We start from the raw sequence: 57,671 nt of genomic DNA on the forward strand, positions 1-57,671 counted from the left end.
ACGACGCGGCGTCGCTACGCGACGCTTCCCGCGCTACGCGCGGCAATCCGGCTCTGCCGGAATGAGGCAGGGCTCCGCCCTGCCTGCCGGAATCGCTCCGCGATCCGGCGATCCGGCTAACGCCGGATCAGTCGCTGTGCCGGCCTGCTCCGCAGTCCCGCACAGCGACTTGACGTCCACTCCGTGGCCGCCAAAAAGGCGGCTGGCTAGCGGGGAGCTACTCCCAGGAACCTGCTGAATCTCCATGGCTACTCTCCGGGCAAAAGACTTGTCGAGTTGTACGGCCCAACGGTCGGCTGCGGAGGTGAGCGCTTCCAGTACCTCATCGAAACGTCGCCCCCAGCGAGTTGAGCAGACTTCCTCCCATACTGCCCGGAATCGCATTGCCTGCTCCACCACGTTCAGTAGTTCCGCATCGGGTGCGGTCCTGGCCAGCTCGTCCTTCATATCTCTCCCCCTCATGCCGACTGGGTCCATCTTTCACTGCTCCTGTGCGTCACTTTCAAAGCCAGCTTGCTTCTGGGATGATGACTGAGTACCAGCCTTTTCCTTCGAGAGGTATAAAACGTCATCATGAGAGATTCGGGAAGTTCGTCATTTCGTTTCCCTGGATGAAATCTGGGCTAATCCCAGACCGTACCTTTTATTCCGAGAATGTGAGGGGTCGTGTCTCAGATGGAATTGCGTCCCCATCAGGCTGAGGCTGTCGATAACGTCGCTCGTATTCTCGGTGTTCCTCCCGGAGGGCGCATTCCTCCTGACGGTCTGCGTACCCAGGTAATCGCTGCGACCGGATCTGGTAAGACTCTGATCGGTGCGGAGTCCGCGCACCGGCTTTCCGCCCGCCGTGTGTTGGTGTTGGTGCCGACCCTGGACCTGCTGACGCAGATGGCCGGCGCCTGGCGTCGTGCGGGTCGGTGGGGCGCCATGATCGGTGTCTGCTCGCTGCGGGCCGAAGAGAGCCAGGGTCTGCCGTGCACGACGGACCCTGATGAGCTCGTCTCGTGGGTGGCCGGGTTGGAGACAGTCACCGTGTTCGCGACGTATGCCTCGGTCGGTAGGGGCATTCTTCAGCGGGCGCATACGGCTGGTCTGCCGGTGTGGAGTCTGATGGTGGTGGATGAGGCCCATCGCACGAGCGGGGACGGCTTGAAGCCGTGGGCTGCCGTGCACGACCAGGCGCAGCTGCCGGCGGAGCGTCGGCTCTACATGACGGCGACGGCGCGGGTGTGGGAGGCGGAGGGTGAGCGGCCGCGGTTGGTGGCGTCGATGGAGGACGGCTCGCCGGTGTTCGGGCCGGTCGCCTACAAGCTCACCTTGTCGGAGGCGATCAGTCGCGGGATCGTCGCGCCGTACCAGGTGCTGTGCCTAGACATCCGCGATCCTGATCTGTACGCGGCGCTGACCAGTGAGGACACGGGTTCGGATGCGGTGCGTGGCGCTCGCCTAGCGGCAGTGCAGACGGGGTTGATGCACGCGGCAGTGGAGGAACACTTCCGTCGGGTGCTGAGCTTTCACAGTCGGGTGGGTGAGGCGGAGGCGATGGCGGCGTCGGTGCCGGCCACTGCGGCCCGGCTCGCCGAGGAGCAGCCGGATGTCTACCCGCCCGCGGAGCAGGTGTGGGCGGACTGGCTGTACGGCGAGCACGCCCCCGGGCATCGTCAGACGGTGCTGGCCGAATTCGCCTCCGATTATCTTGGTCGTCCTGAATTTGAGGGCCTTGATATGCGGGCCGAGTTTCGCGTTCTATCGTCTGTTCGTGTTCTCGGTGAGGGGGTCGATACGGCCGAGTGTGACGCGGTTCTCTTTTCGGACGCGCGCGGCTCGATGGTCGATATCGTGCAGATGGTGGGGCGTGCCTTGCGGCTGCACCCGGGACGGGGAAAACTGGCTTCTCTGGTGGTTCCGGTGTTCCTCGGGCCGGATGAAGATCCGAATGAATTGCTCACTTCGGATGCCTACTGCACCCTCAGCAAAGTCCTCGGAGCCCTGCGGGCGCACGACGCGGACACGATCGAGGCGCTAGCGGACCCTCGCCTGCGCAACAGCCGTCGGGCGGTCGAACAGGGCGAGGACGGAGGCGAGTTGGGCGAGGACGACGTCGAGGTGGAGGCGGAGCGGGTGTCGTCCCGGGCTGCGGGAGTGCTGCGGTTCACCGAGGAACGTGACCCGGCAGCGCTGACCCAGTTCGTGCAGTTGCGGGTCATCGATCCGGAGGGTGCGTACTGGCGGCGTGGCATCGAGGCCGCAACCCGGTGGCTGCGCGAGACGGAGAGCAGGGAGCTGCGGGTGCCGTTCACGTACGTCACGCCGGAGGACTGGTCCTCGGTCGGTTCGCATCCGCTGGGGGCGTGGATCGCGGATCAGCGGCGCTACTACGCGGCGGGGACGCTGGAGGCTTCGCGGGTCGCGGAGTTGGAGCGGCTGGGCATGGTGTGGTCGGTGCACGCCTCTGCGTGGGATGCCGGCTTGGACGTCGCCCGCTCGTACGCGGCCGTGCACGGGCACTTTCTGCCCGCCGTATCGGTGGTCTGGGACGCGTTCCCGCTCGGGGTGTGGGCCAAGAATCAGCGCGCAGCGGCCCGGAAGGCAGCCGAGAACGCCGAACGCCGTGCCGCTGGGGAAACGGGCCTCTCCTACGCCGGGGAACTCTCTGAGAGCCGTGGGGAGGCTCTGGCGGAGGTCGATCCTGGGTGGTGTCCGGCGTGGGAGATCGGTTGGCAGCGCAGCTACCGGCTCGCTCTCGCCCATGTACGCGCCGGCGGTGAGCTCCCGGGCTTGGGCGGGGAGCTGGTCGTGCAGGGGGAGGATCTGGGGGCGTGGGTCGTCGCGCAGCGGGCCGGCTGGGAGCAACTGATGCCGGCGCAGCGGTTCTTGCTGGAGTCGATCGGGGTGGAGGGGTCGGCTGACGGTGAGGTGGTGGAGTCAGTGCGGCGGACGCAGGACGAGAGGTGGGTGGCCAACCTCGCCGCGGCCCGGCAGTTCCGTGCTCGTGAGGGGCACCTGCGGGTGCCGAGGAAGGTGGTGGAGGTCGTCGACGGCGAACAGATCAAGCTCGGGGCATTCCTCGACAACACCCGTCGTAGGGCGGGCAGGCTCAGCGAACAACGGCGCGCGGCACTCGATGGGCTGGGGATGCGGTGGGCGTGACTGGGTCTCCGTGATCGGCATGTGCGTGGGGGCCCGGCGTGTGGATCGCCGGTCCACACGGCTGCGGTTCCGGATTGCTGATCCGGGATCGGATTTTGGCCGTGGATCGTCAGTGGTGCATCCAGATCTTGCCGCTGGTGTCCTCGTCGTAGCCTTCGCAGCAGGTGCCCACGGCGACGACTTGGGACGTGCCGGGGATGACAGCGAGCCCGGTGATCGAGTGGTCGGAGGCGATGTGTTCGCTCGACCACTTCCGGCCGTCGTAGTGGAAGACCTGGTCGTCTCCGCTCGCGGAGAATGCGGAGACGAAGAGCCCGCCGTGCCCGTCGGCGGCGGCATTGGCGAACTTTCCGGCGATGCCGGAGTCGACCACGCTCACCCACCTGTGCCCGTCCCAGCGCACTGCGATGGGCCCGACGACGCTCCCCGTTCGGCCCGTGCGGCCGACGGCCCAGAGCTGTGTCGGCGACTGTGCGGCGAGACCGCGCAGCTCTCCGGTTGGCCTCGCGACCGCGGGCGGCAACGGCACCGTGCGCCACCTGTGCCCGTCCCAGTGCAGAGTCGCCGGTCGGCCCCGGCTCTCGCCCACGGCCCAGACATCTCCAGGCGACAGGGCATGTATGGCATGCACGCACACCACCGACGGCAGGTCGACGGCCGACCACCCCGCGGCCGTACGGTGCCGGAGGAACGAACGACAGGTGCCGTCACCGCCCGGCCGTCGCGCCGCCACCCACACGTCGCCGGGCCCCGCGATGGTTGCCGCATCGACCAAGGAGTTGGGCTCGCGCCAGGCGAGTGTCCACTGGCGGCCGTTCCACCGTGCCGCCCGGGATTCGGTGCCGGCCGCCACCCCCGCGGCGCCGAAGACCCACACGTCACCGGGCCCCGAGGCTGCGACGACGCGCAGGCTGTTCAGGCCAAGGCGTCCGGGTATCTCGACTCTCGTCCACGTCCCGCCGCGCCATCGCATGACGGCCGGCTCGTCGCTCTCGTCTCCCACGGCCCATGCGTCGTGTGCGCCGGTAGCCGTCACGCCGTACAGGTTCCCGGGGATGTCGGTGTGGCCCACCGGCTGCCACGCCCCGGAGCCGGCCGTCTCGCTCTGATGTGCCGGCGGATGTGTGTCCTTGTCTGTCGAACAACTAGCGACCGTCATCGCCAGGACTGCGCTGATCCCGGCAATCACAAAGCGGCGCACTGGCCGCACCCCCCTCGTCGCCCGACCCTGAAGCGGGATCGTACGAGAGCTGGCAGGTTTCGTCAGTCAGAGCGTCCCAGGTTTTGCGCACGGTCTTTGGCGTCTTCGGGTGGTGGCTTCGTCGATCCTTGCAACCCGTGAACTAAGCCACTGGTAGGGACACTCGTCAAGATCGGGTTCGTCGCTCCAGACCTCTAGCTTGGGTCGGCGACGCCTGGTTGTCGGCTCTCGCGGCAAAAACGACACTGGGCGTCCGCGGGGGGCGTGCGGTGGTGCCGCGGATGCACCACCGCGCGCAAGCCGTCTAGAGAGATTCGGCGGTCGAGGTGGGCGATTCCTCTTCGGCTGGGGTGCCGCGGCCGATCGTCATGGACCAGTGCACGGCAGAAGATGCCTCGACGGACACGACGCCGTTGCGTTCCACGCCTTTGACCGCGACCTGGTTGTAGGTGGTGCTGACTTCGCCGGCCTGGCACTCCAGCGGGAAGGAGATGTGCACGGACTGGACAGCGACCTTGATCTTCCCGGCGCCCTGGCAGCGCACCGCGACGATCAGTGCGTCTCCCTTCTTGCCCTTGGTGAAGGAAAGGGTTGCGTTCCCGGTGGTCGCCTTCTGACGGCCGGCGAGCCTCTCGCCGGCGTCCAGCTCGGGAGGCTGCTGGACCGCGGGCTGTGTGGCACTCGGGGTGGGAGTGGCTTTCGCGGACGGCTCGGACGAACGTGTGGCCGGGGACGCCTTGTTGTCGTCATGCCCGGACGAGCAGCCGGTCAGGGGGACGAGCAGCGTGGCGCACACGAGGATCAGGGCTGCGCGGGTTCGACGTGACACGTCAGTCCTCCCAGATGGCCCAGCCGACGCGGTGGGGCGTGTAGATGGTGACGTTGTGCTTGGCGCCCTTCCCGCAGTTGACATAGGTGTATTGGCTGTAGCCGTAGCTCTTCAAACGGTAGACGCCGTACCGGCCGTACGTTGTCTTGCGGGCGGGGGTGTCCACCGTGATCGCATTGCCGAGCTTCGCGGTGAGGGAGGCGGAGACGGTCACCCCGAACTTCCCGGAGATCTCGATGACCGCCGCGCTGCCCTTGACGTTGAGTTCGCCGGTGTAGGCGATGCCTACCGTGCCGGTCACGTCCGAGGTGAACGTGGACTTGGCGGTGCGTGACGTGCCGTTGTGGTTGGCCTGCTCGGCGCCAACCCCCTTGTGGTAGTCCTTCGACTTGCTGCTGGCCTTGTAGTACCAGCCCTGCTCGCAACCGCGGCTGGAGGGCACCTGGTCGGCGGCGTCGGAGGGAGCTGCGGCGGGAACGTCAGGAGCTCCCTCGGTGAGGTCCGTCTCCTCCGGCTGGGCGGGCGGCGCCGTCGCGACGGTGTCGGCCGGGTCTGTTGTCGGGTCGTCCGCGAACACCGGCCCCGCTCCGGCGAGAACGACAGCAGTCACAGCAGGTACCAGCAAAGCCCTTCGGGGCATGCGCATGACATCTCCTTGGTCAGGGGAAGATTACTGCCCGCGATGATCTCGGCACCGGCAGCTGTCGAGATCTTGGCAGTGCTCTTCGGCGGATGACCAGCTTCCGCCCCATCCCTGAGCAAGACATGAGCTTCGCGAGCACCCTCAGCTGACGCGAGTACCGGGGCTTGGTCCACCTGGCCGGCGGCGATCGTTGAACCCAGGCGACCCGCGCCTTGGACGGCACGGGGATCGTCGGTTGAGGCCGGCGACACGGTGGGGTGGCCCGTCCCGGGTTCCGGGACGGGACGGGCCGGTGCTCGCCCAGGCCCTCAACTCCAGGACCGTGGGCGGGCGACCCCGGCGGTGTCAGCTCGTGGCCGCCGCCTTCGGCGAGTTCTGGTAGGCAGCCACCTGCCATTCCGTTTCCTGGCGGGTCAGGATCCACATGGCGATCGCGCTGCGGTCGGCCGGCACGTGTGTCTCGCCGGAGAAGAGGATGCTCGTCTCGCTGATGACGGCGGCGGCATCCTTGTTGAGGAAGCGGATGTCGAGCACCTTGTTGTTCGTGGTGGAGTCCTTGAGGTAGCTGGTGAAGCCGGCCTGCATGCTCTGCCGGATCTCCTCGCGGGAGGAGCGGTAGGACCCCGGCAGGATCACGCTCGCGTCCTCGGTGTAGTCGGCGACGAACGCGTCCGCGTCATAGGTGTCCCACGCGGCGTAGACGTTCTCGAGGACCTTGAGGATGGCGGTCTCGTCCGCGGTGTGCGTCCGGTTCGTGGTCATGGTTGCTCCTTGCTCGGTCGTACGCGTGCGGGTTGCCGCGGGCTGCGGCGCACCGGGAGCCGGTGCGGCTCCGCAGGTACATACCGGCGCCGGAGTCCCGGCTCATCGCGTACTCCGAACATTTTTTGAGGAGCGCGGGGTGCGCCCTCGCAGAAGCAGTCGGTTTGGTGTGGTCAGGCTTCGATGCGGGGGGCCAGACGGAAGGCTGCGAAGATCTCGGTGTCCTGGAAGACGGTGTTTCTGCTGATCCCGGAAGCGGTGACGGTGAACACCTGGAGTGTGTGGAGTTCGAAGGCGCCGCTGTCGCCGAGGCGGTAGGCGGCCATGCCGGGCTGGCCGTTCGCCGCGACATGGGTCAGGTGCCAGTTGGCGCCTGCCTCGGCGAAGACCCAGTCCATGAACTGCCCGTACTTCTCGGGTCCGGTGAACCAGTTGAGCATCGGCGGCATCTCCATGATGACGTCGTCGCTCAGCAGTTTCTTGAGCCCTTCGACGTCGGCGTCCTGGAACGCTTTCATGTAGCGGTCGACGAGGGCTCGTTGCTCTGCCTGGGAGGGTTCTGCAATCTGCTCCTCGAGGACGCCCGCCTCGTTCAGGCGAGCGCGTGCGCGTTGCAGGGCGCTGTTGACCGAGGCGACCGACGCGTCGAGGACGTCCGCTGCTTCGACGGCGGAGAAGGCGAGGACGTCGCGCAGGATCAGCGCGGCCCGTTGGCGTGCTGAGAGGTGTTGCAGGGCGGCGACGAAGGCGAGCCGTACGCTGCTGGGGTCGATGGCCGTGCCGGTGGGGCTTCCCAGGTGCAGCAGTGAGTCGGGGATCGGCTGGAGCCAGGTGGCTTCGCCTCCGTGGACCAGCGGGTCCGTGGGCAGGCGTTCGGTCACTGTTCCGGCGGGCAGCGGGCGGCGGCGCCGGGTTTCCAGGGCTGTCAGGCATGCGTTGGTGGCGATCCGGTGGAGCCAGGTCCGCAATGCGGCGCGGGACGGGTCGTAGGCGTCCCGGGCCCGCCAGGCTCGCAGATAGGTCTCCTGCACCAGGTCCTCGGCGTCGTGGACCGAGCCGAGGATGCGGTAGCAGTGAGCGAGCAGCTCCTGTCGGAATGGTTCGATCTGACGGTCGAAATCCACCACTGTGGCGCTCCCCCGCGGCCAGTCCCTCGTCCGTGTGCCGGGGACCCTACCGCAGGGGTCTTCGCGGGGGTTTTGGTGGCGTTGCCGGCGGGGTCGAGGGCGGGGCGTCCTCGTGTGTCGGGGGCGAGTGTCGGCCCGGTTTCGGGTTCTAGTGGACGGCTGTCGGGTGCCATTCGCGGTGGAGGAGGCCGAAGATCCAGGAGTCGGAGACGTCGCCGTTGACGACGCAGTCCTCGCGGAGGGTGCCTTCGCGGACGAAGCCGAGCTTGTCCAGGACCCGGGCGGAGGCCAGGTTGCGGGTGTCGGTCTCGGCCTGGACGCGGTTCAGGTCCAGGGCGTCGAACGCCCACCGCAGGACGGCGTGTGCGGTCTCGGTGGCGTAGCCGTGGCCCCATGCGGCGGTGTCGAAGACGTAGCCGAGGGATGCGCTGCGGAAGTCCGGGTTCCAGTTGGTCAGGCCGCACCAGCCGATGAACGCGCCGTCGGAGAGGCGGTCGACGGCCACCCGTGCTCCCGTGCCTTCCTCCTCGATCGTCCGGCATGTTGCGATGAAGCGCTGGGCGCGGGCCGGTTCGGTCCATGGCGGGGAGTCCCAGTAGCGCAGCACGTGGGCGTTGCTGTGGAGCGTGTAGAGCGGTGCCGTGTCGGCGTCGGTGAACGGCCGCAGTCGTAGGCGGGTGGTGTGCAGTTCGGGGGTGGGCAGTGTCATGCGGGGCATCCTGTCGCGTCGTGCTCGCCTCCGGCCATCGGTTTGTCCGGGCGGCCGGGGCGTGTACGTCTCCGGTGGCGCCGGGCGCGTCGTATGGGTGGGGAGTCCGCAGAGCCAGAGTCACGGTCTCCGTGACGGTTGCCTCCGGGGAGGGGACCGTGGCTTGGGTCGGTCAGTCCCTGTGGGGCATGGGGAAATCGCGTTCCAGGACAGAGCGCACTTCGGCGATCTCACGCTTCCATCGGTCACTCTTCAAGGTCTCGTCGTCCCAGATGGCTGCGGGAGCGCCGTCGGGGATGCAGTAGCCGTAGATCTTGTCTGCGACCTCGTCGGTGAAGAGGTTGTCGTAGTGGAATGAGCCTTCGAAGCCGAGCCACGCGATGCCTTCGGCTTTCGTTGAGGCTTTTTGCAGGCACTCTCGCAAGTAGGGGACGACGTCGCGGTCGATGTTGTCGAACGTGAGGTCGTACGACTGAACAATTCCTCGTTGTCCTTCGGGGTCCGGACCGAGCGGATACCGTTTCACGCGGTCCGGCCTCATTGCCGCAACCGTGAAATCGTCTTCTTGGAGCCAGGATTCAGATACCCCGAGTGTGAACAAAATGATGACGGCCGGGCCGCTCCAACTGACGGCTTCTTCGATTTCGTTCACAAGAGTTCTCAGGCCGCGAAGCCGACGTTGGTCACGTACTCGTACTGTCCCCATTGGGAGCCGAGGTCCACGATCTGGTCGATCCAGGCTTCGTCCAGGGCCTGGTCGTCGCCGTCGGCCCAGGCTCGGACGACGGCGTCCCAGTGACGGATGTTCAGGCTGCGGTATTCCACGATCCGTTGGCGCGGGCGGTCGACCTGGGACTGGTTCAGCGGGTGCAGTTCGACTCGGGTGCCGCGGCCTTCGCGGTTGAGGCGGCCTAGGAGATAGCGGGCGACGTTCTGCCGGCGCACCGTCCGGTAGGCGGTCTCGATGCGTTCCAGATTCTTCCTGGAGGGGAGGCGCTTCCCGTCGAGCCAGGCTTTGAGGGTGCGGTCGGTGACCGTGAGGCCTGCTGCGCGGGCGGCCGCGCGGGCGTGGTCGGTGCGGGTCAGGTAGTGCAGGCGGGCCAGCAGGCCCCGCTGTGCCGTGATCGGGGTGGCGATGTAGCCGGCGAGCTTGTCGAGTTGCCGGGCGACGGCTTCGAAGCCCTTGATGCCACGAGCACCGAATTGACCGAAATCGATGTTCCTTTCCGGCACCCTGCTCACTCCTGACTGATCGACGAACCTCCCCTATTCTAGCGGAGTTTGCTTGGAGATAAAGCCATTCCGGGCTGAATACCTGAATGGTTTTATGGGGTCATGTCTCGCGAGAGTTTATGGCCGGCGGGTGAAGGACGAATGGGCGGTGCCGCGTGGGCACCGTCGACGACAGCCTTCGCGATGGCCCGGAGTGTGTGGTGGTCCGCCGAGTTGTGGGCGGGGGCGGTCTCCGCGGCCGGCTAGGCGTGCCGCTCCCCCGTTCCGGCGGCGTCGGGGTGGGCCGCGGTGCGCAGGGCGTGTACGGCGGGTGCGTCGCGGTTGGCCGGAAGCCATGCCAGGCAGGAGACGGAGTTGCCGAGCTCGGGGGAATCCACGTAGGTGAGTCCGGGGCGCGGGTAGAGGCGGCGGGCGGCCGCCGGTAAGAACGTGATGGCTCGTTTCTGCAGGACCGCGAGCACCATGGCTTCGGTGTCGCGGACCACGGGGCCGTAGCGCACGCTGGTTCCGTCCGGGCGTGGGTTGATGGTGAGGTGGTCCCACCACTGGCGGGGCACTTCGGGGGGCATGTTCACCACGGCGCGGTCCGCGATCTGGGCGAGGGTGAGTTCGCTCTCGTGGGCCAGCGGGTCGTCCGCCGGGAGGCAGATCACGCGTGATTCCGTGGCGAGTTCGATGCTCTGGAAGCTGGCGGGCAGGGGGGCGCGCAGGAAGGCGGCGTCGACGGTGCCGTCGGCGAGGGCGTCGAACTGCTCGACGAAGTTCAGGTTGAGGACTTCGACCTCGAGGTGGGGGTGGCGGTTGCGCAGGCGGTCGAGGACGGTTCTCGCGTGGGGCATGGCCGCTTCCGCGCCGAGGGATCCGATGCGCAGTCTGCCGCGGACGGTGCCGGCGTGTGCGTCGCAGACCTGGAGCAGTTTCGCCATCGCGGCGAGTACTTCTGCGGCCTGTTCGGCCAGTGCGTGTCCTGCCGGGGTGAGGGTCAGGGTGCCGGTGCGGCGTTCCAGCAGGGAGAGGTCGAGGCGCTGTTCCAGGGCGCGCATCTGCTGGCTGAGGGCGGGCTGGGAGATGAACATGCGGGCGGCCGCCCGTCCGAAGTGGAGTTCTTCCGCCAGCACGAGGAACAGCCGTAACTGGTGCAGGCTCGGTTCTCGGGCGTCTCGGCGACGCGTGCCCCCGGCGACCATAGAGGGCAGGTTATCGAATCGCTGAGTGTTCCCTTCGGTTCTCGGCCGCTCCGATGTCCGGTGCTCGACCAGAATGGATCAAGGGGTCTGTTGTGCCGTGTGGTTGAGCGCGGTGGCCTCTGTCGTACGGCGAGCACCTCCCCTGCCGGTTGGGACGATATGGGGAGGCGTCATGCTCCGTCTGCATTTCACCGACGACGACTTGAGGAACGTGCGGGTGTCACGGGGGCCGGATCCCCTGTGGGAGATCGTGTGCAGCATCTGCCGATTACAGACGGGTGACGGGCGCGCGGAGTTCGGTGGGTGGCGGGAGGGGGCGCGGGAGAGGATTCGCCGCGACGAGAGGCTGCGGGTGGCGTTGTCGCCGTTGCGTGGTCTGGTGCCCAGCCGCGGTTATATTCCCGACCTTCTCACCCCCGACGCCTCCGGGGATCTGGGGGCGGGGTTGGATGCGGTCGGGGCGACGCCGGCGCGGGTGGTGGCGGAGCAGGTGGGGCGGCTGAACACGGCGCAGGCCGGGCTGCGGGGGCCGGGCGGGGGTCCGCGGGCGGACTCCGTCGATCTGAAGAGAGTCGTGCGGGCGCTTCGTACGTACTTCGATGTTGTGCTGAGGCCTCATCTGCCGCGTATGCGGGGGCAGGTGGGGGTCGATGTCGATCTGCGCTCGGGGGCGCTGCTCGCGGGTGGTGTGCAGGGGCTTCTGGAGAGTCTGGCGCCGTATGCGCGGTGGCGGGATCCGGTTCTCGAGGTGGACTATCCGGTGAGCCGTGACGTGTTGCTGGGGGGCCGGGGGCTGCTTCTCGTTCCCTCGTTCTTCTGCTGGCGGCGTCCGACCGCGCTGGCGGATCCGGATCTGACGCCCACTCTGGTGTATCCGGTGGCCAAGCCGGCCTGGCATCTGGCTCGGGACGGCGGGAGGGGTGCCTCGCGGCTGCTCGGCCGGACGCGTGCCGCGATCCTCCAGGTTCTTGCCGGCCGTGACAGTCGTGGGGGATGTACGTCGACGGACATTGCCCGTGTCGTGGGGATCGCGCAGTCGAGTCTCACGTATCAGATGAGTGCGTTGCGTGACGGGGGTCTGGTCAGTAGCCGCCGGTGCGGGAAGTACGTGGTCCACGCCGTCACGCCGCTTGGGTTGAGGATCCTGGACGGGGCGTGAGGGGTCCGTTTGCGCCGGATCGGGTGTGGGCGCGGCGGCGGTGGCTGAGCTCGCCTGCCGCCGCGTGGGCACTCCTGTCTGATGGTGTTCCGTCCCGGGCCGTGCTGGCCCTGCCTCCCGCTCCAGAGTCCTCAAGCCTCAGCCTGGCCCTGACAACGCTCTGGCGGGGCCGGGCTGGATGTTGAGCGGCCCCGCGGCCGCTCCTCTGCCGCAGCCCTGCGGAACACGGGTCGTACCGGAAGCAGATCCCGCAGCGGGGATGGACAGGAACAGCTCCTGTCCAGGAAAAGTCCCGGACAGGAGCTGCGATGAAGAGCGTGGTAGTGAAGGGCGGTCGCCTACGCGGCGAAAGGCTCCATGAGGCTTCAGCCGAACGATCTTCCTCATGGGCTATAGGTGAGGCCCGGGGACACTGTTCCCTCCACAACCACGCTCTCCACAACACAGACCGGCCTGCAGTCATTCCCGCCGCCGACAGGACCACACGGAGTCCGTATCCGCCGCTGCCGCGGCGCCCGGCTGGGACGGTCAAGCGGCGCGGCAGAGCATCGCCCGGGCGGCTGGTGCCGTGGTCGCGATGTCTGATGGCCGTCCAGGTGCGGGCGAAGGCGGCGGCCGTGGAGTCGGAGGACTGGGTGTGCCGGCGCCAGCTCGCGTGTTTGCCTGCGCAAGAGGTCCATCTGGCTTTCGTTCCTGGAGAGGGCCCGAGACCTCGGCAGGGCCCCATGCCCATAACAGTAACCAGGGCATGGGGCAGTCACAGGAGCTGTCGGACAGCTGATGCAGAGTTCCGCGGTGCTTACACGAAGACGGCGCTGATGTCGCCGCCGAAGTATCCGCTGCCGGCCCATGCCCAAGAGGTGTTCGGGGCGTTGACGATGTTTCCGCCGATCGTGGTGCAGCCCCCCGCGCTGCAGGCTGTGCCGACGACGTAGTAGCGGCCGGTGTTGCAGCTGACTCCGACGGATTTGCCGTCGGAGCTGCGGTAGGTGCTGCAGGTCGTGTTGGCCTGATGCGTTTGAGCGACCGCCGGGGTGGCCAGACCGATCGTGGCCGCGGAAGCGGCGGCGCACAGGGTTGCGACGAGACGTGTCCGGGTTTTCATGGTGGCTGCTGCCTTTCGTGGAGGGATTGCGTTGCGTCTGGTTCCTGTCAGCAGTTCTTGACCCAGTGCACCCAGTACCAGGGAGCGTCCGGGTCCTGGTCGAAGGCGCCCTTGTCGTGCCATTTCGAGACGCCGTAGTCGTCGAGGAAGTTCGCGACCGTGCCGGTGGACTGGTTGTTGATCCAGGAACCGTTCTCCAGCCACGGAATGCGGAAGTTGTAGCAGGCCCACATGTTGATCCTGTCGCCCGTGTACCAGGTGCCCTTCCACGCGCACATGGTGTTGCCCGGGCAGAGCTCGGATGCGGGCTTGTTGGGCGCGTTCACTGTCCGGGCGGTCTCCTGGCCCGGCAGGCTCAGCAGGATCTCCCCGCTGTCGCCGAGGCGGATCTTGTTCACGGCCACCTGGGTGCCGCCCGTCTGCGCGAGATAGACGTCCACGCGCTGCTGCAGTCCGTGTGCCTCAGCGGTGGTCAGACCCAGGCTCTTCGCCTGGCGGGTGAACTCGTCCGGGGCGGCTGTGCTTGCCGCGGTGGCCGCTCCTGTACCGGTCGCGAGCACACAGAGCCCCACAGCAAAGACCGCGATCGCAGCACGCTTCGCCCCGTTTCGCATGAACATGGTCCGCCACCTCCAGAGAACGTCGCAGCGGGTCGGTCGGTCCCGCCGCCCAGAACACTCTCCGCATGCGGGGCCGTCGGCCGCCATGCTTTCGAGGCTCGTCGAAGTGACGACGCCTCGTGACGCTGCTCGAGCAGAGCCGACCGCGCTACGCCCCTCCAGCTCGCGGACGGGGACCACTTGGGCCCGTGACACGATCCCCTCGCCCACCGGACAAGGCTCCAGCCGACACCGCGGCCAAAGCCGGCACCCGCCGCATACACGTTCCCCCGGGATCGCCGGAGTCCGGCCGGCGATCCGGATCCGCACCCGGGGCCCGTGAGGTCAGGCGGCCTGGCAGAGCCGGGCCGGGCCGGCCGGTACGGCCGTGAGGGTATCGGCCGGACCCGGACGGGTTCGATGGCCGCCGACGGGGCCGGGGGTCGCGGCCCGCGCGTGCCCGCGGGCGAAGACGACCAGGCGCAGGACCGTGAAGCGGGCGAGGCCGGCGAGTGCCGAGGCGGTGAGGTAGACGCTCTGCTCGAGCATCGCGCCGGGGGCGGCAACCAGTTGGTGCAGGACGAACGTGGCCGTGCAGGTGAGGGCGAAGGCGGCGGCCGCGGAGCCGGCGGACTGCAGGTGCTGGCGTCCTGTCGCGCGGGTGCCGGCTCCGAAGGAGAAGCGGGCGTGCAGGTCGGTGGCCAGGAGGGTGGACAGGGCGGTGACGAGGGCGTTGGCCAGGCCCCAGGGGATCTGGCTGGCGAGGGCGGCCACGGTGAGGCTGGAGGCGAGTCCTACGGTGCCGCCGAGGAGGGTGAAGCGGGCGAAGGCGGTGATGGCGCCGGGTGCGGCCTGCTGCCGGTTGTGCGTTGTCTTCATGGTCCGGCCCCCTTCGCCGTTGGTCTGCGGAGCGTGTGTTCGCCGGCCTGTGGGGCCCGACGGTTCATTGTTTCTGATGACACAAACGCTACGTTGCATTCATTGTTTTGGCAACGCATTTATTGCCCATGACCTGAGTCATAGCAGGTGGTTGCCGCATTTTCGTTGCAATGATTCCAGCCGTAACGCAACGTCGCTCTGCGGTGTCATTGCAATGGAGCGGCTGTGAATGCTACGCCGGGATCCGGATCGCCCTGCCGGGCCCGTGGCGGGCGGCCCTCGCATGGGCAGGGCGGCGCACTCCGACGGGTGTCGGGGTGCGCCGCCCTGGGGTGGAACGGGTTCGCGGTGTCTGCCTGGCTACTTGGGATCCGCGTTGTACTGGGACTGCGACCAGCGCCAGCCGAGCACGCTCAGGGCCGCGCACCAGAGCAGGGCGATCCACCAGTTGTTGCCGATCTCCGTGCCCAGCAGGAGGCCGCGCAGGGTTTCGATGGCCGGGGTGAAGGGCTGGTAGTGGGCGATCGGCTGGAACCAGCCGGGCATCGAGTCCAGGGGGACGAAGGCGCTGGAGATCAGCGGCAGGAGGATCAGCGGCATGGCGTTGTTGCTGGCCGCTTCGGCGTTGGGGCTGCCGAGGCCCATGCCGACGGCGATCCAGGTGAAGGCGAGGGCGAAGAAGGCGAGGAGGCCGAGGGCGGCGAGCCATTCCAGCACGCCTGCATCGGTGGAGCGGAAGCCCATGGCCACGCCTACGGCGCCGACGAGGATGACGCTGAGGATGGCCTGCAGGACGCTTCCGACGACGTGGCCGAACAGGACGGAGCCGCGGTGGATGGCCATGGTGCGGAAGCGGGCGATGATGCCCTCGTTCATGTCGGTGGCGACCGAGACGGCGGTGCCGACGACGGTGGAGCCGATCGTCATGAGCAGGATGCCGGGGACGATGTAGGCGATGTAGGCGGAGCGGCCGGCGCCGCCGCTCATGGTGTTGCCGAAGATGTAGACGAACAGCAGGAGCAGCATCACGGGGGTGAGCAGCAGGTTGAGGGTGAGGGAGGGGTAGCGGCGGGCGTGGAGGAGGTTGCGGCGCAGCATGGTGGAGGAGTCGCGCACGGCGAGGGAGAGGGAGCTCATCGGACGGTCTCCTTGGGCTGGGCGGGCTGGGTGGGGAGGGTGGTGTTGCCGGTGAGGGCGAAGAAGACGTCGTCCAGGTCGGGTGTGTGGACGGTGAGTTCGTCGGCTTCGATGCCGGCGGTGTCGAGGCGGTCGAGGATGGTGCGCAGTTCGCGCTGGCTGCCGTCGCTGGGGAGTTGGAGGGCGAGGGCTTCGTCGTCGCGGGCGCTGTCGGTGAGGGTGAGGGCGGCTCTCTGGTAGGCGGTGGGGTCGGTGAAGCGCAGGCGGATGTGTCCGCCGGGGATGAGGCGCTTGAGTTCCTCGGCCGTGCCCTCGGCGGCGATCCTCCCGTCGTTCAGGACGGCGATGCGGTCGGCGAGTTCGTCGGCCTCCTCCAGGTACTGCGTGGTGAGGAAGACCGTGGTCCCGCCGGTGACGAGCTCCCGGATGATCTGCCACATGTTGTGCCGCGAGCGCGGGTCCAGACCGGTGGTCGGCTCGTCGAGGAAGATGATCCGCGGGCTGCCCACCAGCGTCATCGCGATGTCCAGACGCCGCTTCATACCGCCCGAGTAGGTCGACGCCGGCTTCCCCGCCGCCTCCACCAGGTCGAAACGCTCCAGGAGTTCGGCCGCCACCCGCCGGCCCTGCGCCTTCGGCAGATGGTGCAGGTCGGCCATCAGGAGCATGTTCTCCTCCCCCGTGATCAGCCCGTCCACCGCCGAGAACTGCCCCGTCACACCGATGACGGCACGCGCTGCCTGCGCGTCAGAGGCCAGGTCGTGACCGCCCACCTGGATCTGCCCGGAACCCGCGTCGGGCGTGATGAGCGTCGAGAGGATCTTCACCGCCGTCGTCTTGCCGGCACCGTTCGGACCCAGCAGGGAGAACACGGTCCCCTCCGGAACCGTCAGGTCGACACCGTCGAGTACGACCTTGTCACCGTAGGACTTGCGCAACCCGTGCGCCGCGATGGCCAGGTTGGTCATGAGGGGGACTCCTTTGAGGCTGCGGGTGGTGAGGGTGTCGTGGGGGCGTCGGGGGTCAGTTGCTGGTGGCGGTGATGTCGCCCTGGGCGGTGGTGGCCCGGATGGTGAGGGCGGGGGCGTGGCCGGTGTTCTTCAGGGCGTTGCTGATGCGGCCGTGGGTGGTGCCGGCGTCGAGGGTGGCGGAGACGCCGGGGGTGGCGCCGATGGTGATGTCGCCGGCTTGGGTGCGCAGGGTGACGGTGCCGCCGGTGGCCTCGGTGACGGTGAGGTCGCCTTTTTGGGTGCTGATGTCGGCGGGTCCGCCGAGGCGGCCCACGGTGATGTCGCCTGCCATGAGGGTCAGGTGGGCGCCGGCGGTCTCGTCGAGTTTGAGGGTGCCCTGGGCGCCTTCGAAGGTGACGTCGCCGAGGCGGCCCACGCCGCGGAAGTCGGCGGCGGCGGTCTTGGCCTCGACGCGGGAGCCGACGGGGAGCTGGATCGTGATCTCGACGGACCCCGAACCGGTGCCGAGGATGCGGTTCTTGGCCGGTGCGGCCTCGATGCGCAGGACACCGTCGCCGTAGACGACCGTGACCTGCTCAGCCGCCTTCACGTCCCGGCTCTTGGCCGCATTCGCCGGCAGGACCTCCACCGTGGCGTCTCCCCGGTCCGCGGCGATGACCTGGATCCGGCCCGCCGGAATGTCGATGACGGCCGAGATGGGGGCGGGCGTGTCGAACTTCTGCATCGTGCTCTCCTTCTCGTGCACCGCGCGCCCCTACGGCGCCCGCGCTTTCCGATGAGGGAAACGCTACGTTGCATTCACGGTTCTGACAACACTGTTGTTGCGCAAGTTGACGTTAACTCCTGGTAGATGCGCGAAAGTTGTTGCAATGGTCTCGCGCATAACGCAACGTCCCGGTACGGAGTTTGTTGCAATGATTGGGGGTGAACGCTATCCATGGACGGCCTGGCGCCGGCAGCGCGGCGGCGGCCGGTGGTGCCGGCAGCGGCCACGACGCCACCGGCCGGTGGCCGGTGGCGTCGTGGCGTTGTCCGGTCGCGTGCTCCTGCCGGTCCGGGACCCAAGGGCCGTGGCTCAGCGGATGAGTTCGCGTTCGCGCCTGGGGCTACGGGACGACGGGAGCGGGCCGGCGGGGCCGTGACCGAGTTGCGCGCCCTCGACGTCCAGGTTGGGCAGCAGTCGGTCGAGCCACTTCGGCAGCCACCAGGCCTTGGTGCCCAACAGGGCGAACAGGGCCGGGACGATGGCCATGCGGACGACGAAGGCGTCGAAGAGCACCGCGGAGGCCAGCGCGAAGCCCATCATCTTGACGAGGTCGTTGTCCTCGGCGATGAAGCCGGAGAAGACGCTGATCATGATGATGGCGGCGGCCGAGACGACGCGGCCGCCGTAGCGGAAGCCGGTGACGACGGCCTCGGCGGGGGTGGCGCCGTGGGTGTAGGCCTCGCGCATGCGGCTGACGAGGAACACCTCGTAGTCCATGGCGAGTCCGAAGACCACGCCGATCATGAGGATGGGCATGGTGCTCACGATGGGGCCGGGCTGGTCGATGCCGAACAGGCCGGCGAGGTGGCCCTGCTGGAAGACCGCGACGACCGCGCCGAGCGCCGCGCCGACCGACAGCAGGAACCCCAGAGCCGCCTTGAACGGGACCAGGAGCGAGCGGAAGACCACCATCAGGAGCAGGAAGGCCAGGCCCACGACGAGGGCGAGGTAGGGCAGCAGCGCCTTGTCCAGGGTGTGGGAGAAGTCGATGATCAGGGCCGTCTGACCGGTGATCAGGATCTCGGAGCCGGTGTCCTTCTCCAGGGCGCCGGCGCTGCCGCGCAGGGAGCGGACCAGGTCCTCGGTCGCGGCCTTGCCCGGGCCGCTGGCGGGGATGACGTTGAAGAGGGCGGTGTCGCCCGCCGGGTTGACGGTGGGCGGGGCGACGGAGGCGACGCCGTCCTGTGCGGCGAAGCGCTGGGCGACCCGCTCGGCCACGGCGGCGGCCTTCGGGGCTTCGACGGTCACGGTGAGCGGGCCGTTGAAGCCGTCGCCGAAGGACGCCGAGAGCATGTCGTAGGCCTTGCGCTGGGTGGTGTCGGTGGCCATCGTGCCCTCGCCGGGCAGGCCCAGGCGCAGGTCGGCGGCGGGCACGGCCAGCGCGCCCAGGCCCACGACGCCGACCAGCAGGACGGCGACCGGGTGGCGCAGGACGTAACCGGCCCAGCGTGCACCGAGGTTGGGGTGGCGCCGGGCCTGCTCGGCCGCCCGCTTGGCCGCCTTGCGCTGCTTTCGGGGTGAGAGGGGCTTGCTGCGGAACGCCGCGCGGTCGCGGCGGCGCAGGACGCGGATCGGGGCGAAGGCGAGCAGGGCGGGGACCAGGGTGGTGGCGATGAGGACGGCCACGGCGACGGTGCCGGCGGCGGCCAGGCCCATCTTGGTCAGGACCGGGATGTTCACCACGCTCAGGCCGGCGAGCGCGACGATGACGGTGAGGCCGGCGAAGACGACGGCGGAGCCTGCGGTGCCGACCGCCCGTCCGGCGGCCTCCTGGCGGTCGTGGCCCTCCAGTTTCTCCGAGCGGTAGCGGGAGACGACGAACAGCGCGTAGTCGATGCCGACCGCCAGGCCCAGCATCATCGCCAGGTTGGAGGTGGTCGCGGACAGGCCGAGTGTGCTGCCCAGGGCGGTGATGGCGCTGATGCCGATGCCGACACCGATGACGGCGGTCAGCAGCGGCATGCCGGCGGCGATCAGGGAACCGAAGGTGAGCAGCAGGACGAGGGCGGAGATCAGGACGCCGATCTTCTCGCCGACGCCGCTCATGGCGGTGTCGACCTTCACCGCGTCACCGCCGGCCTCCACGGTCAGGCCCGCGCTCCGGCCCGAACGCAGGCTCTTGTCCAGCGCGTCGTGCTGGGCGTCGGTGAGTTCGGTGCCGCTCGCCTTGTAGGTGGCGACCGCGTAGGCGGTGGTGCCGTCCTTGCTGACCGCGCCGGTGGTGAACGGGTCGGTGACCCGGGTGACGCCCGGGTTGTCGCCGAGGTCGCCGACGAGGTCGGCGACCGACTTCTTGTTGGCGGTCCCGGTGATCCGCTCCCCCTTCGGGGCGCGGACCACGACCCGGGCGCTCGCGCCTTCGGCGCCGGCGGCCGGGAACTTCTCCTCCAGCAGGTCGAAGGCCTTCTGCGACTCGGTGCCCGGCATGGAGAAGGTGTCGGCGGGAGGCGCGGGTGCCGAGGAGGCCGCGAATCCCGCTCCGAAGAGAACCAGCAGCCACAGCAGTACCGTCAGGCCTCGCCTGCGGAACGCGAATCGGCCCAGTCTGTAGAGCAACGTCGCCATGGTGGGGGGCTCCCGTCGGGATCGGATGGCACCAAGACCCGCGCAGGTTAACAAACCGCAGTGGCGGTTTACTTACGTCGGCGGTGATTCTCCGCCACTCCCGGGACGGCCCTCGAGCGTGCCTCCGGCGGCTCTCGAGCGGGCCTCGCGGCACGGCGGAACACGGGCCCCCGCACACCCCCGCACCCCGCGGTGCGCCATCCCTCCCCCGGCCGCGCCCGGCACACGCCTGAGGCGCACACCTGGGGCACCGGGACAGCCTGCCGGAGCGCGCTCGAAGCCTGGTCGAGTCCCGCTCGCCCCCAACGGGAGCCCCGGGTAGGCCTGTTCGGCGGTCTGGGGCACGCCCGTTCGGAGGCCTCGGGCGCGCCCGTTCGGCGGCGCCGGTGGTCCGCGCCGGTGGCGGCGGCAGCGCCGCACGAAGGACGTCCGGATCCGGGCGTCCGACGCGGTACCCGGCGTGCGTCCACGCCGGGCGGGTAGGCGAGGTGTTGATCAGGCCGGCGGTGTCCTGCCGCCCGAAGGGCGCACGCGCGCGGTCCAGGTTCCCTCGTCCATCGCTCAACTATGGCTGTACGGGAGGCGGTTAGCCTTCCGATCATGGCCCGCTCGGCTCCGGGCCGCCGCGCCGGGACGCTCCGACGGGAGGAAGGGCCGGGTCTGCCCGCCTCCCCACACGACAAGGACTGCGTTTGTGAAAGTTCATCACCTGAACTGCGGCACCATGCATCCGCCCGGCGCGCGCCTGGTGTGTCATGTGCTGCTCCTCGAGACCGCCGGCGGTCTGGTCCTCGTCGACTCCGGGTACGGGCTCGACGACATCGCCGATCCCGGGCGCCGGGTGGGGCCGTCCCGGCGTTTCGTGCGGCCCGTGTTCGACGTCGAGGAGACGGCCGTACGGCAGGTCGAGAGGCTCGGGTTCCGCCGCGAGGACGTCCGCCACATCGTGCTGACGCATTTCGACTCCGACCACATCGGGGGGCTGGCCGACTTCCCCGACGCGCAGGTCCACCTCACCGCCGACGAGGCGAGCGGCTCCGTCCACTCCCCCACCTGGCGGGAGCGGATCCGCTACCGGCGGCCGCAGTGGGAGCACGGCGTGAAGCTCGTCGAGCACCGTCCCGACGGTGAGCGGTGGCGCGGTTTCGCGGCGGCGCGTGAACTCGACGCGATCGCGCCCGGGATCGTGCTGATCGCCCTGCCCGGGCACAGCCGGGGGCACGCCGCCGTCGCCGTCGAGTCGGACAGCGGGTGGCTGCTGCACGCCGGGGACGCCTTCTACCATCTGGGCGTCCTGGACCGGCGCTCCCCCGTCCCGCGCACGCTCAGCGGCATGGAGTCCTTCATCGCGTACGACATCAAGCAGGTGCGCGACAACCATGCGCGGCTCGCGGAGCTGTACGAGCGCGGGGAGCCCGATCTGCTCATCGTCAACGCCCACGACCCCGTGCTGTTCGAGCAGGCCCTCGCGCGCGTCTAGCGGGACCGGCGGGGCGGGCCGGCTGCGGGGTCCGTGGCGGGCGGCGGGGCGGGCGCCGGTGTGCGGGGCCGTGGCTTCGGGGTCTGCCGCACGGTCAGTTGTGCCCGGCGTACGTCGCCGGAGAGGAGGCCGACGACGGCGGCGCTCGCGCTGATGCCCGCGCCGATGAGGAACATCGGGGTCACTCCGACCGCGCCGGCCGCCAGTCCGAACAGGGGGAAGACGAGCGGGGCGAGGCCGACGTGGGACAGGGCCAGGACGCCGGCGACGCGGCCCTGGTAGGCGGCGGCCGTGTTGTGCTGGATCAGGGCGATGGACAGGCCTCCGCACACGCCGCCCACCAGTCCGGCGAAGCCGGCGACCGTCGCCGCGCCGGCCACCGTCGGCAGCAGACCGATGGCGCCGATCGCCGCGGAGGCGACGACGAGCGTGCCGACCTGGACCGTTCCGGCGCGCCGGATCCGTCCCATCAGGGACAGGCCCACGGCTCCCAGCCCGGCCCCGACCGCGAACGCGCCGAGGATCCAGCCGATCGAGGAAGCCCCGAAGCCCCGCTCCCCCGCCAGGAGGAACACTCCCACCTGCAGCGGCGCCATGAACCCGATCTCGCTCAGCGCGGTGGCGAGCACGAGCGGTCCCACCAGGCGGTGGCGGCGGATGTAGCGCAGTCCGTCGGCCAGGTCCTGCCAGGGGGTGCCGGGTTCGGCCGCGCCCGGGTCTACCGGCAGGGGCGCGATGCGCACGCCGGCCAGGAGGAGGAGGGAGAACGCGAACAGCACCCCGGCCGTCGCGAAGGCGGCCTCGCCGTGGTGGGCGAGGGCGAACCCGGCCAGGGGCGGGCCCACCGCCTTGCCGATCCGGATCGCCAACTGCCGCATGCCGACGAGGCGGACGACCTCGTCGGGGGCGGTGAGCCGCGGGGGCAGCGCGCCCACCGCCGGCATGAACAGGGCGTCCACCACCCCGAAGACCAGCGCCACCACCACCAGCAGCCAGATCCTGGGTGTGCCGAGCCACAGCACGGCGGCGAGCGCGAGGATCACCGCGGCCCGCAGGGCGTCGGAACCGATGACGACCTTGCGCGGATCGAACCGGTCGGCCACCACACCGCCGAGGAGCATCAGCAGCGCCCTGGGGACGGCACCCACCGCCAGCACCAGGCCGACCTGGGCGGGTCCGGCGAACTGCGCGGCCGCCCAGCCCAGCGCGAGGAAGTAGACGCTGTCGCCCACGATGGACGCGAAGTAGGCGGTCAGCCAGCGCAGCACGTTCGTGTCGCGGTGCGCGGGCCGGGCCGGCCGTGCCGGGCTCCGCCCGGACGCGCCGGGTCCCTCGGACGCGGCGCCGGAGGCATCCGGAGGCGTGCACCTGCCCTTGTCTGCAAGGGCGTTGGACGGGGAGGGAGTGTACGGCTGTTGCAGGCGGGGCTCCGGCTCCGCAGCCGGCGTGGTGGCCGTGCGCGGCGCCGGGCGGGTGCCCGTCCGGTGCGGGGGACCCGCCTCCGGGACGAGGGTGGCGGCGCGGGGCCCGGGGCCGGTGGGCGGGGCGGAGCCGCCGGACCTCGGGAACCCGGCTCTGGCGGCATCGGCATCGGTCACAGCCGGGATCCTCACCTCAATCTCCATACGGGACAAGGGATTCCGGTACGTCCTGGGCCAGGGCTCCACCGGCGTTCCGGCGGAAGCCTCCCCGCCGGACGCGCGTCGGACCGGCGGAGCCGGCGGGTCCCGCGGCCGGATCGCGGCTCAGCCGGTTTCGTCCGGTGTCGTCTCGGGCTTGGTGTAGAGGACCTCGCGGGCCTGTTCCGCGGCGCGGGCGAGGCTCTCGGAGACGTAGTCGAGGAAGCGGGCGATGTTCTCCAGGCGGTTGCCGGCCGGGGTGCCGTGGCCCAGGACGCCGACGCCCTGGCGTGCGGTCTCCACGATCTGGGCGGTGGAGCGGGCGCTGGCCATCATGGACTGGTACCAGACGTCGTCGTCGACGACGTAGCGCTCGCGGCGGCGTTCGTCGCGCTCCCTGCGGACCAGGCCCTGGCTCTCCAGGAACGCGATGGCCTTGGAGATGGACGCCGGGCTGACCTGGAGGCGCTGGACGAGTTCGGCGGCGGTGAGGCTGCCGGAGTCGGTCAGGGTGAGGCAGGCCATCACGCGGGCCATCATCGTGGGCGCGCCCGAGGCCATGAAGACGGTGGTGAGCACCTCTTCGTACTCGCGTACGGCCTGTTCGTGGCGGCCTTGCGGCTGGGGTGTCCTCGCATCCCGGGGGGTGGCCTGCTTGCGGCGGTGGGCGCGGTGTTCGGTGGCCCGGTGGGCGAGGTCGGCGCGGTAGGAGGTGGGGCCGCCGTTGCGCATCACCTCGCGCGTGATGGTGGAGGTCGGGCGGTCCAGGCTTCGGGCGATCTCGGCGTAGGCGAGGCCGTCGGCCAGTCCCAGCGCGATCTGCTGGCGTTCCTGCTGGGTGAGCCTGCCTCCCGGCATCGCGGTCTCCTTCGTCGTGCATGGCGCGTGTTGTCGGGACTATAGCGTTCACATCCAATTCATTGCAACAACAGAAGTCGCGAGTGTTGCGTTAGATATTGAACCATTGCAACAATTTCCGCTCTGCCAGCTGCAGTTATGTGCATGTCGCGCAACGACCCTGTTGCCCGATCAGTGAATGCAACGTAGCTTTTCTGTCATCAGAAACCGCGGGCCGCTGGGGCGCGCGATGCAGGAGAAGGAGAGCACGATGCAGAAGTTCGACTCCCCCGCCCCGATCTCCGCCGTTCTCGACATCCCGGCCGGCCGGGTCCGCCTGGTCGCCGCGGACCGCGCCGACACCGGCGTCGACGTCGTGCCCGCCGACGCCTCCAGGGGCGCCGACGTGAAGGCGGCCGAGCAGATCACCGTCGCCTACGCCGACGGCGTCCTGCGCATCGAGACCCCGCAGGCCAACAGCCGCCTCCTGGGTGCCGGTTCCGGGGCCGTCGAGGTCACCGTCCAGCTCCCCGCCGGCTCCCGCGTCGAGGCGAGGACCGCCGCCGCCGAGATCAGCGGCACCGGACGCCTCGGCGACGTCACCCTCGAATCCGCCCAGGGCACCATCACCCTCGACGAGACCGCGAGCGCCCGCCTCACCCTCGCCGCCGGTGACATCACCGTGCGCCGGGTCGGCGGTTCCGCCGAGATCAGCACCCAGAAGGGCGACCTGACCATCACCGAAGCCGTGCACGGCACCGTCACCCTGCGCACCGAGGCCGGCCACATCACCGTCGGCGCCGCCCACGGCGTCTCCGCCACCCTGGACGCCGGCACCGGATACGGCCGCGTCGACAACGCCCTGAACAACTCCGAGGGCTCCGCCGCAGGCCTCGCCATCCACGCCACCACCGGCTACGGCGACATCACCGCCCGCAGCAACTGAACGGCAGGGGCCCTCGGCGGGCACCCGCCGCAGATCCCCCGGCCCTCATCCGCCGCACGGCAGTCAACGGGCATCCGCCGGGAGACGGATGCCCCACACCTCGCGCAGTGCGTCGCACACCTCGCCGACGGTGGCGCGGGCGCGCAGGGCTTCCCTCATCGGGCGCAGGACGTCGCCGTCGCCCGCCGCCGCCTTCTTCAGCCTGGTGAGTGCGGCGTCCACGTCCCGTTGTTCGCGCCAGGCACGGAGTTTGGCGATGCGTTCGCCCTGCCGCACCGCGGCAGCGGGGTCGGCGGGCGCCGGCCCCTCGGGCCTCTCCCCGTCGAAGGTGACGGAGCCGGTCAGGGGCACGACGTACGCGCCGGGGCCGGTCTCCCGGACCACCCGGCAAGCATCGGCGGCCCACTGCGGAAGCTCGGTACGGCAGTACCGGACGAGGTCCGCGGCCAGCCGCGCGGACGGGCCCGGCGGGAAGATGCGGTCGCCGTCCGGCACGCACTCCCCCGCCCCGCCGTCGTGGAACGTGCCGGACAGCCGGCCGGCCGCCGCTCCCTGCTCCTCGGCGACCAGCTGGTACAGAAGAAGAAGCGGCGCGGCGCACGCGCCGCAGCGCATCGAGGTGACGACTTCCTCCAGCGGGATCCCGGCGAACAGCACCCGCATGTCGTCGATCGAGTCGATCGCCACCCCCGCCCGGCCGACCTCACCGCGCGCCGCCGGCGCGTCGGAGTCGTGCCCCGCGCGGGTCGGCACGTCGAACACCACGGACAGATCCCTCACGCCGGCCGCGATCAGCTTCCTGTGGCGGGCGTTGCACTCGGCCGCGGTGCCGGAAGCGGTGGACGACCACCAGGTGGGCGCACGGTCCGCGCCCGGGTCCGGGTCCGGCGGGTGCACGACACGGGTCGGCGGGTGCGCGGCCGGCTCGCCGAGCCACTGATCCGCCTCCCCTAACCCGAGACGCCGGCCCGCCTCCCCCGGACCCCGGCCGCCCCGCTCCCCCGTCCGCCGGGCCGGGTTGAAGGGCTCGAGAGCCCGCGGACCGTACGCCGGCTCGGTGGGCGGTCGTGGCGCGCCTGTTGCGGTGTGCTCCATGCCATCCCGTTTCTCGGTGCCGCCTCGCGACGGGATCCGGGGTCAGCCGACGACGGTCCAGGTGTCTCCTCCGGCCAGCAGTGCGCCGAGGTCTCCCTTGCCGTTCTGCTCGATGGCCGCGTCGAGCTGGTCGGTCATCTGCGTGTCGTAGACGGGGCGTTCGACGCTGCGGAAGACCCCGATGGGGGTGTGGTGCAGCGTGTCGGGGTCGGCGAGGCGGGACAGGGCGAACGCTGTGGTCGGGGACGCGGTGTGGGCGTCGTGGACCAGGATCCGGTGCCGGGTCTCGTCCGTCACCGGGACCACGACCAGGTCGCCGGTGGCGGGGTCGCGGACGACGCCCTTGGAGTGGTCGGTGCCGAAGGTGATGGGCCGGCCGTGTTCGAGGCGGATGACGGCTTCCTCGGCCTGTTGTTTGTCCTTGAGGACCTCGAAGGCGCCGTCGTTGAAGATGTTGCAGTTCTGGTAGATCTCCACCAGCGCGGTGCCCGGGTGGGCGGCGGCCTGGCGCAGGACGTCGGTGAGGTGCTTGCGGTCGGAGTCGACCGTGCGGGCCACGAACGAGGCCTCCGCGCCGATCGCCAGGGACACCGGGTTGAACGGGGCGTCCAGCGAGCCCATCGGCGTCGACTTGGTGATCTTCCCGACCTCCGAGGTCGGCGAGTACTGGCCCTTGGTCAGACCGTAGATCCGGTTGTTGAACAGCAGGATCTTCAGGTTCACGTTGCGGCGCAGGGCGTGGATGAGGTGGTTGCCGCCGATGGACAGCGCGTCGCCGTCACCGGTGACGACCCACACGGACAAATCCCGCCGCGAGGAGGCCAGACCGGTGGCGATCGCGGGGGCACGCCCGTGGATCGAGTGCATCCCGTAGGTGTTCATGTAGTACGGGAACCGCGAGGAGCAGCCGATCCCGGAGACGAAGACGATGTTCTCCTTCGCCAGCCCCAGCTCCGGCATGAAACCCTGCACGGCCGCCAGGATCGCGTAGTCACCGCAGCCCGGGCACCAGCGCACTTCCTGATCCGACTTGAAGTCCTTCGCCGTCAGCGGTACTTCGGGCCTGGGAATGAGGGTCAGGGCCTCAGCGGGCATCGATGGTCTCCTTCAGCGCGGCGGCGAGCTGCTCGGCCTTGAACGGCATGCCGTTGACCTGGGTGTAGGAGCGGGCGTCCACCAGGTAGGTGGCGCGGATCAGGGTGGCGAGCTGGCCGAGGTTCATCTCGGGGATCACCACCTTGTCGTAGGAGCGAAGGACGTCGCCGAGGTTGCGGGGGAAGGGGTTGAGGTGGCGCAGGTGGGCCTGCGCGATGTGCTCACCGGCCGCGCGGAGCCTGCGGACGGCGGCGGTGACGGGCCCGTACGTCGAGCCCCAGCCCAGGACGAGGGTGGTCGCTTCGCCGGTGAGGTCGTCGACATCGAGGTCGGGGACGTCGATCCCGTCGACTTTGGCCTGGCGGGTGCGGACCATGAACTCGTGGTTGGCGGGGTCGTAGGAGATGTTCCCGCTGCCGTCCTGCTTCTCGATCCCGCCGATCCGGTGCTCGAGCCCCGGCGTTCCAGGCACCGCCCAGGGACGGGCGAGGGTGTGCGGGTCGCGCTTGTAGGGCCAGAAGACTTCCGTGCCGTCGTCCAGGGTGTGGTTGGGGTGCTGGGCGAACTGGACGCGCAGATCGGGGAGTTCGTCCGCCTCGGGGACGCGCCACGGCTCGCTGCCGTTGGCGAGGTAGCCGTCGGAGAGGAGGAAGACCGGGGTGCGGTAGGTGACGGCGATCCGGGCCGCCTCGATGGCCGCGTCGAAGCAGTCCGCGGGGGTGCGCGGGGCGACGATCGGGACCGGGGCTTCGCCGTTGCGGCCGTACATCGCCTGCAACAGGTCGGCCTGCTCCGTCTTGGTCGGCAGACCCGTGGACGGGCCACCGCGCTGGATGTCGATGACCAGCAGCGGCAGTTCGAGCGAGACGGCGAGCCCGATGGTCTCCGACTTCAGCGCCACACCCGGCCCCGACGTCGTCGTGACCGCCAGCGAACCACCGAACGCGGCCCCCAACGCCGCCCCGATCCCCGCGATCTCGTCCTCCGCCTGGAACGTGCGCACACCGAAGTTCTTGTGCCGGCTCAGCTCATGCAGGATGTCCGACGCCGGAGTGATCGGATACGAACCCAGATACAACGGCAGATCCGCCTGCCGCGACGCCGCGACCAGACCGTACGACAGCGCAAGATTCCCCGAGATGTTGCGGTACGTACCCGTCGGGAACGTCTGCGCCGCCGGAGCCACCTCGTAGGAGACCGCGAAATCCTCCGTCGTCTCCCCGAAATTCCAACCAGCCCTGAAAGCCGCCAGGTTCGCCGCCGCGATCTGAGGCTTCTTCGCGAACTTCGTCGCCAGGAACTTCTCCGTACCCTCCGTCGGCCGGTTGTACATCCACGACAACAGTCCCAGCGCGAACATGTTCTTGCTCCGCTCGGCCTCCTTGCGCGAGAGGTCGAACTCCTTCAGCGCCTCCACCGTCATCGTCGTCAACGGCACCGGATGAACGCTGTAACCATCCAGCGAACCGTCCTCCAGCGGACTGGCCGCATACCCGACCTTCTGCATCGCCCGCTTCGTGAACTCGTCCGTGTTCACGATGATCTCCGCACCCCGCGGCACATCCGCCATGTTCGCCTTCAACGCCGCCGGATTCATCGCCACCAGCACATTCGGCGCGTCACCCGGGGTGAGGATGTCGTGGTCGGCGAAATGCAGTTGGAAGCTCGACACACCGGGGAGAGTGCCTGCGGGGGCCCGGATCTCGGCCGGGAAATTCGGCAGCGTCGAGAGGTCGTTGCCGAACGAGGCCGTCTCCGAAGTGAAACGGTCACCGGTGAGCTGCATCCCGTCGCCCGAGTCGCCGGCGAAGCGGATGACGACCCGGTCCAGGCGCCGGACTTCCTTGTCGTACACCCCTGTCGTGGCGGGGGCGGTGGTGTGCACGGACATACGTGTGTCGGCTCCTGTCGGTGCTGGTCCGGCGGGTGCGGGCACGTCGGCGGACACGGGATGCGGTGCAGGGTCGTACGTCTGCGTCGAGATTAGGCAGCGCTGGTGGAGGGGCGCTCGGGCCGTCGTCCAGACGTGAATCGCCCTGCCCGGGCTTTTCGGTGGCGCGGAGAGGGGGTGGAGAGGGATGGGTCACTGGGGCTGGTTGCCGTGTTTGCGGGAGGGCTGGGGGACGTGCTTGGTGCGCAGGACGGCGAGGGCGTCGATCAGGCGGATGCGGGTCTCGGCGGGGTCGATGACGTCGTCGACGAGGCCGCGTTCGGCGGCGTAGTAGGGGTGCATGAGCTGGTCCCGGTATTCCTTGATGTGCTGGGTGCGGGTGGCCTCGGGGTCGTCGGCGGCGGCGATGTCGCGGCGGAAGATGACGCCGGCCGCGGCTTCCGCTCCCATGACGGCGATCTCGTTGCCGGGCCAGGCCAGGGAGAGGTCGGAGCCGATGGAGCGGGAGTCCATGACGATGTAGGCGCCGCCGTAGGCCTTGCGCAGGACGAGCTGGATGCGGGGGACGGTGGCGTTGCAGTAGGCGTAGAGGAGTTTCGCGCCGTGGCGGATGATCCCGTCGTGTTCCTGGCCGACGCCGGGCAGGAAGCCGGGGACGTCGACGAGGGTGACGAGGGGGATGTTGAAGGAGTCGCACATCTGGACGAAGCGGGCTGCTTTCTCGCTGCCCTTGATGTCGAGGGCGCCGGCGAGGTGGGCGGGCTGGTTGGCGACGATGCCGACCGTGTGGCCGTCCAGGCGGGCCAGTGCGCACAGCACGTTGGGGGCCCAGCGTTCGTGGACCTCGAAGAAGTCGCCGTCGTCGACGATCTCGGTGATGACGTGGCGCATGTCGTAGGCGCGGGTGGTGTCGTGGGGCACCAGGTCGCGCAGGGCGGGGGTGCGGCGGGCGGGGTCGTCGGTGCAGGGTTCGGCCGGGGGGTGTTCGCGGTTGTTGGCGGGCAGCAGGCAGAGCAGGTAGCGGACGTCGGTGAGGCAGTCGTCCTCGTCGTCGTAGGTGAAGGAGGCGACGCCGGAGAGGGTGGCGTGGGCGTCGGCGCCGCCCAGTTCCTCGTGGCTGACCTGTTCGCCGGTGACGGCACTGACGACGTCGGGGCCGGTGATGAACATCTGGGCGGTGCCGCGCACCATGAAGACGAAGTCGGTCAGGGCCGGGGAGTAGGCGGCTCCTCCGGCGCAGGGGCCCATCACGACGCTGATCTGCGGGATGATCCCGGAGTTGCGGACGTTGCGCTGGAAGATGCCGCCGTATCCGGCGAGCGCGGTGACGCCTTCCTGGATGCGGGCTCCGGCGCCGTCGCACAGGCCCACGATGGGGGCGCCCGCGGTGGCGGCCATGTCCATGATCTTGTGGATCTTCTCGGCGTGGGCCTCGCCGAGGGAGCCGGCGAAGATGCGGAAGTCGTGGGCGTAGGCGAAGACGGTGCGCCCGTACACGCGGCCCCAGCCGGTGACGACGCCGTCGGTGTGGGGGCGGTGGTCCTCCAGGCCGAAGCCGCTCGCGCGGTGCCGGCGCAGTCCTTCGATCTCGGTGAAGCGGCCGTCGTCGAAGAGGAGCGCGAGGCGTTCGCGGGCGGTGAGTTTGCCCTTGGCGTGCTGGGCGGCGGTGGCCCGTGGACCGGGTCCGTCGCGCAGGGTCTGCCGGAGTGCCTCGAGTTCGGCGAGTGTGCCGCGCCGCTGTCCCGGTGCGTCGTGCGGGGCGGTGATGGGCTCCGCGGGCATGGGTGTTCCCCCTCCGGCCGTCGTGGTGAGCCGCCGACCAGCGTGCGCCGGGGCGCTCGAGGGTGGTTGGAGTGGTGGACGATGTGGCGCGGGGCCGGGTCGTCCTTCGCCGCCGGGGGCCTGTCCCTGCCGTCCTCCTTCGTGAAGGTCAGGGGGTGTCTCGACGGTGAACAGGTCTGTCTGGCCCGTTCTTGGGCGGTGGTGGTGGGGGTTGGGGGCTGTGGTGTTTCTCCACCGGGCTGCGAGCGGTCGTCGAGGGCGGGTCGGCATGCTCGGGCTCGTGAGCTCCGATGCGGCCTGGCGTGAGACGTGAGGAGCTCGGACCGCCCGTCGGCGCTCCCACCCCCCGAGGGTGCCGGCGGGCCGGTCCATCGCGGGCGCGACGCGTATGGGCCCTGCCGCGGGGCGTGCCTGCCCGGGAGGGGCGGGGTGCGCGGTTGCGGGGCGGGTTCGGGCGCACGGAGCCCGACCGCTCGGGCAGGGTTCGATCTGCCGGGCCGGGCGGTCGACGGCCCGTTTCCGGCCGGGACGACCGGCCGGCTCCAGACGAAGGAGACACCGACAGTGGACACCACCTGGTTCCGACGCTTCACCGCCCCGGGCGACGGGCCGCGGCTCGTGTGCTTCCCGCACGCCGGGGGTTCGGCGACGGCGTATCTGCCGCTGGCGCGGACGCTGCCCGCTGACCTCGATGTGGTGTCCGTGCAGTATCCGGGGCGCCAGGACCGCTACCGCGAGGCGCCGTTCACCTCGATCGCCGCGCTCGTCGATGCGGTGGCCGGGCACCTGGCCGAGGAGCTGGAGAAGGATCCCTCACGGCCGTACGCCCTGTTCGGTCACAGCATGGGCGCGCTCGTCGCGTTCGAGACGGCCCGGCTGCTCGCCGCGCGTGAACTGCCTTCCGCGCAGCGGCTGTTCCTGTCCGGTCGGGGCGCGCCGGGCCCGCGGACCAGTGAGCACTATCAGTTCTTCGAGGACGCCGACGTGCTGGCCGAGGTGCGCCGGCTGGGTGGTACCGATCAGGCGATGCTCGACAATGCCGAGGTCATGGAGATGGTGCTGCCGGGGCTGCGGGCCGACTACCGGGCCCTTGGCACCTATCGGTGGCGGGAGGGTGAGCCGCTCGCGGCCCCGATATCGGTGCTGGTCGGGGACAGCGACCCGATGGTGAGTGTCGAGGAGGCCGTGACGTGGCGGGAGCACACCGGGGGCGACTTCGCGCTGAAGGTGTTCTCCGGCGGTCACTTCTATCTGGCCGACCACCTCGGTGGGATCGCCGCGACCGTGACGGAGGGGCTGCTCGCCGGGACGGGCGCCCGCTGACCCGTCCCGGGCCGGACACGTCGGCGGGCCGCGGGACGGGTCCGTGCCCGGGCCCGTGCGCGTGTCCGTGCCCGCGCTCGTGTCCGGGTCGTGCCGTGCTGTGGCTCGATGTGGCTGGTTGACCCTGACCCGGGGTCAGGGTGAACGCTGATCCCATGACCACTTCCCCCACGGCTTCCTGGTCCGGCATGGTTCCCGTCGACGACACGGCGCTGGCCGTCACCGACACGCGCGGCCCCGGCCGGGCCGTCGTCTATCTCAACGGCGCCTACGCCGGCCGGCGGCCCTGGCGGCCCGTCATCGCCGAACTCGGCGCCGGCTGGCGGCACATCACGTTCGACGGGCGGGCCCGCGGCCGCTCGCGCCGGTCGGCGGACTACTCCTTCGAGGCGGCGCTGCGCGACATCGACGCCGTCCTCGGCGCGAGGGGCGTCGACCGGCCGCTGCTGGTCGGCTGGTCCTACGGCGCCTCACTCGCCGTGCACTGGGCCGAGCGCAACCCCGGCCGCGCGCTCGGCGTGGTGTGCGTGGACGGGGCGGTCCCCTACGGTCTGACCGGTGAGGCGGGGCGGGCGCGGATCCGGCGCCTGTTCCGCCGGATGCGGCTGCTGCTGCCGCTGGTGCGGCCCTTCGGGCTGGCCGCGCGGATGAGCGCCGACCGGCACGCCGACGTCAACATCGAGGCCAACGAGATCACCGCGGCCATCGGACCGGTGCTGGACCGGGTGGCGTGCCCGGTGCGTTTCGTCCTCGCCACCGGGGCGAGCCTGGGCGGTCAGGAGGAGGAGATGGAGGAGATGCGGGCCTCGCTGGACCCGGTGCTCGCCCGCAACCGGGACATCCGGGTGAGCGCGAAGGTCGCGAGCAACCACTCCCACATCCTGCGCAAGGATTTCCGGGCGGTGGCCGCGGCGGTCCGTGAGACAGCGGCCGCCCTCGACGGCGGGGCGCGCTGACCTCATGGTGTACGGGCTCACGATCGGGCAGGCGGCGGCGTTCGCCGGTGTCACGGTCAAGGCGGTGCGCCACTACCACCGGCTCGGTCTGGTGGAGGAACCCGGGCGGGACGGTTCGGGCTATCGGCGGTACGGGTCGGCGCAGATGCTGCGGCTGGTGCAGGTGCGGACGCTGGCCGGCGCGGGGGTGCCGCTCGCCGAGATCGCCGGGCTTCTCGACGGGGATCCGGAGGGGTTCGCGGCGGCGCTGGAGGATGTCGAGCGCCGGCTCACCGAGCGGATCGAGGAGCTGATCGCGCGGCGGGCGGTGCTGCACCGGCTGGCCTCCGGGGACCGGCTGCTGCTGCCGGAGCGGGCCTGCGCGGTGCTGGACCGGCTCGCCGGGCTGGGGGTCGGTGCCGCGTACGTGGCGATCCAGCAGGAGGCGCTGGTCCTGGCGCGGGCTCTGGTGCCGGAGGTGTTCGAGAGTTTCCTGCAGCATCTGGAGCACCAGCTGGCCGATCCGCAGTACGTCGAGCTGGTGCGGCGCTGTCAGGACGCGGAGGCGTGGGATGCGGACGATCCGCGGCTCGATGAGCTGGCGGCCGCGCTGGCCGCCAAGGTGCTGGCCCATCGCGAGGAGCTGTCGATGCCGGCGGCGTTCCGGGCCAGGCCCGATGCCGCCACCCGGTACGGGCTGATCAACCATCACCGTGAGGACCAGGCGCCTGCGGCGGTGCGGCTGACGGAGCTGCTGGAGGCGAACCTGCGGGCGGCCGGGGTGGAGGTTCCGCAGCAGTGAGCGCCCCCGGGCGGCTCGGCTGGTGGCCGGCCGCCGGGTCCCGCGGGCGGGGCGGGTCAGGGGTAGGTGTGGAAGCCGCGGCCGGACTTCTTTCCCAGCAGGCCGCCCTCGACCATGCGCAGCAGCAGGGGCGGCGGGGCGTAGAGGGGTTCCTTGTACTCCTCGTACATGGCCCGGGCGATGGAGACGGTGGTGTCCAGGCCGATGAGGTCGGCCAGGCGCAGCGGTCCCATGGGGTGGGAGCAGCCCTGGGTCATGCCCTGGTCGATGGTGTCGGCGTCGGCGAGGCCGGATTCGAGCATGCGGACGGCGCTGAGCAGGTAGGGGAAGAGGAGGGCGTTGACGAGGAAGCCGGCCCGGTCCGGGGAGGTGATGGGTTTCTTGCCCAGGACGTCGCGGACGAAGGTCTCGGCGCGGGTGCTGACCGCCCGGTCGGTGAGGACGGAGTCGATGACTTCGACGAGCGGGAGTACGGGGACGGGGTTGAAGAAGTGCAGGCCCAGGACCTGGGCGGGGCGGCGGGTGGCGGCGGCGAGGCGGGCGATCGGGATGGAGGAGGTGTTGGTCGCCAGGATCGCGTCGGGGTCCTCGACGATCTTGTCGAGGGTGGCGAACAGGTCCTGTTTGAGGGGCTCGTCCTCCTTGACGGCCTCGATCACCAGGTGGCGGTCGGCGAGTTGGCCCAGGTCGCGGGTGAACGAGACGCGGGCCAGGGCTTGGTCGCGGTCGGCGGGGGTGAGTTTGCCCTTGGTGACGCCGCGGTCGAGGGAGGCGGTGAGGCGTCGGGGTGCGGTGTCCAGGGAGGTTTCGGAGAACACCACGACCCGCACGTCCAGGCCTGCTTTGGCGCAGAGTTCGGCGATGCCGGTGCCCATGATGCCGCTGCCGACGACACCGACCCGGTCGATGCCGGTGTCGGTGCTGCCGGTGTTGCCGGTTCTGGTGTCGGTGTGGTGCGTGGTGGTGGTCATGTGGGGTTCCCCCAGGTCAGAAGTGATGCTCCGATCGACATGCCGCCGCCGAACCCGGCGAGGAGCACCAGGTCGCCCGGGTTGAGGGCTCCGCTGCGGTTCGCGTCGTCGAGGGCGACGGGCACGGAGGCGCTGCCGACGTTGCCGTAGCGGATCAGGGTGCGGTGGGTCTGTGCGCCGGCCAGGCCGGTGCGTTCGACGAGGTCGGTGAGCATGACGCCGTTGGCCTGGTGGGGGACGAAGTGGTCGACGGCGGCGATGTCGACGCCGGCCCGGTCGGCGAGGGCGGTCAGGGCGGGCGGGACGTGTTCGGCGACGAAGTCGCGTACGCCGCGGCCGTCCATCCTGAAGTGGTGGCCGCCCTCGGCGAGGGTCTGCGCGGAGGCGGGGTTGCGGCTGCCGCCTGCTTCGACGCGGATGAGGTGGTGGGCGTCGCCGCGGCTGGACAGGTCGCTCGCGATGATGCCGCAGGGGTCCGGGACGGTGCCGACGACGGCAGCTCCGGCGCCGTCGGCGAAGAGGATCGCGGTCCTGCGGTCGGTGAGGTCCAGGATGCGGGAGTACACGTCCGCGCCGATCACCAGGGCGCGGGCGGTGGGGTGTTGGGCGATGAGGCTGTGGGCGAGGGCGAGGGCGTAGACGAAGCCGCTGCACACGACGTTGACGTCGAAGCAGGCCGCGTTCCAGGCGCCCAGTGCGCTTTGGACGAGGTAGGAGGTGGGGGGCTGGGGGAAGTCGCCGGTGGAGGTCGACACGATGACGTAGTCGATCTGATCGGCGTTCAGTCCTGCCTGGTCCAGGGCGCGTTCGGCGGCGAGGGTGGCGAGGTCGGAGGTCGCCTCGTGGGGGGCGGCGTAGCGGCGGGTGCGGATCTGGGTCTTGGCCTCGATCCACTGGGGGGTGACGCCGACGCGTTCGGCGATCTCGTCGTTGGTGACCTCGTGCTTGGGCAGGTAGGAGCCGGTGGAGAGGATGCCGATGCCCACGTCAGGTCCCCTCGGCGGGTGCGGGGTTGGTGCGCAGGGGGTTGAGGCGGGCGGCGCCGATCTTCTCGCGCAGGGCGGGGTCGGTGACGCCGAGTCCTTCCCGGGGGGCCAGGCACAGGACGCCGACCTTTCCGGTGTGGCGGTTGAGCTGGACCAGGCGGGCGGCCTCGCCCACGTCCTTGAGGGGGAACACCGTCGACAGGACCGGGGCGAGGTGTCCCAGGCGGAACAGGCGGTTGCATTCGGCCTGTTCCTGGAGGTTGGCGGCGTGGCTGCCGATGATCCGTTTGAGGTTCATCCACAGGTAGCGGTTGTCGAAGTGGTGGTCGTATCCGGTGCTGGATCCGCAGGTGACGACGGTGCCGCCCTTGCGGACGACGAACACCGAGATGCCGAAGGTGGCGCGGCCGACGTAGTCGAAGACGACGTGCGGGTCCTCGCCGGTCTGGCGGCGGATCTCGCGGCCCAGGCGCTTGCCCAGTTCGATGGTCCGTTCGGGGGTGGGGGCGTCGTCGCCGCCCATGCCGATCTCGTTGCGGTTGATCACGATGTCGCAGCCCAGGCGGCGCAGTGCGGTGGCCTTCGCTTCGGAGCTGACGACGCCGACGGCGATGCCGCCCGCGTTCTTGACCATCTGGACGGCGTACGCGCCGAGTCCGCCGGTGGCGCCCCAGATGAGGACGATGTCGCCCTGTTTGATGCGGGCGCCGTTGTCGCCGACGAGCATCCGGTAGGAGGTGGCGGCGGTCAGCAGGACGCTCGCGGACTCCTCCCAGGTGAGGTGGGCCGGCTTGGGCAGGAGCTGGCTGGCGCGGACGACGGCGTAGTGGGCGAGGCCGCCGAAGTTGGTCTCGTATCCCCAGATCCGCTGGCGGGTGCCGAGCATGGCGTCGGCGTGGGTGGCGGGTTCCTGTTCGTCGACCTGGACGCAGGAGGCGACGACGTGGTCGCCGCTCTTCCAGTGCCGTACGCCTGCCCCGGTCTTGACGACGATGCCGGCGGCGTCGGAGCCGACGACGTGGTGGGGCAGGTCGTGGCGGGCGGCGTGGGCGCCCTCGCGGGCGTGGCGCTTGAGGAAGGCGAAGGTGGGGACGGGTTCGAAGGTCGCCGACCAGACGGTGTTGTAGTTGATGGAGCTGGCCATGACGGCGACGACGACCTCGTCGGGGGCGATGTCGGGCATCGGGACGGGGCCGACGTGCAGGGACTTGCGGACGTCCTTGTCCTCGACGCCGTCGAACATGCCGGCGTCGGCGGCCAGCAGGTGGGCTGCCTGGTAGGTGGCGGGCAGGTCGTGTCGTGCGAGGTCGTGCGGTCCCGCCCCGTCCAGCAGGGCCTGGGTCAAAGCGTCCATGATCGCCTTTCTGGTCCGCTGTGGTCACGGGGGCGGGTGTGCCGTGCGGCACGGGGGTGAGCGCGTCGGGTCCGCGGCGCGGTGGTGGGCGTGCTCACAGGACGGAGCCGTTGCTGGTCCTCCTGCGCAGGCTGGGCCTGCTGGAGCGGGTGAGGTCCTGCCACATGTCGGACAGGCCCATGACGGTGCGGGCGGCGAACAGGCGGCGGATGGAGACTTCCTGGTTGAGTTCGGCGCGGATCAGGCCGACGAGGCGGATGGCGCGCAGCGAGTTGCCGCCGAGGTCGAAGAAGTCCTCGTCGATGCCGACCCGGTCCAGTTCGAGGACGTCGGCGAAGGCCGCGGCCAGGATCTTCTCGGTGTCGTTGCGGGGGGCCTTGTGGGTGTCGTGGTCGGTGACCGGTGTCGGCTCGGGCAGTGCGGTGCGGTCGATGCGTCCGCCGGGGGTCAGCGGCAGCCGGTCGAGGACGGTGAACAGGGCGGGGACCAGGGGTTCGGGCAGCCGGGCGGCGGTGAAGCGGCGCAGTTCGTCGTCCTGGACGGTGCTCGAGGCGTTCGCGGGGACGACGTAGGCGAGGAGCCGGGGGCGGCCGGCGCTGTCGGGGCGGACGGTGACGGCGGACTGGGCGAGGGCGGGGTGCTCGGCCAGGGCTTCCTCGGTCTCGGCGAGTTCGACGCCGGTGCCGCGTAGTTCGGCCCGGGTGCCGGGGCCGCCGACGTGGGTGAGGCGGCCGTCCTCGTCGCGGCGTACGCGGTCCCCGGTGCGGTACATGAGGCTGCCGGGCGGGCCGGCGGGGCAGGGGACGAAGCGGGTGGCGGTGGCGGCGGGGTGGCCCGGGTAGCCGCGGGTCACGCCGGGGCCGGCCACGTACAGCTCTCCGGTGACGCCGGCGGGGACCGGTGCGAGGCCCGGGCCCAGTACGTGCAGGGCGGTGTCGTGGCTCGGGTGGCCGATCGTGCCCGCGGGGGGCAGCGGCTGGTCCGCGCTCACCAGGTGGCGGGCGGCGAACACGGTGCTCTCGGCGCTGCCGTGGCCGGTGACGACGTTCAGGTGGGGGCAGGCCTCGCGGATGCGGCGCAGCGCGGCGGCGGGCGCGCGGTCGCCGCCGGTGACCAGCTGGCGCAGCGGGGCGAGGAGTTCGGGGCGGCGGGCGGCGAGCGCGGTGAGGCGGGCTGCGGGCAGCCACAGGGTGGTGATGGTGTCGGTGCCCCCGATCCGGGCCAGGGTGTCGTCCTCCCGTTCCCCGGGGGGTGTCACGACCACCCGGGCGCCGTTGAGGAGCGGTGTCCACAGTTCGAGGGCGAGGGCCTCGACGGTGTGCGGGCCGTGCCACAGCACGGTGTGCTCGCCGGTCTGGCGCCAGAGGGGGTCGGCCGCGAAGCGGGCCAGGTTGCGGTGGGTGAGGGCGACGGGCGCGCCGGTCCCGCCGTCGAGTGGGGTGTCCGCGACGGCGAACAGGCCGTGCGGGTGGGCGGGGAGCGGGTGGTGCGCCGCCGCGGCGTCGTCGGCGGTGGCCGGGGCGGGGTCGTCGAGGACGATCACGGACAGGTCCGCGACGGCGGGGAGGATGGCGGCGGTCGCCGGGTCGGTGAGCAGGACGCGCGCGAAGGAACGGGCGGCCTGCGTGGTGAGGTCACCGGCCGCGAGGGCGGGGTCCAGGGGCAGCCAGGCGGCGCCGGTCTTCGCGACCGCCAGCAGGGCGACGGCCAGGTCCGCCGAGCGGGGCAGGGCGACCGCCACGACTGTCTCGGCCGCCACCGTGCGGGCGCGCAGGTCGGTGGCCAGCAGGCTTGAGCGGGCGTCCAGTTCGCGGTAGGTGAGGGTCGTGTCCCCGTCGGTGAGGGCGGCGGCGTCGGGGGTGCGTTCGGCCTGCCGCGCGAACAGGTGGGTGACCGTCTCCTGCGCGGCCGGGAGGCGGGGCTCCTGCCGGCGGGCCGCGGTGGGCGTCCGCTCTCCTACGGCGTCGGCGGTCACGTCCAGGGAGCCGACGGGCTGGTCGCCGGCGGCGACCAGGGCGCGGACGTGGGCGATGAGTTCCTCGCCGATGAAGCGCAGTTCGGGGCGGGTGTAGAGGTGTTCGGGGGCGTCGAGGCGGATGAACAGGTCGCTGTCGGCGCTGCCGTCGGTGTAGACGCCGATGGACAGTTCGTCGAAGGTGCCGGTCGTCGCGCCGAAGTAGCGGGCCGGGCTGTCGCCGAAGTGGAGCTGCTGCACGAACTCGACGACGTTCAGGACGACGCCGAAGCTGCCGCGGTCGCTCAGGGTGGTGCCGGCGGCGCGCTGGATGTCGGAGTAGTGGCAGGCGGCGTGGTCGAAGATCTCGTACGTCTCGTCGACGAGCGTGTCGGCGATCTCGGTGAACGTCGCGTTCAGCGGCACCGTGGCGCGGACCGGGACCACGTTGACGGCGAGGCCGGGTGTTCTGCTGGCGACGCCGACGCGGTTGCCGACGGCCAGGGAGAGGAGGAAGTCGGGGCGGTCGCAGCGGTGCCGGACGAACACCGCGGCGGCGGCGGTCAGCATCGTGGACATCCATACGCCCATGGACTGCGCGGTCTCGGTCCAGGTGGCCGCCTCGGCGCGCGGGACGGTCAGGGTGCGGCTGGCCATGCCGATGGCGCCGGCCACCTGTGACCAGCGGTCGGCGCTGCTGAGCGGTTCGGCGAGCGCGGCGCGGGTGGTGTCGGACAGGGCGATGCGCGGGAGGCGGGCGGGCGGCGGCGCGTCGGTCAGGTAGTCGCGCCAGAACGCGGTGTCCTCGGTGAACTGCGGGGAGGCGAGGTAGCGGTCGGACGCGGCGGTGAAGGAGGCGGTGTCCCACTCGTGTTCGAGCGGCGGGACGTTCTCCCCGCGGGCGAGGGCCGTGTAGGCCTCGGCGAGGCGGCGGGAGAGGAGGCCGCCGGCGCCGAAGCCGTCGGATATGAGGTGGTGGTAGGCGATCACCAGGAGGGAGCGGTCCGCGGCGAGTTTCACCACGCCGAGCCGGAACAGCAGGTCCCGTTCCAGGTCGAAGGGCTCGCGCACCAGGTCGGCGAGCGCCTCGCGGGCCGCCTGTTCGGGGTCCGGCTCGGCGGCGAGGTCCAGGAGGAAGGGCCGCCAGTCGCCCAGGGTGCGGGGCACCAGGCGCAGCCCGTCCCCCGCCGTGTCGGTGAAGGTGACGCGCAGCACCTCCGCCTCGCCCATCACGTGCAGGAACGCGGACTCCATGACCGCCGCGTCCAGGTCGCCGGCCACGTCCCACATGGTCAGCGCATGGTTCGGCGTGTCGGAAGCCATTTCCTGTGCCCGCCACAGCCCCTGGTGCGCAGACGACGCGCCGAACGAAGGCATACAGATCAACCCCTCAGCAAACAGGCCCGAATCGGAGGATTTCGCAGATCACCCCCACTGTCGGGGAAGTGACACAGCCGTTCAATGCACCCGGGTGCCCGGCGGGCGGGGGCCGCGGTGGTGCTTGCGGTGTCCCGCCGGCGGGACGCTCCCGCCGGGCGCGGGGGCGCCCGGCGGGGTGGTTCAGCTCGGTTCGCGGGTGGCCAGCAGGGACAGGACGTGGCCGGTGACGCGGCGGGGTGGTTCAGCTCGGTTCGCGGGTGGCCAGCAGGGACAGGACGTGGCCGGTGACGCGGCGGGGTGGTTCAGCTCGGTTCGCGGGTGGCCAGCAGGGACAGGACGTGGCCGGTGACGCGGCGGGGCGAGGGGTGGCGCAGCACCATGTTCGCCCGCAGTTTGAGTCCGGTGGAGGCGGTCAGGCGTTTGCTGAGTTCCGCCGAGAGCAGGGAGTCGAAGCCGAGTTCCTTGAACTCCTGGTCGGGGCCCACGAGTTGGCCGGAGGCGTGTCCGAGGACGACGGCGACCTTCTCCAGGACGTGGTCCAGCAGGACGGCGCCCGCCTCCTTTTCGGGGAGGGCGGCGAGCCGTTGCGGCAGGGGGACGGGCGGCTCGCCGGCGGGCGGTGCGGACGGGGTGTCCTCGGGGGCGGCGGTCTCGGCGGTGGTGGTGCGGGTGGAGTCGAGCCAGTACCGCCGGTGCTGGAAGGCGTAGGTGGGCAGGTCGACCCGGTGGCGGGTCCCGAAGAGGGGGGTGAGGTCCGCCGGGCCGCCCTGGACGTGGAGTTGGGCGAGGTTGGCGACGACGGAGGCGACCTCGTCGCGGTTGCGGCGGATCGAGGACAGGACGAGTGCGTCGTCGAGGTCCTCGACGCTCTCCTGCACCGGGACGGTCAGGACGGGGTGCGGGCTCATCTCGATGAACACGCGGAACCCGTCGTCGGCCACCTTCCGTACCGATGTGGCGAATTGGACCTTTTCGCGGAGGTTGTCGTACCAGTAGCCGGCGTTCAGCCGGGTGGTGTCGATGACCTCGCCGTACAGGGTGGAGCAGAAGGGCACCGTCGATGTCCTGGGGGTCAGGTCGGTGAGCGGGCCCAGCACCTGCTCGCGGACGCGGGTCACGTGGTGGGAGTGGGAGGCGTAGTCGACGGAGATCCTGCGGGCCTGGGTGCCTTCGGCGTTCATCTTCTCGATGAACTCGTCCAGGGCCTCCGGCTCTCCGGAGACCACCACGGAGCGGGGCCCGTTGACGACGGCGACGCTCACCTGGCCGCTCCAGGGCGCGATCTTCTCCTGGACGGTCTGTTCCGGTGCGGCGACCGAGGCCATCGCGCCGTGTCCGATCAGGTCCACCAGTGCCTTGCTGCGCAGGGCCACGATCTTCGTGGCGTCGCGCAGGGACAGTGCGCCGCACACGTGGGCGGCGGCTATCTCGCCCTGGCTGTGGCCGATCACCGCGGCCGGTTCCACGCCCCAGGACCGCCACAGGGCGGCGAGCGACACCATGACGGAGAACAGGGCCGGCTGCAGGACGTCCACCCGGTCCAGTCCCGGTGCGCCGTCGGTGGCGCGCAGCACGTCCAGCAGGGACCAGTCGGTCCACTCGGCGAGGGCCTCGGCGCACGCGTCGAGGCAGTGGGCGAAGGCGGGGAAGGTGTCGTAGAGCCGGCGTCCCATGCCCACCCACTGCGAGCCCTGTCCGGGGAAGACGAAGACGGTGCCGCCGGGGGTGCCCGCGCGGCCGCGGACCACGCCGGGGCTGTCCTGGCCCCGGCTCAGGGAGGTGAGGCCGTCGAGGAGTTCGGCGCGGGTGCGGCCCAGGACGACCGCGCGGTGCTCGAAGCGTGAGCGGCTGGACAGCAGCGACCAGCCGACGGCGGCGAGGTCCACGCCGGTGTCGGCGGCGGTGGCGTCGCGCAGTCTGGCCGCCTGCTGTTCGAGGGCCGCCGCACTCTTGGCGGACACCACCCAGGGCACCAGGCCGCCCGCGACGCCCGCGGCCGGGGCGGGCCCGCTCTGCGCGTCGGCCCGTGCGCCGCGGCCTGGCTGCGGGGCCGGTTCGCTGTGCGGGGCCGGTTCGCTGTCCTCGGGGGCTTCCTCCAGGATCACGTGCACGTTGGTGCCGCTCACGCCGAACGACGACACCCCGGCGCGCCGCGGGCCCTGGGGCTTGTCCCATCGGCGTCCCCGGGTGAGCAGTTCGACGCCGGCCGCGGTCCAGTCCACGTGCGGGGAGGGGGCGTCCACGTGCAGGGTGCGGGGCAGATGGCGGTGGCGGATGGCCTGGACGGCCTTGATGACGGAGGCGACGCCGGCGGCGGCCTGGGCGTGGCCCATGTTCGACTTCAGCGATCCCAGCCACAGGGGCCGGCCCGGCTCGCGGTCCTGGCCGTAGGCGGCCAGCAGGGCGCCCGCCTCGATGGGGTCGCCGAGGACGGTTCCGGTGCCGTGCGCCTCGACCAGGTCGACCTCGCGGGCGCTGACCCGGGCGTTCGCCAGCGCCTTGCGGATGACGTTCTCCTGGGCGCGGCCGTTGGGGGCGGTCAGGCCGTTGCTGGCGCCGTCCTGGTTGACGGCGGAGCCGGCGACGACGGCGAGGACGGGGTGGCCGTTGCGGCGGGCGTCGGACAGTTTCTCCAGCAGGAGCACGCCCACGCCCTCGGCCCAGCCGGTGCCGTCCGCGCCGGCGGCGAAGGACTTGCAGCGGCCGTCGGGGGCCAGGCCCTTCTGGCGGGAGAACTCCACGAACAGTTCGGTCGTCGACATCACCAGGGCGCCGCCCGCCAGCGCCAGGGAGCACTCCCCCGCCCGCAGGGACTGTGCCGCCAGGTGCAGGGCGACCAGGGAGGAGGAGCAGGCGGTGTCCACGGACAGGGCCGGTCCGGTCAGGCCCATCTCGTAGGCGACGCGGCCGGAGGCGACGCTGAGGGTGCTGCCGTGCAGGACGTAGCCCTCCAGGCCGTTCTTCTGCCCTTCCAGGAAGCGGGAGCCGTACTCGGAGGAGCTGACGCCGGTGAACACGCCGACGTCGGTGCCGCGCACGGTGGCGGGGACGATGCCGGCCCGCTCGAAGGCCTCCCAGGAGGTCTCCAGGAGCAGGCGCTGCTGCGGGTCGGTGGCGAGGGCCTCGCGGGGGCTGATGCCGAAGAAGTCCGCGTCGAATCCGGCGACGTCGGACAGGAACCCGCCGTGGCGGACGTAGGAGGTGCCGACGGTGTCGGGGTCGGGGTCGTAGACGTCGCGCCAGCCGCGGTCGGTGGGGAACGCGCCGACGACGTCGCGGCCCTCGTGGATCACCTCCCACAGGTCCTCGGGGCTCGACACGTCTCCGGGGTAGCGGCAGGCCATGGCGACGACGGCGATGGGCTCGCCGTGGCCGGCCTTGAGGGCGTCGTTCTCCTGCCGGAGCCGGTCGCGTTCCTCCAGCAGGGTGCGCAGGGCCCGCTGGACCCGGTCGGCGCCGTCCGCTGTGCGCTCTGCGGGGTTGGTGGTCATGTCCGTCATCTCTCGTCCAGGGCCAGGTCGACCAGTGCTTCCAGGTCCAGGTCCGACAGTTCGTCCGCGCCCGTGTCCGGGTCCGGGTCCGCCGGGTGGGGGCCGGGGTCGGGGGTGAGGGGGTCGGCGCAGGCCAGGATCTGGTCGAGGAGGCCTGCCTCGCGCAGGCGGTCGGGTGTGAGGGTGTGCAGGATCTGCCGGATCCGCGCGTCGGCGGCGGCGTCGGCCTGCGGGTCGGGTTCGGGGCGGAGCAGGCCGACGAGGTGGCGGCCCAGTTCGCGGGGGGTGGGGTAGCTGAAGACGAGGGTGGAGGGCAGGCGCAGTCCGGTCGTGGCGGCGAGCCGGTTGCACAGTTCGACGGCGGTCAGGGAGTCGAAGCCGAGCTGGGTGAAGGCCTGGTCGGCGTCGACGGCGGCGCCGGAGGGGTGTCCCAGGACGATGGCGACCTGGTCGCGGATCCAGTCGGCGGCCGCGGCGTGGGCCTGGTCCTCGGGCAGGGCGGTCAGCCGGCCGGTCAGACCGGCCTCGCCCGCCTGCCGGGGTGTGCCCGCCGCGGGGCGGGGGCGGCCGGCGGTGGCCAGCTCGCGCAGCAGGAGCGGCAGTTCGTCGGCGCTGCGCCGTCGCAGGGCCGCGAGGTCGACGCGGGCCGGGACGAGGACGGGTCTGCCGCTCGCGCGGGCGGCGTCGAACAGGGCCAGTGCCTCGGCGGTGGGCATCGGGGCGATGCCCATGCGGCGCAGCCGGGCGAGGTCGGCGCCGTGCAGGTCCTCGGTCATGGCGCTGCTCTGTTCCCACCAGCCCCAGCACAGTGAGGTGGTGGGCAGACCCGCGGCGTGGCGCTGTGCGGCCAGGGCGTCCAGGAAGGCGTTGGCAGCAGCGTAGTTGGCCTGGCCCGCGGTGCCCAGGGTGCCGGCCAGGGCGGAGAAGTGGATGAACGCCGACAGGGGGCGGTCCTGGGTCAGTTCGTGCAGGTTCAGTGCACCGCCGGCCTTGGCGTCCAGGGCGCGGTCCAGGTGGTCGGGGGTCAGGGACTCGACGGTGGCGTCGGCCAGGACGCCGGCGGCGTGGACGACCGCGGTCAGGGGGCGGCCGCCGGGCAGGCCGGCCAGCAGGGCGGCAACGGCGGTGCGGTCGGTGATGTCGACGGCGGCGACGTGGACGTCGGCGCCCGCCTCTTGGAGGTCGGCGACCAGGGCGGCTGTTCCGTCGGCGGTGCTGCCGCGGCGGCTGGCCAGGACGAGGCTGCGCACCCCGTGTTCGGCCACCAGGTGGCGGGCCATCATCGAGCCCACTCCCCCGGTGCCGCCGGTGATCAGGACGGTGCCGCCGCCGAGGGTGCCGCCGACGTCCAGGACCAGTTTGCCGGTGTGGCGGCCCTGGCTCATCTCGCGGAACGCCGCCCGGGCGTCGCGGACGTCACGGACCGCGACCGGGTTCAGGTGGAGGTGGCCGTCGGTGAACAGGTCCATGACGCAGCGGAACATGTCCTGGAGTGCGTCGGGGCCGGCCTCGTAGAGGTCGAAGGCCTGGTAGCGGACTCCGGGGTGGTCGGCCGCGATCTGCTGGGGGTCGCGGATGTCGGTCTTGCCCATCTCGGTGAAGTGGCCGCCGTGCGGCAGGAGTCGCAGGGAGGCGTCGACGAAGGCGTGGGCCAGGGAGTTCAGGACGACGTCCACGCCGCGGCCGGCGGTGGAGGTGAGGAACTTCGGTGCGAAGTCGAGGTCGCGGGAGGAGGCGAGGTGTTCGTCGTCCAGGCCCAGGGCGCGCAGGGCGGGCCACTTGGCCCGGCCCGCGGTCGCGTAGATCTCGGCGCCGACGTGCCGGGCGAGCTGGACGGCGGCCATGCCGACGCCGCCGGCCGCGGCGTGGATGAGGATCCGCTGCCCCTTCTGGAGCCGGTTGACGTGGAAGAGGGCGTAGTAGGCGGTCAGGAAGGTGGAGGGCACGGAGGCCGCTTCGGCGTAGCTCCACGCGTCGGGGATGGGGGTGAGCAGGCGGTGGTCGGCGACGGCGACGCGGCCGAAGGCGCCGGGGAAGATGCCGGTGACGCGGTCGCCGGGTGCCAGGCGGGTCACGTCGTCGGCGACGTCCAGGACGATGCCGGCGCCTTCGCTGCCCAGGCCCGCGTCCAGTGCGGTGCGGTCCACCAGGCCCAGTGCGATGGTGACGTCGCGGAAGTTGAGGCCGGCGGCCTGGACGGCGATGCGGACCTGTCCGCTCGCCAGGGGTGCCTCCACCTCGGGGCAGGGCACCCAGGTCAGGTTCTCCAGTGTTCCCCTGGTGGGGATGCCCAGGCGGTGCGGGCCGGGGGCCGGGGGGTCGATGCGGTGGGCGGCGGGCGCGGCCGGCGCCAGGCGTGGCAGGAGGACGGTGCCGGCGCGCAGGGCGAGCTGGTCCTCGGCGAGGGTGAGGGCGTCCGGGACGCGGGCCAGGGAGGCCGGGTCGTCGTCGATGTCCAGCAGGCGGAACCGGCCGGGGTGTTCGGTCTGGGCGGAGCGGATCAGGCCCCATACGGACGCGCCGGTCAGGGAGGTGACGTGCTCCCCGGTGCCGGTGTCCTGGGCCAGGCGGGTGCAGATGACCAGGGTGGAGGCGGCGAGGGTCTCCTCGGCGAGGAAGCGCTGGATGTGGCCCAGCGTGTGTCCTGCCGTGTCGCGCAGGGCGGTGAGCGGATCGGCGCCGAGGGAGATGGCGTCGTCCGGGCACAGCACGATGTGTGCGGGGGGCGGGCCGGTGAGGACGTCGTCCAGGCCGGTGTGCGCGGTGGTGCGCCCGTCGACCGCGGTGAGGTGGCCGGCCAGGCCGTCGGGGGTGCCGATGACGGCGTACCGGCCCCCGGTGGCCGGGTCGGCGGGGCGGGCCGGTTCGCCGGCGGCGGGCGGGGCGGGGTGCCACTGCAGTTCGTAGAGCGGCTGGTGGCGGCTGCCGTGGGCGGCGTGGACCTGTTCGGGGCTCGCCGGGCGGAACGTGAGGGCGCGGATGCGGGCGAGGGTGCGGCCGTGTTCGTCGGCGACGGTCACCGCGACGGCGCCTTCGCCGGCCGGGGAGAGGCGGACCTTGACGGTGGGCCCGCAGGTCGCGGTGAGGTCGGCGCCGGACCAGGAGAAGGGCATCCAGCCCTGCTCGCCGGTCACTTCGATGACGCCGCCGGCGACGACCGCGTGCAGGACGGAGTCGAACAGGGCCGGGTGCAGGGCGAAGCCGTCGCCGGCCGAGGTGTCGCCGGAGACGGGCAGGGTGGCCAGCGCGAAGAGGTCGGTGCCGCGGCGCCACACCTCGCGCAGTCCGCGGAAGGTGGGGCCGTAGTCGAAGCCCGCGTCGGCCAGGGAGTCGTAGAGGCCCTCGATGGGCAGCGCGGTGGCGCCGGGCGGCGGCCACACGGCCGGCAGGCCCGCGTCCTGGGCCGCGACGGTGGTGGGCGGGGCCAGCGTTCCCATCGCGTGGCGGGTCCAGCCGCCGGCCGCCGGGTCGGTGTCGGCGCCGTCCGGGCGCGCGTACACGTCCAGGGAGCGGCGGCCGCTCTCGTCCGGGGCCCCGGCGACGAGCCGTACCTGGATCCCGCCCGGGTCGGGCAGGATCAGCGGTACTTCCAGGGAGAGTTCCTCGACGGCGGGGCAGCCGAGGCGGTCGCCGACGGACAGGGCCAGGTCCAGGTAGGCGGTCGCGGGGACGACGGCCGCACCGAACACGCTGTGGTCGGCCAGCCAGGGGTGGGTGCGCAGGGACCACAGGTCGCTGAAGACGCTCTCGCCGGTCGTGGGGTGGTCCAGGACGGCGCCCAGCAGGGGGTGTCCGGGGGCGGTCAGGCCCGCGGCGGCGAGGTCGGGGCTCTGGGTGCCGGCCTGGAAGTCCAGCCAGTAGCGCCGGCGCTGGAAGGCGTAGGTGGGCAGGTCGAGGGTGCGGCGGGGGCCGGACAGGGCGCCGAGGTCGACCGGGTGGCCGTGCACGTGCAGAAGGGCGAGGAGGGTGATCAGGGCCTGGGGTCCGCCGCGGTCGCGGCGGGCCGCGGACAGCACCAGCGCGTCGTCGACGCCCTGGTGGGCGAAGGCCTCCTGGGTCATGCCGGTGAGGGTGGCTCCCGGGCCGACCTCGACGAAGACGCGCGTGCCGGCCGCGCGGGCGCACTCGACGGCGTCGTGGAAGCGGACGGGTGCGCGGACGTGGTCCACCCAGTGGGCGACGGAGGCCAGTTCCTCGGCGGTGGCCTCGCGGCCCAGCCGTGTCGAGACGACGGGGATCGCCGTCGTGCCGGCGGCCAGTCCCGCGACGGCCTGCCCGAACTCGGCGAGGACGGGGTCCATGAGCGGGGAGTGGAAGGCGTGGTCGACGGGGAGGAGTTTCGCCGAGGTGCCGGCGGCGACGAGCTGGTCGCGCAGGGCGTGGACCTCCTCGCGCAGGCCCGAGACCACCACCGACTCCGGGCCGTTGACCGCCGCGATGCCGGTCCGCCCGTAGGGGGCGAGCAGGGGGGCCAGGTGGGCTTCTGTGGCACGGACGGCGAGCATGGCGCCGTGTTCGGTGACCGTCTGCATGATCCGTCCGCGGGCGGCGACCAGGCGGGCGGCGTCGTCCAGGGTGAGGGCGCCGGACACGTGCGCGGCGGCGATCTCGCCGACCGAGTGGCCGATCAGGCGGTCCGGGGCCGGGAGGTGGGCGGTCAGGAGCCGGTAGAGGCTGACCTGCAGGGCGAACAGGGCCGGCTGTGCGACGTCGGTCCGTTCGCGGCCGGCGGGTTCCTCGGCGAGCAGGACGGACCTCAGGTCGACGGGGAGGTGGGCGTCGAAGTGTGCGCAGACCTCGTCGAGGCTGCGGGCGAAGACGGGGAAGGTGGCGTACAGCTGCCGTGCCGCGCCGGCCCAGGGGGAGCCCTGGCCCGGGAACATGAAGGCGGTGCCGCCGGGTTCACCGGCGACGCCGCGCACCACGGCGGCGGACTCCTCGCCCCGGCTGAGTGCTGTGAGGGCGTCGAGGAGTTCGTCGCGGGTGCGGCCCAGGACGACCGCGCGGTGCTCGAAGCGTGCGCGGCTGGCCGCCAGTGACCAGCCGACGTCGGCGAGGTCCGGGGGCGGGCTGCCTGCGGCGGCGAAGTCGCGCAGTCTGCCGGCCTGGGCGCGCAGTGCCTGCTCCGAGCGGGCCGACACCGGCCATGCCGTCACATCGCCCGTGAAGGAGGGCTGCCGGGCGTCGGGCCCGGGTGTCGTCCCGGTGCTGTCGGAGGGCGTGTCCCGTGCGGGGGGTGCGGGTTGTTCCTGGGGGGCCTGTTCGAGGATGAGGTGGGCGTTGGTGCCGCTCGCGCCGAAGCTGGACACCCCGGCCCGGCGGGGCCGTTCGGGTGTGCCGGTCCAGTCGCGGGCCTCGGTGAGGAGCTGTACCGCGCCGGCCGTCCAGTCGACGTGGGTGGAGGGGCGGTCGACGTGCAGGGTGCGGGGCAGTACCCCGTGCCGCATCGCCATGATCATTTTGATGATGCCGCCCACCCCGGCGGCCGCCTGGGTGTGGCCGATGTTCGACTTCAGGGAGCCCAGCCACAGCGGGCGGTCCGCCTCCCGGTCCTGGCCGTAGGTGGCCAGGACCGCCTGGGCCTCGATGGGGTCGCCGAGTGTGGTGCCGGTGCCGTGGGCCTCCACCGCGTCCACGTCGCCCGCCTTGACCCGGGCGTCGGCCAGGGCGGCGCGGATGACGCGCTGCTGGGCCGGGCCGCTGGGTGCGGTCAGTCCGTTGGAGGCGCCGTCCTGGTTGATCGCGGAGCCGCGGATCACCGCCCAGATGCGGCGGCCGTTGCGGCGGGCGTCGGAGAGCCGCTCCAGGACGAGCATGCCGACGCCCTCGGCGAATCCGGTGCCGTCGGCGGCGTCCGCGAACGCCTTGCAGCGGCCGTCCTGGGACAGGCCGCGCTGGCGGGACATCTCCCGGAACACCTGCGGCATCGCCATGACGGTGACGCCGCCGGCCAGCGCGAGGCCGCATTCGTCGTTGCGCAGCGACCGCACCGCCTGGTGCACCGCCACCAGGGAGGAGGAGCAGGCGGTGTCCGTGGAGAGGGCGGGGCCCTGAAGGCCCAGCGCGTAGGAGATCCGGCCCGAGGCCACGCTCAGCAGGGAGCCGGTCTGGGCGTAGCCCGCGATGCTCTCGGGGGTGTCGAAGTGGTTGCCGTATCCGAAGTAGGCGAGGCCGGCGAACACGCCGGTGCTGCTGCCGTGCAGGGTGTGCGGGTCGATGCCGGCGCGTTCCAGGGACTCCCAGGAGGTCTCCAGCAGGAGCCGGTGCTGGGGGTCGGCGGCGAGTGCCTCGCGCGGGTTGATCTCGAAGAAGTCGGCGTCGAAGTCCCCGGCGTCGTAGAGGAATCCGCCCGAGCGGGTGGAGGAGGTGCCGGGCCGGCCGGGGTCCGGGTCGGCGAGGTGCCCGAGGTCCCAGTTGCGGTCCTCGGGGAAGGCGGACACCACGTCCGCGCCCTCGCGCACCAGGTCCCACAGGGCTTCCGGGGAGGTGGCGCCGCCGGGATAGCGGCAGGCGACGCCGACCACCGCGATGGGTTCGGCGGCCGCCTCCGTCACCTCCTTCAGGCGGTTGCGGGTCTCGATCAGTTCGATCGATGTCCGCTTGAGGTAGTCGAGGACGTCGGCGTTGCTGTCGTTGGTCATCGCTCTCCCCTAGCCGAGCTCTTTGTCCAGCAGCGCGAGAAGGTCTCCCGCCGAGGCCGAACTGATCTGGTCGGCGATGCCGACCGGTGATCCGGCGCCCGCCAGTGAACGGACTCGGCCCTGGAGCTCGCCGAGCAGAGTGGAAATGGTGGTCTGGTCCTTGTGTGCGAGGAGCAGGAACGCGTCCTCCAGCCGGGCGCCCAGTTCCTCGATCTCCTGGGCCAGATGACCGGCCGCCGACTCGGGCTCCTGGGCGGGTCCGGGGGCGATGCTCCCGGTGAGGAACTGGGCGAGGGCGCCCGGGGTGGGATGGTCGAACACGAGCGTGGCGGGCAGCTTCAGGCCGGTGACCGCGGAGAGTTTGTTGCGCAGTTCCAGCGCCGTGAGCGAGTCGATCCCCAGGGTGCGGAACGTGGCGGCCGGGCCGATCCGTGTGGTGTCCGGGTGGCCCAGGACGGCCGCGGTCTGTGCCCGGACGGTGTCCAGGAGCAGGGTCTGCGCGTCGGCGGGCGAGAGGCCGGCGAGCTGCTCGGCGAGCGTGGTGCCGGCCGGCTCGGGGCCGGCGGGGCCGTCCGTCGTCGCCGGTGTGCCGGTCAGGGCGCGCAGCAGCGGGGAGACCGGGACGGCGGGTGTGCCGGGGGCGGGGCGGTGCAGGCGGGTGGGCACCAGGACCGGGCGGTGCGCGTGCAGTGCCGCGTCGAAGAGGGCGAGTCCCTGGTCCGTCGACATGGGCTGGATGCCCTGGCGTTGCAGGCGGACGATGTCCGCGTCGGCGAGGTCGGCGCTCATCTCGCTGCGCTGGGACCAAAAGCCCCAGCACAGTGCGGTGGCGGGCAGTCCGGCGGCGGTGCGGGCGTCGGCGAGGGCGTCGAGGAAGGCGTTGGCGGCCGCGTAGTTGGCCTGTCCGGCGGTTCCCAGCACGCCGGCGACGGAGGAGAACAGGACGAACGCGGACAGGTCCAGGTGCCGGGTCAGCTCGTGCAGGTTCCAGGCGCCGTGCGTCTTGGGTGCCAGGACCGCGTCCACGCGGTCCTCGGTGAGGGCCTCGACGACGCCGTCGTCGAGGACACCGGCGCAGTGGATCACCGCGGACAGCGGGTGGCCGGCCGGGCGTGCGGCGATCAGGGCGGCGACCGCGGCGCGGTGGGTGACGTCGCAGGCGACGATCTCCACCTGGGCGCCCGCGGCGGCCAGTTCCTCGTGCAGTTGTGCCGCGCCGGGGGCGTCCGGTCCGCGCCTGCTGGTCAGCAGCAGGCGTCGCACGCCGTGCCGTCGTACGAGGTGGTGGGCCAGCAGCGCGCCCAGGCCGCTGGTGCCGCCGGTGATCAGTACGGTGCCCGATCCGAGCGCGGGTGTGTCCTGTTCGCCGGTGCGGGTGTCGCCGGTGGTGGCGGGGTCGGGCAGGGGGGCCAGCTGCGGGGTGGTCACGGCGCCGGCGCGGATCTTGAGCTGGGCCTCCGCGGTGGCGGCGGCCGCCGGGACCAGGGCGTGCGAGGCGGGCAGGCCGTCGGTGTCGACGAGGGTGAAGCGGCCCGGGTTCTCGGTCTGCGCGGTGCGCAGGAATCCCCAGACCGCGGCGGCCACCGGGTCGGCGGGGGCGCCGGGGCCGTCGCCGAACGCGCCGCGGGTCACCAGGACCAGGCGGGAGGCGGAGAACCGGTCGTCGGCGAGCCAGTCCTTGGCCCGGCCGAGGACGCGGTGCAGGGCCCGCTCGGTGGCGGCCGGAACCTCCGCGTCGCTGCCGGTGCGGGTCTCCGGGTCGTCGAGGGCGGTGATGACGAGCGGGGGTATCTCCCGTCCGGAGGCGGCGAGTTGGGCCGGCGAGGCGAACACGGTGTCGCCCTGTGCGGGAGGGGCGGCGGGCGGGCTGCCGGGTGCGGCGAGGACCGCGTAGGGGCCGGTGGTGGCCGGGACGGGCAGGGGCGTCCAGTCGATCCGGAAGAGGGCGTCGCGGGTGTCGAAGCCCAGCGCGGTCAGCTGTCCCGCGTCCGCCGGGGCCAGGGTCAGGGCGGCGATGGAGGCGACGGGTGTTCCGTGCTGGTCCGCGATGCTCACCGACAGCGTGTCCGGCCCCGCGGGGGCCAGGCGCACGCGCAGCGGGCCGGGGCGGGCGGCACTGACGCGCAGGCCCGTCAGGCGCAGCGGCAGCCAGCCCTCGGGGCGGGTGGTGTCGACGAACTCGCCCAGGCCGACGGGCAGGAGCGCCGCGTGGAGCAGGGCGGGGTCGATCCGGAAACCGGTCCGGCCGGTGCCGTCGGGGGCGGGTTCGACCTCGGCGAACAGGGTCTCGCCCCGGCGCCACACCTTGGTCAGGCCGCGCAGCAGGGGTCCGTGGTGGATGCCGAGGGCGGCGAGGCGGGTGTACTCGTCCTCGAAGGGGACGGGGTCGGCGCCTGTGGGCGGCCACACGGCCAGGCTCTCCGGCACAGGACCGGCCGAGGCGCCGGGGGCCGCCGAGGTGTCGGGGGTGGCGGTGCCCACCGCGTTGCGGGTCCAGCGGGTCTCGCCGTCGGCGCGGGAGTGCACGCTCAGGACGCGGTCCGCGTCGATGACGACGCGCAGGTCGCGTTCGGCGGTGCGGGAGAGCACCAGGGGTGTCTCCAGGGTGAGTTCGCCGACGGCGGGGCAGCCGGCCTTGTCCGCAGCCCATGCCGCGAGTTCGGCCAGCACGGTCGCGGGGACCAGGGCGGCGCCGTGGACGGTGTGCTCGGCGAGCCAGGGGTGGCGTTCCAGCGACAGGCGTCCGCGGGCCGCCACACCGCCGCCGGTGGCGTCGGCGCCTGCGGGCAGGTCGACGACGGCGTCGAGCAGGGGGTGGTCGGAGGTGGACAGGGCGGTGGACTCGCCGGGGGTGTCCAGCCAGTAGCGGCGGCGCTGGAAGGCGTAGGTGGGCAGGTCGGGCGGCGGGCCGTCCTGGCCGGGGAAGGCGGCCTGCCAGGCCACCGGGGTGCCGGCGACGAAGGCTTCGGCGGCCGAGCGGTACAGGCGGGCGAGTCCGCCCTCGCCGCGGCGCAGTGAGCCGACCGCGAAGCCGGTGGCGCCGGGGGTGGTGTCGAGGATCTCCTGGATGTTCATCGTGAGCAGCGGGTGCGGGCTGAGCTCGATGACGGTGCCGGTGGGCTGTTCGGCGGCCAGGCGCCGCATGGCGGCGTGGAAGCGGACGGGTTCGCGCAGGTTGCGGAACCAGTAGGCGCTGTCCAGGGCGGCGGGGTCGATCAGGTCGCCGGTCACCGTGGAGTAGATCGGCACCGTGGTCGGGTGGGGCGTGATGCGGCCCAGGCCGTCGAGGAGCGCGTCGTGGAACTGGTCCATGAGCCGGGAGTGGCCGGGCACGCTGGACTTGACCAGGCGGGCGCGGGCGCCCTGGGCCTCGCAGGCGGCGACCAGTTCCCGTACCGCGGTGCTCTCGCCGGAGACGGTCGTGGAGCCCGGTCCGTTGACCGCGGCGATGCCGACCCGGCCCGCCCACCGCTCCAGCAGTTCAGCCACCCGCTGTTCGGGCAGCAGGATCGCGGCCATGCTGCCCTGTCCGGCGGCGGTGGCCAGCAGCCGGGAGCGCAGGGCGACGATCCTGGCGGCGTCGTCCAGGGTCAGGGCGCCGGCGATGTGGGCGGCGGCGATCTCGCCCTGGGAGTGGCCGATGACCGCGTCGGGTGTCACACCCAGCGAGCGCCACACCTGGGCCAGTGCGACCATCACGGCGAACAGGGCCGGCTGGACGACGTCGATGTCGTCCAGGTCGGCGGCGTCCGGGCCGCCGCACACGGTGTCGATCAGCGGCCAGTCGACATACGGCTCCAGGGCTTTGGCGCAGGCGCGCAGCGCCTGGGCGAAGACCGGGGAGGTCTCCCACAGTTCCCGGCCCATCGCGACCCACTGGGCGCCCTGTCCGGGCAGCACGAAGACGGTGCGGCCGGCCGGTTTCGCGACGCCCGACACCAGGGCGGCGGGGCTGTTGTCCTCGCCGGCGGCGACGGCGGCCAGGGCGGCCAGGAGGTCCTGGCGGCCGGTGCCGATCACCACCTGGCGGTGGTCGAACAGGGAGCGGGTGCTCACCAGGGCGTGTCCGAGGGCGTCGAGCGGCAGACCGGGGGCGGCCGTGAGGCGCTCGTGCAGCAGCCGGGCCTGGCCGCGCAGGGCCTCCGGGGACTTCGCCGACAGCACCCACGGCAGCACACCGCCCGGGGCCGCGGTGGCCGGCGGGGCGGTGGCGGGCGGGGAGGCGGGTGTGCCGGCGGGTGTGCGGGCGGCCGGTACGGCGTCGGGGGCCTGCCCGGCCACACCCGCACCCGTGCCGATACCGACACCGTGGCCGTCACTGCGGCCGTGGTTGTCATGGGGTTGTCCGGTGTCGTGCGGGGGCTGTTCGAGGATGAGGTGGGCGTTGGTGCCGCTGATGCCGAAGCTGGACACCCCGGCCCGGCGGGGCCGCTCGGGCGTGCCGGTCCAGTCGCGGGCCTCGGTGAGCAGTCGCACCGCGCCGGCCGTCCAGTCGACATGGCTGGAGGGGCGGTCGACGTGCAGGGTGCGGGGCAGCACCCCGTGCCGCATCGCCATGACCATCTTGATGATGCCGCCCACCCCGGCCGCCGCCTGGGTGTGGCCGATGTTCGACTTCAGCGACCCCAGCCACAGCGGGCGGTCCGCCTCCCGGTCCTGGCCGTAGGTGGCGAGCAGGGCCTCAGCCTCCATCGGGTCGCCCAGCCGGGTGCCGGTGCCGTGCGCCTCCACCGCGTCCACCGCGGCGGCGGGCAGTGCGGCGTCGGCCAGGGCGGCGCGGATGACGCGCCGCTGCGCCAGTTCGCTGGGCGCGGTCAGCCCGTTGGAGGCGCCGTCCTGGTTGACCGCGGAGCCGCGGATCACCGCCCAGATACGGCGGCCGTTGCGCAGGGCGTCGGAGAGTTTCTCCAGGACCAGGACGCCCGCGCCCTCGGAGAAGCCGGTGCCGTCCGCGGCGTCCGCGAACGCCTTGCACCGGCCGTCCTCGGACAGGCCCCGCTGGCGGGCGAGTTCCACGAACAGGCCCGGCGTGGGCAGCGTGGAGACCCCGCCCGCCAGGGCCAGCGTGCACTCCCCCGAACGCAGGGACCGCACGGCCTGGTGGACGGCGACGAGCGAGGACGAGCAGGCGGTGTCGGTGGACAGGGCCGGGCCCTCCAGCCCCAGGACGTAGGCCACCCGGCCCGAGGCGACGCTGGTGTAGGTGCCGGCGATCGCGAAGCCCTCCACGTCGCCGGCCGCCCCGCCGCCCATCCGCGGGCCGTAGTCGACGGCGTACAGGCCGGTGAACACGCCGGTCGGCGAGCCGCGCAGGCCGGCCGGGTCGATGCCCGCCCGCTCCAGCGCCTCCCAGGAGGTCTCCAGCATGAGGCGCTGCTGGGGGTCCATCGCCAGCGCCTCGCGCGGGCTGATCCCGAAGAACGGCGCGTCGAACTCGGCGAGGCCGTCCAGGAATCCGCCGGTGCGGGTGTACGTCCTGCCGTGTGCCTCGGGGTCCGGGTCGTACAGCGCGTCCAGGTCCCAGCCGCGGTCGCGGGGGAAGTCGCCCATCGCGTCCACGCCGTCGGACACGACGTCCCACAGCCCTTCGGGCGAGGTCACCCCGCCCGGGAAGCGACACCCCACGCCCACGACCGCGATGGGCTCGCGTGCGGACTCCTCCAGCTCGCGCACCCGCTCACGCAGCTCCTGCGCGTCGCCGACGGCGCGTCGCAAGTAGGACCGGAGCTTGTCGACATCCTCCACCAGGGCCTCCCCCAACAGTTGCCAATACGAACGGTGTTGCTACACGTATCCGCGCTCGATCAGCGCGTACAGATCGTCGTCACTGCCGCTCTGCGGCCCGCCCGGCACGTCCGGCACATCCGGGGCCTGCCGCGTCTCCTCGGCCGCCGGCGGCTGCGTGTCCGGCCGCGGGGCGGCGGGCGTCTGCGGCTGCAGCAGGGTGAAGAGGTGGCGGGCGAGCGCGTGCGCGGTGGGGTAGGTGAACGCGACGGTGGCCGGCAGGCGCAGGCCCGCCGCCGCGGCGAGCCGGCCGCGCAGGCCCACCGCCATCGCGGAGTCGAAGCCCAGCGCCTTGAAGGTGTCCTCGGGGCGGGCCGCGATGTCGGCGCCCGTGATGCCCGCGTCCTTGACGCCCAGCAGGGCCGCCGTCTCGGCGCACACCAGGGCCAGTACCGCCGCCTGCGAGGTGAGGTCCGCGGTCCTGGTGCCCGGGGCGGGTGCGGCGGCCGCCGGGATGCCGGGGCCGTCCGGGCCGTCGGGGGCGGTCAGCCAGTACCGGCGGCGCTGGAAGGGGTAGGAGGGCAGGGGGACGGTGCGCGGGCGGTGTCCGGCGAACGCGGGCGTCCAGTTCACCGGCACACCCCGCACGTGGAGTTGGGCCAGGGAGGCCAGCACCGTTGCGGCGCTGCCGTCGCGGCGGTGCAGGGTGCTCGCCAGCAGCGGCGGGGCCACCAGCGTGTCCGCGGCCTCCTCCATCGCCACCTGGAGCACGGGGTGCGGGCTGACCTCGACGAACACCGCGCCGGGTTCGCGCATCAGGGTGTCGACGACGTCGGCGAAGCGGACCTGCGAGCGCAGGTTGTCGTACCAGTAGGAGCCGTCCAGGGTGCGGGTGTCCAGGGCGGTCGCGGTGACCGTGGAGTGGAAGGTGACCGCCGCCTCCCGCGGTGCGATGCCCGCGGTGTCGGCGAGGAGGTGTTCCCGGATGCGTTCGACGTGGTGGGAGTGGGAGGCGTAGTCGACCTTGACCCGTCGCACCCGGACCCCGTCGGCGGCGGCCTCGGCGGCGAACTGGTCGAGTGCCTCGTCGTCCCCGGAGATCACCACGGACGCGGGCCCGTTGACGGCGGCCGTCGACAGCCGGCCCGGCCAGTGCTCCAGCCGTTCCTGGACCCAGGCCCGGGGGGCGGCGACCGCGCTCATCCCGCCGAGTCCGGCCAGTGCCTTCAGCGCCTGGCTGCGCAGGGCGACGACGCGTGCCGCGTCGTCCAGTGTGAGGGCGCCCGAGACGCAGGCCGCGGCGATCTCGCCCTGGGAGTGCCCGATCACGGCGTCGGGGACCA

The 57,671-nt window shown here is 71.8% G+C and carries 36 protein-coding genes and 1 pseudogene (1 of these 37 running past the window's edge); 7 read left to right on the top strand and 30 right to left on the bottom strand.

Features of this window, described 5'->3' with window-relative positions:
* Positions 1–675: 675 nt before the first annotated feature.
* On the top strand, positions 676–3,150 hold the full coding sequence (locus OG406_RS00005) for a DEAD/DEAH box helicase (RefSeq protein ID WP_329182997.1): 2,475 nt from the start codon (positions 676–678) through the stop codon (positions 3,148–3,150).
* Between the two features lie 109 nt (positions 3,151–3,259).
* Here OG406_RS00005 and OG406_RS00010 read toward each other — a convergent pair whose 3' ends face one another.
* The 9 genes from OG406_RS00010 to OG406_RS00050 all read right to left on the bottom strand — a co-directional run bounded on the left by OG406_RS00010 (position 3,260) and on the right by OG406_RS00050 (position 10,841).
* A complete protein-coding gene (locus OG406_RS00010) occupies positions 3,260–3,523 on the bottom strand; it encodes a hypothetical protein (protein WP_329182999.1) in 264 nt (87 codons plus the stop codon).
* A gap of 1,132 nt (positions 3,524–4,655) precedes the next feature.
* Positions 4,656–5,180, bottom strand: coding sequence for a hypothetical protein (locus tag OG406_RS00015; protein WP_329183001.1), 525 nt, complete (start codon positions 5,178–5,180; stop codon positions 4,656–4,658).
* 1 nt (position 5,181) lies between these two features.
* A complete protein-coding gene (locus tag OG406_RS00020; protein WP_327407447.1) occupies positions 5,182–5,790 on the bottom strand; it encodes a hypothetical protein in 609 nt (202 codons plus the stop codon).
* Positions 5,791–6,168: 378 nt separating this feature from the next.
* Positions 6,169–6,585 carry an SgcJ/EcaC family oxidoreductase gene (locus OG406_RS00025; protein ID WP_329183005.1) on the bottom strand — a complete coding sequence of 139 codons (417 nt, stop codon included), beginning with the start codon at positions 6,583–6,585 and terminating at the stop codon, positions 6,169–6,171.
* Positions 6,586–6,758: 173 nt separating this feature from the next.
* Complete coding sequence (locus OG406_RS00030; RefSeq protein ID WP_329183006.1) at positions 6,759–7,712, bottom strand: RNA polymerase subunit sigma-70; 954 nt, start codon at positions 7,710–7,712, stop codon at positions 6,759–6,761.
* 148 nt (positions 7,713–7,860) lie between these two features.
* Positions 7,861–8,421: a GNAT family N-acetyltransferase gene (locus OG406_RS00035; RefSeq protein ID WP_329183007.1), complete on the bottom strand. Its 561-nt coding sequence runs from the start codon at positions 8,419–8,421 to the stop codon at positions 7,861–7,863.
* Positions 8,422–8,593: 172 nt separating this feature from the next.
* Positions 8,594–9,073: a hypothetical protein gene (locus OG406_RS00040; protein ID WP_329183010.1), complete on the bottom strand. Its 480-nt coding sequence runs from the start codon at positions 9,071–9,073 to the stop codon at positions 8,594–8,596.
* Positions 9,074–9,081: 8 nt separating this feature from the next.
* Positions 9,082–9,654 (bottom strand): transcriptional regulator, encoded by a 573-nt coding sequence (locus tag OG406_RS00045; protein WP_326840951.1) that lies wholly within the window; start codon positions 9,652–9,654, stop codon positions 9,082–9,084.
* A gap of 242 nt (positions 9,655–9,896) precedes the next feature.
* Positions 9,897–10,841, bottom strand: coding sequence for a LysR family transcriptional regulator (locus OG406_RS00050; protein WP_329183013.1), 945 nt, complete (start codon positions 10,839–10,841; stop codon positions 9,897–9,899).
* Between the two features lie 172 nt (positions 10,842–11,013).
* On the opposite strand from OG406_RS00050, the gene OG406_RS00055 reads away from it, so the two are divergent.
* The gene (locus tag OG406_RS00055; protein WP_329183015.1) at positions 11,014–12,000 is read left to right on the top strand and encodes an ArsR/SmtB family transcription factor; all 987 of its coding nucleotides are present in this window, start codon (positions 11,014–11,016) and stop codon (positions 11,998–12,000) included.
* A 799-nt stretch (positions 12,001–12,799) separates the two neighbouring features.
* Here OG406_RS00055 and OG406_RS00060 read toward each other — a convergent pair.
* From OG406_RS00060 to OG406_RS00090, 7 genes are all read right to left on the bottom strand, one after another.
* Positions 12,800–13,105, bottom strand: a complete 306-nt coding sequence (locus OG406_RS00060) for a hypothetical protein (protein ID WP_329183017.1) — start codon at positions 13,103–13,105, stop codon at positions 12,800–12,802.
* Positions 13,106–13,152: 47 nt separating this feature from the next.
* Positions 13,153–13,725 (bottom strand): hypothetical protein, encoded by a 573-nt coding sequence (locus OG406_RS00065; protein ID WP_329183019.1) that lies wholly within the window; start codon positions 13,723–13,725, stop codon positions 13,153–13,155.
* A 324-nt stretch (positions 13,726–14,049) separates the two neighbouring features.
* Entirely contained in the window at positions 14,050–14,583 is a 534-nt protein-coding gene (locus OG406_RS00070; RefSeq protein ID WP_329183021.1) for a hypothetical protein, read from the bottom strand.
* Between the two features lie 360 nt (positions 14,584–14,943).
* Entirely contained in the window at positions 14,944–15,720 is a 777-nt protein-coding gene (locus tag OG406_RS00075; RefSeq protein WP_164370981.1) for an ABC transporter permease, read from the bottom strand.
* Positions 15,717–16,688, bottom strand: coding sequence for an ATP-binding cassette domain-containing protein (locus OG406_RS00080; protein ID WP_329183026.1), 972 nt, complete (start codon positions 16,686–16,688; stop codon positions 15,717–15,719). Before OG406_RS00080 ends, OG406_RS00075 begins: the two co-directional genes overlap by 4 nt.
* Before the next feature lie 55 nt (positions 16,689–16,743).
* Positions 16,744–17,415 carry a DUF4097 family beta strand repeat-containing protein gene (locus OG406_RS00085; RefSeq protein ID WP_329183027.1) on the bottom strand — a complete coding sequence of 224 codons (672 nt, stop codon included), beginning with the start codon at positions 17,413–17,415 and terminating at the stop codon, positions 16,744–16,746.
* 351 nt (positions 17,416–17,766) lie between these two features.
* Complete coding sequence (locus OG406_RS00090) at positions 17,767–20,022, bottom strand: MMPL family transporter (protein ID WP_329183029.1); 2,256 nt, start codon at positions 20,020–20,022, stop codon at positions 17,767–17,769.
* A gap of 694 nt (positions 20,023–20,716) precedes the next feature.
* Here OG406_RS00090 and OG406_RS00095 point away from each other — a divergent pair.
* On the top strand, positions 20,717–21,502 hold the full coding sequence (locus tag OG406_RS00095; RefSeq protein WP_329183030.1) for an MBL fold metallo-hydrolase: 786 nt from the start codon (positions 20,717–20,719) through the stop codon (positions 21,500–21,502).
* Here OG406_RS00095 and OG406_RS00100 read toward each other — a convergent pair.
* Both OG406_RS00100 and OG406_RS00105 read right to left on the bottom strand, forming a co-directional pair.
* On the bottom strand, positions 21,499–22,770 hold the full coding sequence (locus OG406_RS00100; protein WP_387112539.1) for an MFS transporter: 1,272 nt from the start codon (positions 22,768–22,770) through the stop codon (positions 21,499–21,501). The two genes, OG406_RS00095 and OG406_RS00100, sit on opposite strands and share 4 nt — an antisense overlap.
* 477 nt (positions 22,771–23,247) lie before the next feature.
* A complete protein-coding gene (locus OG406_RS00105; protein ID WP_164370976.1) occupies positions 23,248–23,979 on the bottom strand; it encodes a helix-turn-helix domain-containing protein in 732 nt (243 codons plus the stop codon).
* Between the two features lie 250 nt (positions 23,980–24,229).
* On the opposite strand from OG406_RS00105, the gene OG406_RS00110 reads away from it, so the two are divergent.
* Positions 24,230–24,904, top strand: coding sequence for a DUF4097 family beta strand repeat-containing protein (locus OG406_RS00110; protein WP_329183033.1), 675 nt, complete (start codon positions 24,230–24,232; stop codon positions 24,902–24,904).
* A 63-nt stretch (positions 24,905–24,967) separates the two neighbouring features.
* Here OG406_RS00110 and OG406_RS00115 read toward each other — a convergent pair whose 3' ends face one another.
* The 4 genes from OG406_RS00115 to OG406_RS00130 form a co-directional block, all read right to left on the bottom strand.
* Positions 24,968–25,699, bottom strand: a complete 732-nt coding sequence (locus OG406_RS00115; RefSeq protein WP_438829460.1) for a methylmalonyl-CoA mutase family protein — start codon at positions 25,697–25,699, stop codon at positions 24,968–24,970.
* A gap of 342 nt (positions 25,700–26,041) precedes the next feature.
* On the bottom strand, positions 26,042–27,094 hold the full coding sequence (locus tag OG406_RS00120) for a 2-oxoacid:ferredoxin oxidoreductase subunit beta (protein ID WP_329183037.1): 1,053 nt from the start codon (positions 27,092–27,094) through the stop codon (positions 26,042–26,044).
* A complete protein-coding gene (locus tag OG406_RS00125; RefSeq protein WP_329183038.1) occupies positions 27,084–28,985 on the bottom strand; it encodes a 2-oxoacid:acceptor oxidoreductase subunit alpha in 1,902 nt (633 codons plus the stop codon). The genes OG406_RS00120 and OG406_RS00125 overlap by 11 nt, the downstream gene beginning before the upstream one ends.
* A gap of 192 nt (positions 28,986–29,177) precedes the next feature.
* Positions 29,178–30,767: an acyl-CoA carboxylase subunit beta gene (locus OG406_RS00130; RefSeq protein WP_329183039.1), complete on the bottom strand. Its 1,590-nt coding sequence runs from the start codon at positions 30,765–30,767 to the stop codon at positions 29,178–29,180.
* A 564-nt stretch (positions 30,768–31,331) separates the two neighbouring features.
* Here OG406_RS00130 and OG406_RS00135 point away from each other — a divergent pair.
* From OG406_RS00135 to OG406_RS00145, 3 genes are all read left to right on the top strand, one after another.
* The gene (locus OG406_RS00135) at positions 31,332–32,090 is read left to right on the top strand and encodes a thioesterase II family protein (RefSeq protein ID WP_267052133.1); all 759 of its coding nucleotides are present in this window, start codon (positions 31,332–31,334) and stop codon (positions 32,088–32,090) included.
* A 155-nt stretch (positions 32,091–32,245) separates the two neighbouring features.
* Positions 32,246–33,046 carry an alpha/beta fold hydrolase gene (locus OG406_RS00140; RefSeq protein ID WP_266621101.1) on the top strand — a complete coding sequence of 267 codons (801 nt, stop codon included), beginning with the start codon at positions 32,246–32,248 and terminating at the stop codon, positions 33,044–33,046.
* 4 nt (positions 33,047–33,050) lie between these two features.
* Positions 33,051–33,827 (top strand): MerR family transcriptional regulator, encoded by a 777-nt coding sequence (locus OG406_RS00145; protein ID WP_164370969.1) that lies wholly within the window; start codon positions 33,051–33,053, stop codon positions 33,825–33,827.
* 56 nt (positions 33,828–33,883) lie between these two features.
* Here the strand turns inward: OG406_RS00145 and OG406_RS00150 are convergent, their stop codons facing one another.
* From OG406_RS00150 to OG406_RS00185, 8 genes and pseudogenes are all read right to left on the bottom strand, one after another.
* Entirely contained in the window at positions 33,884–34,798 is a 915-nt protein-coding gene (locus tag OG406_RS00150) for a 3-hydroxybutyryl-CoA dehydrogenase (protein WP_329183048.1), read from the bottom strand.
* Positions 34,795–35,784, bottom strand: a complete 990-nt coding sequence (locus OG406_RS00155; RefSeq protein ID WP_329183050.1) for a 3-oxoacyl-ACP synthase III family protein — start codon at positions 35,782–35,784, stop codon at positions 34,795–34,797. The genes OG406_RS00150 and OG406_RS00155 overlap by 4 nt, the downstream gene beginning before the upstream one ends.
* 1 nt (position 35,785) lies before the next feature.
* On the bottom strand, positions 35,786–37,138 hold the full coding sequence (gene ccrA / locus OG406_RS00160; RefSeq protein WP_329183051.1) for a crotonyl-CoA carboxylase/reductase: 1,353 nt from the start codon (positions 37,136–37,138) through the stop codon (positions 35,786–35,788).
* A gap of 94 nt (positions 37,139–37,232) precedes the next feature.
* Complete coding sequence (locus tag OG406_RS00165) at positions 37,233–40,469, bottom strand: AMP-binding protein (protein WP_329183052.1); 3,237 nt, start codon at positions 40,467–40,469, stop codon at positions 37,233–37,235.
* Between the two features lie 305 nt (positions 40,470–40,774).
* Positions 40,775–43,963, bottom strand: coding sequence for a type I polyketide synthase (locus OG406_RS00170; RefSeq protein ID WP_329183054.1), 3,189 nt, complete (start codon positions 43,961–43,963; stop codon positions 40,775–40,777).
* A gap of 5 nt (positions 43,964–43,968) precedes the next feature.
* On the bottom strand, positions 43,969–50,604 hold the full coding sequence (locus tag OG406_RS00175) for a type I polyketide synthase (RefSeq protein ID WP_329183056.1): 6,636 nt from the start codon (positions 50,602–50,604) through the stop codon (positions 43,969–43,971).
* A gap of 9 nt (positions 50,605–50,613) precedes the next feature.
* Positions 50,614–56,313: pseudogene (locus tag OG406_RS00180) on the bottom strand (SDR family NAD(P)-dependent oxidoreductase); the annotation flags it as partial.
* 75 nt (positions 56,314–56,388) lie between these two features.
* Positions 56,389–57,671: the end of a type I polyketide synthase gene (locus OG406_RS00185; protein ID WP_329183061.1), read on the bottom strand. Its footprint extends 1,870 nt past the window's final position; the window shows 1,283 of its 3,153 coding nt (coding positions 1,871–3,153); its start codon lies off the right edge, out of view — the gene reads right to left on this strand; the stop codon is at positions 56,389–56,391.

It is taken from the genome of Streptomyces sp. NBC_01428 (assembly GCF_036231965.1).
Classification (GTDB): domain Bacteria; phylum Actinomycetota; class Actinomycetes; order Streptomycetales; family Streptomycetaceae; genus Streptomyces.

Bases quoted from the DNA above. Each gene is read 5' to 3' on its own strand.
- OG406_RS00085 (WP_329183027.1), bottom strand. From the start codon at position 17,415: ATGCAGAAGTTCGACACGCCCGCCCCCATCTCGGCCGTCATCGACATT.
- OG406_RS00175 (WP_329183056.1), bottom strand. From the start codon at position 50,604: ATGACCAACGACAGCAACGCCGACGTCCTCGACTACCTCAAGCGGACA.
- ccrA (WP_329183051.1), bottom strand. From the start codon at position 37,138: ATGGACGCTTTGACCCAGGCCCTGCTGGACGGGGCGGGACCGCACGAC.
- OG406_RS00080 (WP_329183026.1), bottom strand. From the start codon at position 16,688: ATGACCAACCTGGCCATCGCGGCGCACGGGTTGCGCAAGTCCTACGGT.
- OG406_RS00075 (WP_164370981.1), bottom strand. From the start codon at position 15,720: ATGAGCTCCCTCTCCCTCGCCGTGCGCGACTCCTCCACCATGCTGCGC.
- OG406_RS00105 (WP_164370976.1), bottom strand. From the start codon at position 23,979: ATGCCGGGAGGCAGGCTCACCCAGCAGGAACGCCAGCAGATCGCGCTG.
- OG406_RS00035 (WP_329183007.1), bottom strand. From the start codon at position 8,421: ATGACACTGCCCACCCCCGAACTGCACACCACCCGCCTACGACTGCGG.
- OG406_RS00005 (WP_329182997.1), top strand. From the start codon at position 676: ATGGAATTGCGTCCCCATCAGGCTGAGGCTGTCGATAACGTCGCTCGT.
- OG406_RS00070 (WP_329183021.1), bottom strand. From the start codon at position 14,583: ATGAAGACAACGCACAACCGGCAGCAGGCCGCACCCGGCGCCATCACC.
- OG406_RS00025 (WP_329183005.1), bottom strand. From the start codon at position 6,585: ATGACCACGAACCGGACGCACACCGCGGACGAGACCGCCATCCTCAAG.
- OG406_RS00130 (WP_329183039.1), bottom strand. From the start codon at position 30,767: ATGCCCGCGGAGCCCATCACCGCCCCGCACGACGCACCGGGACAGCGG.
- OG406_RS00090 (WP_329183029.1), bottom strand. From the start codon at position 20,022: ATGGCGACGTTGCTCTACAGACTGGGCCGATTCGCGTTCCGCAGGCGA.
- OG406_RS00110 (WP_329183033.1), top strand. From the start codon at position 24,230: ATGCAGAAGTTCGACTCCCCCGCCCCGATCTCCGCCGTTCTCGACATC.
- OG406_RS00145 (WP_164370969.1), top strand. From the start codon at position 33,051: ATGGTGTACGGGCTCACGATCGGGCAGGCGGCGGCGTTCGCCGGTGTC.
- OG406_RS00150 (WP_329183048.1), bottom strand. From the start codon at position 34,798: ATGACCACCACCACGCACCACACCGACACCAGAACCGGCAACACCGGC.
- OG406_RS00060 (WP_329183017.1), bottom strand. From the start codon at position 13,105: ATGAAAACCCGGACACGTCTCGTCGCAACCCTGTGCGCCGCCGCTTCC.
- OG406_RS00065 (WP_329183019.1), bottom strand. From the start codon at position 13,725: ATGTTCATGCGAAACGGGGCGAAGCGTGCTGCGATCGCGGTCTTTGCT.
- OG406_RS00125 (WP_329183038.1), bottom strand. From the start codon at position 28,985: ATGTCCGTGCACACCACCGCCCCCGCCACGACAGGGGTGTACGACAAG.
- OG406_RS00170 (WP_329183054.1), bottom strand. From the start codon at position 43,963: ATGACCACCAACCCCGCAGAGCGCACAGCGGACGGCGCCGACCGGGTC.
- OG406_RS00120 (WP_329183037.1), bottom strand. From the start codon at position 27,094: ATGCCCGCTGAGGCCCTGACCCTCATTCCCAGGCCCGAAGTACCGCTG.
- OG406_RS00050 (WP_329183013.1), bottom strand. From the start codon at position 10,841: ATGGTCGCCGGGGGCACGCGTCGCCGAGACGCCCGAGAACCGAGCCTG.
- OG406_RS00140 (WP_266621101.1), top strand. From the start codon at position 32,246: ATGACCACTTCCCCCACGGCTTCCTGGTCCGGCATGGTTCCCGTCGAC.
- OG406_RS00165 (WP_329183052.1), bottom strand. From the start codon at position 40,469: ATGCCTTCGTTCGGCGCGTCGTCTGCGCACCAGGGGCTGTGGCGGGCA.
- OG406_RS00055 (WP_329183015.1), top strand. From the start codon at position 11,014: ATGCTCCGTCTGCATTTCACCGACGACGACTTGAGGAACGTGCGGGTG.